This is a genomic window from Mycobacterium kubicae, from assembly GCF_015689175.1.
Taxonomy (GTDB): domain Bacteria; phylum Actinomycetota; class Actinomycetes; order Mycobacteriales; family Mycobacteriaceae; genus Mycobacterium; species Mycobacterium kubicae.
In genome coordinates this window covers 5,450,895-5,508,065 of record NZ_CP065047.1, presented here as the reverse complement: position 1 = coordinate 5,508,065, position 57,171 = coordinate 5,450,895, and the positions used below count along the sequence as shown (strand labels likewise).

Genomic DNA, 57,171 nt, shown 5'->3' with positions numbered 1-57,171 from the left:
GGTGAGCACCCGGTCGACGTAAGCATTGAGCAGTCGCGTCAAAGCCGGCGCAGTGCCGTCGATTTCGGGGAGGGAAAGATCGGGACTCGCTGACAGTGACCAGGCTTGGCGGATCGGCACGGCCGCGGCGCGGAAGAATCGTTTCGCCAGATCCCGGGTGCCCCTGGACAAGCAGTCGCGCAACGCCGACATCTCCAGCGCCGCCACGGTCATGCCTTGTCCGTACACCGGGTTGAAGCTGCAGATCGCGTCACCGACGACCAGCAGGCCTGCCGGGAATCGCCGCATCTTGTCGTAACGGCGCCATTGGCTGCACGGTTGACGGTGCCGTGTGGGCTTTCCGACGGGTTCGGCGGCTCGCACCGCGGCCAGCATGTGCGCAGGTACGTAGTCCGCGACGAATTCGCACATTGCTGAAAGGTCAGAGGGCGGCTCGTGACCTGCTATGCCCATCACCGTAAAAACCCAGGTGTCGTTCTCGCAATGCATCAGGCCCACCCCGTGGGGCCGACCCGGCACAATCCCGACGAGGACTCCGAGTTCATGCAGGCTATCCGGTGCCATCCGCAGCAGATGTGTTGTGTAGGTCAGATGGACCACCACCTGGTCTTCGACCGGGCGGCCGTAGCCCAGGTCCTCCAGCCAGCACGGTGTGCGGGCGGCGCGCCCGGTGGCATCGACCACCAGGTCGGCCGCCAGCACGGCTTCATCTCCGGTACGACGATTGACTATCCGCGTGCCCGTGATGCACTGGCGATCGGGGGTCGCGGTCAGCGTCACGACGTCATGCTCGTCGAGCAGTGTGACGCTGGGAATGCCGCGCACCCGCTCGCGGACGTGAGCCTCAAGGAAGGGCCGGGTCGCCAGATAGGCGTTGAACGAGGCGGCGCCGCCGGTGCGGACCATGAGATGGCCGCCGACGTTGTAATACAACTTCGAGAGATCACGGCCGTCGAAGTAGTGCGCGCCGTCTTGGACCAATTCGTCGAGGATGCCGGGGAACAGCTCCTCGATTATCTGGGCGCCGCGGGCGAGCAACCCGTGCAGATGCCGGCCCTGCGGCACACCGCGGCGGGCAGTGGCATTATCTAGAACCTCGGGCAACCTGTCGCGTTCTATCACCGTCACGGTGTCGTAGAAGTCTGCCAGCGACCGGGCGGCCAGCAGACCAGCCATGCTCGCACCTAACACCACCGCGTGACTGCCGACCTTGTGCATAGCACACCACCTTCGCCCGTCGTTCGCTGACGAAAGCCATGCTCAAAGCCCGGCGTGGGCGGCGATAGCGTAGTCGACTACTCGACTTCTGCGTGCGGACTGAACCAGCCCCCGAAATGCTCCCCCAATGAGCACGCTTCGGCCCACCGCAGGCCCGGGCGAAGTTATAGTCGCCCAGTGATCGGCGCCGAGCCGCTGACCGGGCGCGACAGTGAATTGGAGGTCATCCGCCGAGCCTTGAGTGGCGGCGGCCATTGTGGTGTGGTCATCGCCGGAGCGCCCGGCGTCGGCAAGACATGGTTGGCCCGCGAGGCGCTGCGACGCGCCGCGGCATCGGGTGAGCGCACGAAGTGGGTCGTTGGCACCGAGTCAGCACGAGCGCTGCCACTCGGGGCATTCATCGGCTTGCTCGGTGATGCGATGTCAGATCCGTTGACGAGCGTGCGGCGAGTCGTCAATTCCTTTGTGACGCAACAGCACCAGGGTCGTGTGGTGGTGGGCGTAGATGACGCGCACCAGTTGGACGGGCTATCGGCGTTCGTCATCCATCAGCTGGCGCAGTCGGGCGGGGCCAGGCTGGTTGTCACCGTGCGCGCCGGGTATGAGCAGCCCGACGCGGTGACGGCATTGTGGAAAGACGGGCTGCTGACCCGGCTCGACCTCGAACCGCTTTCCGCCGCCGCGACGCGCGAGGTGATCGAGAGCAGGCTGGGCGGTCCGGTCGATGCGCGCAGCGCGGCCCGGTTCCAGAGGCTGACCAACGGGAACACACTGTTCCTTCATCAGCTGCTGACCGATCAGCTTTCGGCGGGTCGGATGCGCAACGTGGCCGGCGTGTGGATGTGGGACGGCGACGTCGCGGTGTCGGCGACTCTCTCCGACTCGGTGGCCTCCCAGATGGGCCGGCTGAGCCCGCGGGTGGCCGTGGTTATCGACACGCTCTCGCAATGTGAGCCGCTGGCCGTTGATGTGCTCTGCGGCCTGGTGCGCCGCCGCGACCTGAAGGTCGCGGAGGAAATGGGCCTGGTAATTGTCGAACGTACCGGGGACACGCTGGCGGCCAGGCTCGCTCACCCGCTCTTCGGTGAGCTGCGCCGCGCCAACGCCGGCGAGATGTATCTTTCGACGATCCGGGGCAAGCTGGCCACCCGCCTGGCCCAAGACAGTGAACAAGACCTGCAGGCCATCGTGCGCCGCGGGCTACTGCACCTCGAGTCGGATCTCGCTCCAGATGCGGGGCTGTACCTGGAATCGGCCCGGCACGCGATGACCCTGCTCGATCTTGACCTTGCCGACCGGTTCGCCACCGCCGCCGCTCGTGCAGGAGCCCCGGGCGCGGCAGGGGTACGGGCGATGAACCTCGTGCTGCTCGGTCGCGGCGAGCAGGCCGAGGCGGCGCTGCGCGATTTGGCCGACGCCAACCTGCCCGACGGCCACTATTGGGCGACCGTGCGGGCGGCCAATTTGGTGTGGATGCTCGGCAAGCCAACTGACGCGGCGGTGATTCTCGATCGCCTCGCCTGCCTGAATTCACCGGGCCGGGAGACCCCGGCGCAGGTGGCCGAACGATTGGCCGTGCAAGCGTGCCTCGATGCGGTGTCGGCGCGGTGCCAATCGGCGGCCGAGAAGGCCCGAACTGCTTTGGATTCGGATGACTTGCCGGACTTTCACGCGATGATGGCTTCGCTCGCCTTGATCATGGCCATGGGAGCGCTGGGCGAGGTCGACGACCTAGCGGACGTGGCTGCGCAGGCGTTGCGACGGGCGACGACGTCGTTTCAGGCGTCCCATATGCGGTTCTGGTTCGGTGCGGTGTACGGCCGCGCTTGTCGACTGACCGGACGTATCGACGAATTCGTCCGTACAGCAAGGCGACTGGCGGACACGGCCCGCGAGGTTCCCGGTTTGGCGTATGCCAATCTAGCCTTTCTTTTGAGCCATGCCGCGCTCGTCCGGGGCGCCGTCGCCGAAGCGGCCCGGTTGGGGCATGAAGCGTTGGCAGGGGTGCATCGGCATTCTGTGACAACGGGTTTGCGGCCCGCGAGCTATTTTGCGTTGGCCGAGGCGCACGCGAAGTTGGGACAAGCGGAGGCAGCGAACGACGCGGTGGCCGAAGCGCGCTCGTACGTGCCCGCGGACTTTGTGTTCATGCATACCGGCTTGTCCTTGGCCGAAGGTTGGGCACTTGCGGCCAACGGTCGGTTGCGCGAGGCCGTGGCGAGTGCGCATGATGCGGCACTCCTCGCTCGCGAGCGCGGCCAGCTTACCCATGAACTAGCCGCCATACAGGCTGCGGCCCAGTGGGGTGATGCCACGCTCGCGCCGCGGGCACGCGAGCTGGCCCAGGCGCTGTCCCTGCCGCTGGCGAATGCCGTTGCCCTGCACGCCGAGTCGCTGGACAGCGGCGACGGCACCGGCTTGTTGGCGGCATCCACACAATACCGGCAGATCGGTGATGCCGCCGCGGCCGCCGACGCGGCGGCGCAGGCTGCCGTCGCGTTCGAAAAGAGCCAGCAGCATAAACGCGGGCTGTATGCGGCAGCGTTGGCCAGCGAATTGGCCAACGAATGTGGTGGCCTGTGCACGCCGGCGCTGCGAACTCCGGCAGGTCTTAAGCTGTCGGGCCGTCAGCGCGACGTCATTGAACTGGTGGTGGCCGGCCTGTCCAACCGCCAGATCGCCGAGAAGCTGGTGATGTCCGTGCGCACGGTCGAGGGCCACGTCTACCGGGCTTGCCAACGGGTGGGCGCACAATCACGCGACGAGTTGGCGTCGATCATGCGATCCGGACCCGGCAGCGCATCTCGTTTTGGGGTAGCTCGCAAGTAGGTCGAGTAGTCGACTACGCGTGCGCAGGGCTAACTCGCGGCCAAGCATTGGGTGAGTGGGCCGGCGGTCACCGGCTCGTGGCTTGAGAAAGGCGCCCAATGTCCTATCTACTCGTGACCCCTACCATCTTGAGCGCAGTCGCCGGCGAGGCGGATGCCCTCGGTACGGCGATCAGCGCGGCCAGCGCGGCGGCCGCCGCCGCCACCACTGGGGTGTTGCCCCCGGCGGCGGACGAGGTGTCGATCGCCGTCGCCGCGCTGTTGAACGCGCACGGTCGAAGCTGCCAGGCAATCCGCGCCCAAGCGGTTGCATTCCAGCACCATTTTGCGCAGACCTTGGCTGCGGCTGCCGGCTCTCACCCGGCGGCCGAGGCAGGCAACGGCTCACCGTTGCCTGCCTTCAAGCGGGAGAGACTCGAGGTCAGCGATACACCGACCGACTTGTCGCTGCGGCACCCGTCGGTCGGCAGCGGTGCGGACGGCGGCGGTGGTACGCGCGGCTGGGTATTGGGCATTGGCGCCACCGCTGTCCCAGGTCGCTGGCAAGTGCTGACCGACTTCTAGCGGTGCTTATGCGCCAATCAATTTGACGCTCGCCCACAATGCCACCACCGCCACCACCAACGTCACGGGAACGGTGCACAGCCCGAGGCGGGTGTATTCCCCGACGCCCGCCTCGATGTCGCGCTCGCGCAGGACCCGCCGCCACAACAGGTTCGACAGTGACCCCACGTAGGTCAGGTTCGGGCCGATGTTCACGCCGATCAACACCGCCAGGACGGCAACCGGACCGCTTGGCGCCACCAACGGCAACAACACCAGCGTTGCAGGCAAGTTGTTGACCACGTTGGCCAATATCGCTGCGACGGCGGCAATCGCCAGCAGTGCGGGTAATGCCGTACCGGACGGCAGCACAGCCGACATCGCCTCATCCATACCGTTGACCATGACGGCTTGCACCACAACGCCCAGCGCCAGCACGAAGACCAGAAACGACACATTGGCCGAACGCGCGATCTCGGTCACCGAGGTATGCCGACGGCTCAAGCTCCGCACCGCCAACACCGAGGCACCGGCCAGCGCCACCCAGGCCGGCGCCACACCCACCGATTGACCGATCGCGAAGCCGATCAGCGTCAGCCCGACCACCACAAGAACGAACACCGGCGGCCGCGGCGGCGGACCGGATTCGTCCGGTTCCGGCGGCAGGCGCAGGTCTTTGACAAAGAAGAACCGAAACACCACGTACACCGTCGCCACCGTGGCCAGCCACGGCAAGGCCATCACCAAAGTGAACTTGCTGAACGAGATCTTGGCCAGATGAAATGCCAGCAAGTTGGTCAGGTTCGACACCGGAAGCAACAATGACGCCCCGTTCGCCAGGTGAGCGGTGGCATAGGCATACGGCCGCACCGGAGTACGCAACCGGTGTACGGCGGCCAACACCACCGGCGTCAGCAGCACCACCGTTGCGTCGAGGCTGAGCACCGCGGTGATGCTTGCGGCGATGACGAACACCTGCCCCAACAAACCGGCCGACCCGACCCGCGCGCGGGCGATAGCCGCGCCGGCGGCCTCGAACAATCCCTCGTCGTCACACAACTTGGCCAAGACCAGCACCGCGCCCAAGAAAGCCACTACCGCCGACAACCCGACCACTTCGTTCAGCGCCTGGCGAACCGAGATGGCCCCGATAGCGATCACCACCGCCGCCGCCGGTAGCGCCGCCAGCGCTTCGGGCCAACCCCGCGGTCGGGCCACCGCGAATCCGAGAACCACCGCAAGCAACAGCAGCGAAATTGTCAGCGCCATATCCGGATTCAGCGCCTCGAACCCGTCACGCCCACGGATCTTCGCGCTGCCACACCGTGGGCATCTGCACCTCGACCCCGTCGGCTGCCGCCAACTCGTCGAGAATGCGGATCGAGACGTCCAAGTCGTCGCCGGCGTAAGGTAAGGCGCGCAACGGCTTCGACAGCGGACTGAAGAAGTCGTCCCAGTGGATCAGGATCACGCGCCGGGCACCGACCGCGCGCACCACCTGCGCCCAATAATCGTCCAGATACGTGCGGGGCTGCAGACCCAGCTGGCCGACGCTGAGATACACCACGTCGGCTTGATAACCGTCCAGCGCACCCGGCACATAGCCCGCACTGCCCTGAATCAGCAACCGCCGCCCCGACGGCCGATGCTCGATCAGCGTCGACCACGCCTCACCACACCGAAACGCCGACGCCCGCACCGGCGGCACCAGTGGCTCACTGATCTGACCCGGGAACCGGTCCGGCGGGCAGTGGTGGGACCGCACCAGCGTTAACTCGTACGCGCCCAATGTAATTTGCTCACCCGGGACCGCGACGACCAGACGCTCCTCGGCCAAGCCGTAACCGCGACCCACGTTCGCCGCGGACTCGCCTCCGACCAACTGGGCGCCGGTGCGGTCGGCGACCAATGCGGAATCCAGGGCATGGTCGATGTGGGTGTGTACCGGGATAACCGCAGCCAGCCGAGATACCTTGGCCCGGGCCAGGCAGCCGTCCACCAGCGGCGGTGACGGCGCCACCTTGCCGACGCCAACCTGCGCCAAACTCGGGCGGGAGAAATAGCCGTCGGTCATCAGCGCCGACGACCCGTCATCGAGTAGCAGCGTGGCCACGCCCAGCCACGTCACCGACAGCGCCGCACCCGCTTCGGCGGGCGGCACGTTGAACCGGTCGGTGTAGCGGCGCAAATCCGGACGACCCAGTCTCAGCCGCATCAGCAGAACGCCCTGACGTCGATCCCGGCGCTGTTCAGCCGATCGCGTACCGCGGTGGCGATCTGCACTGCACCGGGCGAATCACCGTGCACACAAACAGATTCCACGGTGACAGCCACCGTGCTGCCGTCCACCGCTTCTACCTCCCCCGAGGTCACCATCGCCACCACCCGGTTCGCGATGAAGGCCGGATCTTCCAACACCGCCCCCGGCTGTCGTCGGGACACCAACCGGCCTTGCGGGGTGTAAGCGCGGTCGGCGAACGCCTCCGCCACCGTGCGCAGCCCGACGCGGCGGGCCTCCTCGAAGAACACCGAACCCGCCAGCCCGAGCACCGGCAGTGTCACATCGACCGCAGCTACCGCATCGGCGACCGCCGCTGCTTGCTCGCGGTAGGAGACGATCGTGTTGTACAGCGCCCCATGAGGTTTCACGTATGACACCGTCGAACCCGCCACGTGCGCGATGGCCTGCAGCGCACCGATCTGGTACACGATGTCGGCCAGCAGGTCTTCGGCGGTGGCGTCGATGAAACGTCTGCCGAAGCCGGCCAGATCGCGATAGCTCACTTGGGCGCCGATGCGAACTCCCCGCTCGGCAGCCGACCGGCAGACCCGCAACAGTCCGGCCGGGTCGCCGGCATGGAAGCCGCACGCCACGTTGGCGCTGCTGACGATCCCGAGCATGGCGTCGTCGTCACCGAGGCGCCACACGCCGAAGCCTTCACCCAGGTCGGCGTTCAGGTCGATAGCGGGCATCTGACTAGCCTATTGCCCGATCCTGGTGATCGGCTGGCGGAACAGAGGCAACCCGCCGGCGCTTACTGCTTGGCGGCTTTGGCGGCGATTTGGAGCGCGATATCTGTTGCTACCGAACCGGTCTGGTTGTAGGCGCACGTCACGATGTCGATTGCGATGTTGTTGCGGACGGTCAACGCGCGCTGGCAGGTCCACCCGTCACCGCCTTCCTGAACCTGTGAAGTGCTCAGTGTCCCGTTCTCGGTCACGACACCGGCCACCGTCCACACGGTGTCCGGTTGGTTAGGTGCGACGTCGGAGAATCGCCGGTTGGAGCAGTTCTTCCAGCTCTGCACCTGATTGGTGTAGAAGTTGTTGGCGTCCTGCGCGTTCGAGAAGGCGACGACGGCCTGAATGGCGTAGTGCTGGCGCTTCTTGGAGTCGTTGACGCTGTCGTCGAGCCGCTGCCCGCGCATTGCGGTCCATCCGGTGCCGGCATAGACCTTGTCCTGCGCGGGCCCGTCCACGGCGAGGCAATCTTTGTCCGAGACGTTCTTGCTCCAGTCCCACATGACTTTGGCGTTGAACCACACCTTCATCGAGGTGGCGCTCAACTCCCTGTTGATCTGGCTGGAGTCCAGCATCAAGCCTTCCAGCGCGGCCACCGCTATCGGGGCCTGATGCAACGGCCCGGACGTGTCGGCGGCGACGGCGCTGCCGTCGACGACCTTGGTGCACCCGACGGCAAGCATGCACACACCAGCCAACACGGCGACCACGACCCTTTGCTGGCGCACGTTTCCTCCCCCCGGCGAACGGTTGTTCCAGCTTAATCTCAGCCGGACCGGCGTCGCCCGAGCAACCAGCAAATCAGGTAGATGAGGAACGAGATGGTGGCCACGAATACCGACACCGGGACGCCAGGTGCCAGTGACAACACGATGCCGCCGACCGCTGCCACTTCGGCGAACACCACCGACGTCACTATCGCCGCGGCAGGGGCCGCGACCAGGCGGGCGGCCGCGGCGGCGGGTGTGATGAGCAACGACATCACCAGCAGTGCCCCGACGATCTGGACGGCCTGCGCGGCCACCACGCCGACCAGCGCGGCGAACACGATGCCCAGCGCACGCACCGGCACCCCGGCGGCCGCGGCGACGTCGGGATCAACGGTCGCGAACAACAACGGCCGATAGCAGATCGTCAGGACCACGACGACCAGCGCGCACACCACCGCCAACATGGCCAGACCGGAGTACCCGACGCCCACGATCTGGCCGGTCAACAAGGCGAAGGCGGTCCCGGTGCGGCCGGGATAGAGGTGGATGAACAACACCGCCAGGCCCAGCCCGAACGCCAGTACCACGCCGATCACCGAGTCCCGCTCCCGGTTGCGCTGACCCAGTACGCCGAACAACGCCGCCGCCAACGCGCTGCCGAGCAACGCTCCAACACCCACGTGCATCCCGGTGAGCAGCGCGAAAGCCGCTCCGGTCAAAGACAATTCGCTGGATCCGTGCACTGCGAACGACATCTGGCGCATGACGATGAACGGGCCGATCAGCCCGGCGACCAGGCCGAGCAACCCTGCCGCCAGCAGCGCCTGCTGAACGAAGTCGTGGCGGAGCAGATGGGCGGTCAGGTCGAACGCGAACAGGTGGTGCAGTAGATCGGCCAGTCGCTCGTTCATGGTGCGTGTCCGTCCGGTGCGCCCACCACCACGTAGCGGTCCTTCACCTTCACGACTTCGATGTCCGCCCGGTACAGCGCGGACAACGTCTGCGTGGTCATCACCTGCTCGACGGTGCCGATTTCGAAGCGTCCGTTGACCAGGTAGAGCACCCGGTCCACATACGGCAGGATGTTGTTCACCTCGTGGGTCACGACGATGACGGTGGTGCCGGCGTCCCGGCGGCGCCGGTCGATGAGGCCGGAGATCAGCTTGGCGTTGGCCGGATCCAGCGTCAGCAGCGGTTCGTCACACAGCAGCAGCGTGGGGTCACCGGCCAGTGCTTGGGCTACTCGAACCCGCTGCAACTCGCCACCGGACATCAGGCCCACTCGCACCCCGGCCAACCGCTCGCCGTTGACTTGCTCCAGCGCCCGCTCGACGGCGTGACGTCGCGCGGCGCGATCGGCGGATCGCAGCGGCAAGGCGCCCCACCGGCGCCCGTCGATACCCAGTCGAACCAGGTCACTGCCACGCAACATCACCTCAGGGTCGATCGGATGATGTTGCGGCACATACCCGATGCGAGGACTGCGGCTGCGGCCCGGCGTCACGCGTTGCCCGTCCACCTCCGCACTGCCGGCACTGAGCGCCAGCTGCCCTAGCAGCACCTTCAGCAACGACGTCTTACCGGTGCCGTTGGGACCCAGCACCGCAATGAACTCACCGGGTGTGACGGACAGATCGAGGTGGTCCCATAACACGCGGTCACCGAAGGCCAACCGGGCGCCGCTGAGCGCGACTGCATCATGACTCACTTCGGCGCACTCAGCGGCCGGACCGCAGTGCGGCAGTCAGCTGGTTGACGGTATTGCGCTGCCAGGTCAGGTAATCGGTGCCCCGGGGCAGGGTCTCGGTCACCTCGGTCACCGGCACCCCGGCGCGGCGGGCGGCCGCTTGCAGGTCGTTGGTCACCGCGGAGGAGGTTTGCGGGTTGATCAGCACGGCCTTGACTTCGCGATGGTCGATCATGTCCAACACGGATGCGACGTCGGCCGGGGATGGATCGTTGTCGTTCTCGTTGGCCATGGTGAAAGCGGCCGGGGTGCGATTGATCAGCCCGGCGGCGGCCAGCAGATAGTTGACGACGGGCTCCGTTGCGATCACCCCGGTGGCCGGATATGTGGCGGCGATGGCGTGTTCGGAATTGGCGATGGCGTCTGCGCCACGGGCGAATTCGGCTGCATTGGCCCGGTAGTCGGCCGCATGCGGCGGGTCGATGGTGGCCAGGCGGTCGGCGATCGTGACGGCGACGGACTTGGCGACGCTCAGGTTGTAGAAGACGTGCTCGTCTGGGGCCTGTCCGGCGGGAACCGTGCCCAGCAACGAGTAGGCGTCGATCGCCGGAATGTCTGGATGGGCGGCAAGCACCCGGTCCACCCAAGGGTCGTAGCCGCCGCCGTTGTAGACCACCAGATCGGCGTCGGCGATGGCCGCGGCGTCTGCCGCGGTGGCCTCGTACGAGTGCGGGTCCGCGTCGGCGCCGGTCAGGACGGATTTGACGGGCAGATGGCCGCCGGCAACCGCACGCGCGACGCTGCCCCAGACGTCGGTGGAGGCCACCACTGCCACCGCGCCCGGATGAGCCGGACCCTCGCTGCCGCAACCCGCGACAATGCCGCAAGCGATCAGGCCGAACAGCGCGGCCGTAAACGCCAATCGCACGTTTACATCCCTTCGCCGGCCGACAGGCGGACATAATACTAATGAAATCGTTTCCATTAGAAAACGCGAGGTGGCGTCCCGCACACTTGACCGCGCCGGCCGCTGTAGCCTCACCGATCGTGAGTCCCACACCGCGCGCGCGGGCGACTCTGGCGTCGTTGGCGGCCGAGCTCAAGGTGTCACGCACCACCATCTCCAATGCGTTCAACCGCCCGGATCAGCTCTCCGCCGACCTCCGGGAGCGGGTGCTGGCCACGGCGAAGCGGATGGGGTACGCGGGACCGGATCCCGTCGCGCGCTCGTTGCGCACCCGCAAGGCCGGCGCCGTCGGTTTGGTGATGGCCGAACCGTTGACCTACTTCTTCAGTGACCCGGCGGCGCGGGATTTCGTTGCCGGAGTGGCGCAGTCATGCGAGGAGGGGGGCCAGGGGCTGCTGCTGGTCGCCGTGGGGGCCACTCGCAACCGGGACGACGGCACGGCCGCGGTGCTGGGTGCCGGCGTGGACGGTTTCGTCGTCTACTCGGTGTGCGATGACGATCCCTACCTGCAGACGGTGTTGCAACGCCGGTTGCCGGTGGTGATCGTCGACCAACCCAAGGACATCAGCGGGGTGTCCCGGGTGGGCATCGACGACCGCGCGGCGATGCGCAAGATCGCCGACTATGTGCTGGGGCTGGGGCACCGCGAAATCGGGTTGCTGACCATGCGGCTGGGCAGTGATCGGCGCCAAGGCCTGGTGGACGCCGAGCGGCTCAGGTCGCCGGCGTTCGACGTGCAGCGCGAACGCATCATCGGGGTGTGGGAGGCGATGAAGGCGGCCGGGGTCGATCCGGATTCGCTGACCGTGGTGGAAAGTTACGAGCACCTGCCCACCTCCGGCGGCGACGCGGCCAAAGTGGCGCTGGAGGCCAACCCGCGAATCACCGCGTTGATGTGCACGGCCGATATCTTGGCTCTCTCGGCGATGGATTACCTTCGCGCCCATGGCATTTACGTTCCGGGACAGATGACGGTCACCGGGTTCGACGGCGTCCCGGACGCGATCAGCCGTGGGCTGACCACCGTGGCCCAACCCAGCCTGCAGAAGGGCCGGCGGGCCGGGGAGTTATTGCAGAACCCCCCGCGTTCGGGTCTGCCGGTGGTCGAGATGCTGGATACCGAGTTGATCCGCGGCCGCACCGCGGGGCCGCCCGCCTAGCTGCTGGTGTCTTGATCGCCGATCAGCAGGCGTACGGCCAGATCGAGCCGCTTGCTGACATCGGTGGCCGAGGCGCGGCGGGTCAGCCAGGCCAGCAGGTTCGACAGCCACACGTCCGAGATCACCCGGGCGATGTGGTACTGGTCCTCGGTCGGCTCACCATCGGCCATTGCGCGGGCGAACATGCTGTCGATCAGCTTCTCGACCTGGTCGACCTCGCTGGCGGCCGAGGCGTCGGCGAACACGTAGGCCCGTGTCATCGCCTCGGTCAGCAGCGGGTTGCGTTGCATGGCCCGGTTGAGCTTGCCGACCATGAAGTTGAGCCGCTGAAACGGTGTGCCCCCCGTCATGGACGAGCGGTCGGTCTTGGCGTCGATGCGGCTGAACTCCCGGCCCAGCGCCGAGACCAACAGGTGCACCTTGGAGGGGAAGTAGCGGTAGAGCGTGCCGACGGCGACATCGGCGCGGTCGGCTACGGCGCGCATCTGCACGGCCTCGTAGCCGCCTTTGGAGGCGATGGCCATGGTGGCGTCCAAGATGCGCTTGCGGCGCTCGCGCTGCGCCTCCGAACCGAGTTCCGACTCAGCAAGTACCGCCACGTTCATGACCTCGCGAGGCTGCGCGTCGGAACCACGGCCCGCGTTTGCGTTCGCTGGTGACATGTAGCGGGCAACTCCTTCGCTGGGCGGTTCGTTCCCAAACGATACGCACGTTGAACGAAAATCTCCCACCTCCCCGCTACTGGACCAACCAAGATGTACTGGTGTTATACCCATCGATTTGACGGTTGGTCATCTGCACTATTAGAACACGTTCTAGTGGGGTTGAATTGTTCCTAACCATGTGAAATACCGACCCGGAGGTCTGCAGTGGTAGCCACCGTCACCGACGAACAGTTCGCGGCGCGCGAGCTGGTGCGCGACTGGGCCCGCACTTCGGCCTCAGGATCGGCCGCCACCGCGGCGGTGCGCGAAGTGGAACAAGGCGACACCGACGCGTGGCGGCCGGTGTTCGCGGGCCTGGCCGACCTCGGCTTGTTCGGAGTCGCCGTCCCGGAGGAGCGAGGCGGGGCCGGCGGCAGCATCGAAGACCTGTGCGCGATGGTCGAAGAGGCGGCCAAGGCGCTGGTGCCCGGACCGGTCGCGACGACAGCGCTGGCCACACTGGTCGTCTCCGACACCGAGGCGTTGGGTGCCCTGGCCTCGGGCGAGCGCTTCGCCGGCATGGCCCTGGATGGCAGCGTTTCGTTCGACGGCGAGCAGGCATCGGGTGAATTGCCGCTGGTTCTAGGTGCCACCGCAGACGGCTTGCTGCTGGTCCCGGGTGGTGATTCCTGGCTGCTGGTCGACGCCGCCGGCGACGGCGTGCAGGTGGAAGCGTTGCGCGCCACCGACTTCTCGCGACCCCTGGCGCGGGTGGTGCTCACCTCGGCGCCGGCGACAGCCGTCGCGGTGTCGACGGAGCGAGTGCGGGATTTGGCCGCGACCGTGCTGGCCGCCGAGGCCGCCGGTGTGACGCGGTGGGCACTGGACACCGCCGTCGCCTACGCCAAGGTCCGGGAGCAGTTCGGCAAGCCCATCGGCAGCTTCCAAGCCGTCAAGCACATCTGCGCGGAGATGCTGTGTCGGGCCGAGCAGGCCGAGGTGGCCGCCGCCGACGCCGCTCGGGCCGCCGCCGATACCGATGACGCGCAATTGGCCATCGCGGCGGCGCTGGCCGCCAGCATCGGCATCACCGCCGCCAAAGCCAACGTCAAAGACTGCATCCAGGTGCTCGGCGGCATCGGCTGCACCTGGGAACACGACGCCCACCTGTACCTGCGCCGGGCCTACGCCAACGGCCGTTTCCTCGGCGGTGCCGAATACTGGCTGCGTCGGGTCGCCACCTTGACCCAGGACGGTGTCCGACGCCGCCTCGGCCTGGATCTCTCCGAGGTCTCCGACCGCCGACCCGAGATCGCGGCGGCCATCGCCGACGTGGCGAGTCTGCCCGAGGAGAAACGGCAGGTCGCCCTGGCCGAGGCCGGGCTGCTGGCGCCGCACTGGCCGGCACCGTACGGCCGCGGCGCGCTGCCGGCCGAGCAGTTGCTCATCGACCAAGAGATGGCGGCCGCCGGCGTGATCCGGCCCGACTTGGTCATCGGCTGGTGGGCGGCGCCGACCATCCTCGAGCACGGCACGCCCGAACAGATCGAGCAGTTCGTGCCGGCCACCCTGCGTGGCGAATTCCTCTGGTGCCAACTGTTTTCCGAGCCGGGGGCAGGATCGGACCTGGCGTCGTTGCGGACCAAGGCGGTGCGCGGTGACGGCGGTTGGCTGCTGACCGGGCAGAAGGTGTGGACATCGGCCGCGCAGAAGGCGCGCTGGGGGGTATGCCTGGCGCGCACCGATCCCGACGCGCCCAAGCACAAGGGGATCACCTACTTCCTGGTCGACATGAAGTCGCCGGGCATCGAGATCCGCCCGCTGCGCGAGATCACCGGTGACTCGCTGTTCAACGAAGTGTTCCTGGACAACGTGTTCGTTCCCGACGAGATGGTGGTCGGCGCCGTGAACGACGGCTGGCGGCTGGCGCGGACCACGCTGGCCAACGAGCGCGTCGCCATGGCCACCGGCACCGCGCTGGGCAACCCGATGGAGGAGTTGCTCAAGGTGTTGGCTGAGCTGAACATCGATGTGGCACAACAGGATCGGCTAGCGATGTTGATCCTCGACGCGCAAGCGGGGGCGCTGCTCGATCAGCGCATCGCCCAACTGGCCGTCGGCGGGCAGGACCCGGGTGCGCAATCGAGCGTGCGCAAGCTGATCGGGGTGCGTTACCGCCAAGCGCTGGCCGAGTACATGATGGACGTCTCCGAGGGCGGCGGCCTGGTGGAAAACGCTGCGGTGCATGACTTCCTGAACACCCGCTGCCTCACCATTGCCGGCGGCACTGAGCAGATTCTGCTCACGGTAGCCGCCGAGCGGTTGCTCGGCCTGCCCCGCTGAAGTCGCCCCCGCGCACCTTTCCGCGTGCACTCGAGCGTCGCCTTTCGCCGAGCCTGTAATTCTGCAGGCCCCCACTCGGGCGGATTCAAGGTTTGCTTGCAACAGTGGCTGTTGACGCGCTCGACAGTAGCCGATCGAGCATCTTGGCGGGGCTGTCCCAGTCGAATCGCTTTCGTGGCCGGTTGTTGAGTTCGGCAGCAACCTCGTCGAGGTAGGCAGCTGAGTGGATTGATAAGTCGGTGCCCTTCGGAAAGTATTGGCGCAAGAGGCCGTTGGTGTTTTCGTTGCTGCCGCGTTGCCAGGGTGAATGTGGGTCGCAGAAGTAGATGTCGAGGTCAGCGGCAAGGCTGATACGGCCGTGAGCGGCCATTTCGTGGCCTTGATCCCAGGTTAGGGTCTTCCACAGATCTCGTGGCAGGACTTGGATTTTGGCGATCATGGCCTCGGCGACCACATCGGCCTGGCGGCTAGCGGGTAGGTGCAGCAGCTGCACGAATCCAGTGGAGCGCTCGACTAGGGTGCCTATCTGAGAGGCCTGGTTCTTGCCGATGATGAGGTCTCCCTCCCAATGCCCAGGTACGGCGCGGTCGGCGGCCTCGGCGGGGCGCTCGCTGATGTTGACCATGCCCGGAATGCGGCTGCGACCATCTCCTGCGCGAGCTCTCTTACGGGGTCGACGCAGCGCGCGCCCGGTGCGCAGGCAGGTGACCAGATCGCGGCGTAACTCACCGCGTCCTTGCACGTAAAGCGCTCGGTAGATGGTCTCGTGGGACACGTGCATCTCCGGGCTGTCGGGATAGGTCTTGGCTAGCTCGCCGGCGATCTGCTCCGGGCTGTATTTCTTAGTCAACAATGCCTGCACCTTGCCGGCCAACTGCGGGCAGCGGGTCAGCTTGCCGGCCTTCGGGCGGCGCGCCCGTTCCTCGCTCCGGCGTTGAGCGATCCGCGCCGAATACCCCGACGTGGCATCCCACCCGCACTGGCGGGCCCCGAACCGATACTTAGCCCGATAGCGACCGGTCAGACCGCGAGCAGCGCCGTTTCGGTCAATCTCGCGCATGACCGTTGACGGCGCCCGCTTCAATCGATGAGCGATCAAGCGAATCGACTCACCTCGTGAGGTGCCGATCATGATCTGTTCGCGCTCCTCAGGCGACAGCCGCGGACGCTTGCGCCCCTGTGGCGCTTGCAGTTGTGGATTCACGCCACCAAATCTGCAAAACCATCTCCAGCCGCAGCTTCCAGACACGCCGACAGCAACACCGGCATCCTCTGAAGACCATCCCGCAGCGATCAACTCCCAGAACCGACGCCGAGCCGATAACCCCTGCCATTGGCGCGTCACCGAACACTCCTTACTACGAAGTGTTGCAATTACCCCCTGAACCCAAGTCGCACTTTCCCTGCAATTTTTCAGCCTCGGCGTCATGTCGGGCCTCGATGCCACCATGCCTGGCATGCAGGTGGTGTTCCGGGGCAGCGAAGCCGTAGCACGCGGTGAGTTGACGCGGCACGAGTTGCAACGCTGGTATCGACCGATCCTTCCGGGGGTGTATGCCCCCAAGGGACAGGAGCTTTCCCTACGGCACCGGACCGAAGCCGCGTGGTTGTGGTCGCGGCGTCGAGGGGTCATTGCTGGTGTCGCGGCCTCGGCTTTGCACGGCGCCCGGTGGGTTGACGCCAATACCCCTATCGAGTTGATCTTTTCGAATACCCGGCCGCCATCAGGAGTCGTCGCACGCGAGCAGACGTTAGGCAACGACGAGATCACCCGCGTTGCCGGCTTGCCCGTCACCACGCTGGCGCGGACGGCCTACGACCTGGGTCGTCAGCTGCCCCGCACTCAGGCGGTGGCTCGCCTGGACGCGTTGATGCGCGCAACACCGTTTCACGTGGACGCGGTGTTGGCGCTGACCCAGCGATACCCCGGTGCCCGCGGAACGCGCCGACTGCAGTCGGCGCTACGACTGGTCGACGGTGGTTGTGCCTCTCCCAAGGAGTCTTGGCTGCGGCTCTTGATGTTGGACGCGGGTTTGCCGGCTCTCACCACGCAGATACCTGTCGGCGAAAACTATCGGGCAGTGGCCATGCTGGACATGGGTTGGCCGGAGTTCGGCGTGGCCGTCGAGTACGACGGCGACCAGCATCGCAGCGACCGTCGGCAATACGCGAAGGACCAGTGGCGTTCACGCAAGCTTGCGGAGTTGGGCTGGATCGTGGTCCGGGTCATCGCCGAAGACCAACCCAAGGAGGTCATCGAACGCGTCCGGAAGGCGTTGCTGAGCAGAGGGTGGCGCCCCGGCCAGGCGCCGATCATCACGTTGGCCGGCTGACTTCGCTGATCTCGGCGAACGAGCGCCGCGCCCGCCCTAGGAGAAGTTGGTCTGCGCGCAGGTGCTCGGCGTGGTCAGGTTGACCCCGGAATAGACCACCTGCGTGTGGGTGCAGACGATCACGTTGACGTTGGTCATCGGTTGACCCGTCGACCAACTCGTCGAGTCGATCACCCCGGTGGTCTGGTACTTGTCCGGCGGGCCCTCACCGAAATAGACCGTCGTGATCACGTCGTTCCCGCCCTCTTTGAACACCCGCTCGAACTGGCCGGTGGCATGTGCGTCCAGGTAGGCCAACCGATTCGTCGAGCGAATCTCTGTGGTCTGCCGCGCCCACAAGTCCGACGGAAACCCAGCCGGACCCTCGGGGGTGCGCAGGTTGGTCCCGGCGAGGAAGTCACAGCTGCCGTTGCCGTGACAGTTGACGACGGCGCGAGTCTCCAACTGGTTGGCCTCATCGACGGGGAACAGCGTGGTCGCGGTATTGGTGCCCGCCGCCGCCACGGGAGTAGCCGACAACGCCACCACCAGGCCCACCACCGCGAAACCAAGTCGCCTCATCGCGCTCCCCTTCCCGGTTTGCTACCCCTACTCGTCGTAGGTCACTTCTACCGAATCAGATTCGGGGTGAGATTGACAGGCCAGAATTAGCCCGTCGTCGAGGTCTTCCTGTTCCAGCACGTCGTTGACTTCCATGCTGACTTTGCCGTTGCGCAGCGTGCAGGCACAGGCCCCGCAGTGGCCCTCGCGGCAGGAGAACGGCGCGTCGAGCCCCTTGGCGAGCAGCACGTCGAGCAGCTTGGCGGTGCGCGGCCACGACACCGTGTGCGTCTCGCCGTCCAGCTCGACGACGGCGGTGGCGGGCGGCTGGTCGCCCGTCTCCTCGACCTTCACCGACGCGAACGGGTCGGACTCCAGTGACTTGAACACCTCGATGTGCACTTGCTGTGCCGGGACGTTCAACGTTTCCAACGCGGTGCGCGCCGCCTCCATGAATGGACCGGGACCGCAGATGTAGGCCGGCCGGTCGGTGAAGGGAGCGGCCAGCTTGGCCAGTGCGGGCGCGGTCGGCAGCCCCTGCACCGACTCCAGCCAGTGCACCACCATGAGCCGGTGCGGATACTTGACCGCAAGCTCGCGCAGCGCGTCGCGGAAGATCACCGAGTTCTCGTCGCGGTTGGCGTACACCAAGGTCACCTGTCCGCTGCCTTCGGACAGCGCCGACTTGCAGATCGCCATGATCGGGGTGATGCCGCTGCCCGCCGCCAGGAGCAGGAAGTCGTCGTCGAGCGTCTTGGGCACGAAGGTGCCCGACGGCGCCAGCACGTGAATCCGCATGCCCGGGTGCGCGTTCTCGCACAGCCAGTTGGACGCGTATCCGTCGGCCGTCCGCTTGACCGTCACCGCCAGCGCGTCGTCGGTGAACGGCGAACTGCACAGCGAATAGCAGCGCGCCACCGACCCGGTGCGCTCACTGGGGATGCGCAGCGTCAAAAACTGGCCGGGGGCGTACCGCAGCCGCTCCGGCGAGATGGCGGGGTCGCCCGGACCATCCGGCACCGAGAAGATCAGCGACCGCGCGTCGTCGGTCTCGGCGACGACCTCGGCGATCTGCAGCTCCAAGACGTGGTCGCCGAGCGGCTCGTCGGGGATACCCTCGGTCAAGGCCGCCTTCCTTCCGTCATAACTAGAACATGTTATAGAAAACCGGATTCGTATCGCTACCAGCCGCAGGAATACCCTGCTCGACACAAATCGGAACGTGTTCTAGTCTTTGTCTAAGTCCAAATCTGTCCGTGTCGGTGTGAGCACAGTCCGCCACTTCGCAGGAGGCAAACCTAAGTGACGTCCATTCAACAGCGTGATGCGCAGGCGGTGTTGGCTGCCATCGATGATTTGCTTCCCAAGATTCGGGAGCGCGCGCAAGCGACGGAGGATCTGCGGCGGCTGCCCCAGGAAACCGTCGACGAGCTCGAAGAGGCCGGCTTTTTCACGCTGCTGCAGCCCGAACAGTGGGGCGGCCTGCAATGCGATCCCACGCTGTTCTACGAGGCGACCCGGCGGCTGGCCAGCGCCTGCGGTTCGACCGGTTGGGTGAGCTCGATCATCGGCGTGCACAACTGGCACTTGGCGCTGTTCGACCAGCAGGCTCAAGAAGAAGTCTGGGGCGAGGACACCAAAACGCGTATCTCGTCGTCCTACGCCCCCATGGGCGCCGGCGTGGTGACCGACGGTGGCTATCTGGTCAACGGCTCGTGGAACTGGTCATCCGGTTGTGACCACGCGACCTGGGCCTTCCTCGGGGGGCCGGTCATCAAGGACGGTCGGCCGGTCGACTTCGGCAGCTTCCTGATTCCCCGGTCGGAATACCGCATCGACGACGTCTGGCATGTCGTCGGGCTGCGCGGCACCGGCAGCAACACCGTTGTCGTCAAGGACGTCTTCGTGCCCCGCCACCGCTTCCTGTCCTACAAGGCGATGAACGACGGCACCGCGGGCGGCTACCAGACCAATACCGCCCCGGTCTACAAAATGCCTTGGGGCACAATGCATCCCACCACCATCTCGGCGCCCATCGTGGGCATGGCCTATGGCGCCTACCAGGCGCACGTGGAGCACCAGGGCAAGCGGGTGCGCGCGGCGTTCGCCGGTGAGAAGGCCAAAGACGACCCGTTCGCCAAGGTCCGCATCGCCGAGGCGGCCAGTGACATCGACGCCGCGTGGCGACAGTTGAGTGGCAATGTCGCCGACGAGTACGCGTTGCTGTCGGCGGGCAAGGAGATTCCGTTCGACCTGCGCGCCCGGGCGCGCCGCGACCAGGTGCGTGCGACCGGACGCTCGATCGCCTCCATTGACCGGCTCTTCGAGGCCTCCGGCGCCACCGCGTTGGCCAATGACGCTCCCATTCAACGGTTCTGGCGCGATGCGCACGCCGGCCGGGTGCATGCCGCGAACGACCCCGAACGCGCCTACGTGATCTTCGGAAACCACGAGTTCGGGTTGCCGCCCGGCGACACCATGGTCTGATTCGTGACCGCCACACAGGAATTGACGTTCGAGTCGACGTCGCGCTTCGCCGAAGTGGACGTCGACGGTCCGCTGAAGCTGCACTATCACGAGGCCGGCGTCGGCAACGACCAGACCGTGGTCCTGCTGCACGGCGGGGGTCCCGGTGCCTCCAGCTGGACCAACTTCTCGCGCAACATCGCGGTGTTCGCCGAGCGGTTCCATGTGCTCGCCGTCGATCAGCCGGGTTACGGCCACTCCGACAAACGCGCCGAGCACGGGCAATTCAACCGCTATGCCGCCACCGCGCTCAAAGGCCTGTTCGACCAACTGGGTCTGGGGCGGGTGCCGTTGATCGGCAACTCTTTGGGCGGCGGCACCGCGGTGCGGTTCGCGCTCGATTACCCGGACAAGGCCGGGCGCCTGGTGCTGATGGGTCCGGGCGGGCTGAGCATCAACCTGTTCGCCCCCGACCCGACCGAGGGCGTGAAGCGGCTGGGCAAATTCTCCGTCGAGCCCACCCGGGAAAACCTCGAGGCGTTCCTGCGGGTCATGGTCTACGACCAGAAGCTGATCACCCCGGAGTTGGTGGAGCAGCGTTTCGAGCTGGCGAGCACGCCCGAATCGCTGACGGCGACGCGGGCGATGGGAAAGTCGTTCGCCGGCGCGGACTTTGAGCTCGGCATGATGTGGCGGGAGGTGCACCGGCTGCGGCAGCCGGTGCTGCTGATCTGGGGCCGCGAGGACCGGGTCAACCCGTTGGACGGCGCGTTCGTCGCGCTGAAGACCATTCCCCGTGCACAGCTACACGTCTTCGGGCAATGTGGGCATTGGGCACAGGTGGAGAAGTTCGACGAGTTCAACAAACTCACGATTGATTTCTTAGGAGGTGGGAGATGAGCATCCGGTCGTTGGGCTATCTGCGCATCGAGGCCACCAATATGGACGCGTGGCGTGAATACGGCCTGAAGGTCCTTGGCATGGTCGAGGGCAAAGGCAACACCGAAGGCGCGCTGTATCTGCGGATGGACGACTTCCCGGCTCGGCTGGTGATCGTGCCCGGTGAGCACGACCGGCTGTCCGAGGCCGGCTGGGAATGCGCGAACGCTGAAGGGCTGCAGGAGATCCGGGAACGCCTCGATGTGGAGGGCACGCCGTACAAGGAGGCCACCGCCGCCGAACTGGCTGACCGCCGCGTCGATGAGATGATCCGATTCTCCGACCCGTCGGGCAACTGCCTGGAAGTGTTCCACGGGGCGGCTTTGGAGCACCGTCGCGTGGTCAGTCGGTACGGGCACAAATTCGTCACCGGTGAGCAGGGCCTGGGCCATGTCGTGTTGTCCACCCGCGACGACGCCGAGTCGCTGCACTTCTATCGCGACGTGCTGGGCTTCAAGCTGCGCGACTCGATGCGGTTGCCCCCGCAGATCGTCGGGCGGCCCGCTGACGGGGCGCCGGCCTGGCTGCGGTTCTTCGGTTGCAATCCGCGCCACCACAGCCTGGCGTTCATGCCCGCTCCGACGCCGAGCGGCATTGTGCACCTGATGGTGGAAGTCGAAAACGCCGACGATGTCGGCCTGTGCCTGGACCGGGCGCTGCGCCGCAAGGTGCCGATGTCGGCGACGCTGGGCCGCCACGTCAACGACCTGATGCTGTCCTTCTACATGAAGACACCCAGCGGCTTCGATATCGAATTTGGTTGTGAGGGAAGGCAGGTCGAAGACCACGATTGGATTGCGCGGGAAAGCACCGCGGTCAGTCTGTGGGGTCACGACTTCTCGGTCGGCTTCAAGGGCTGATTGCAGGGCCAGCCGGTAATGCCTGACGCGCCGATCGACCCGCGCACGTTCCGTAGTGTGCTGGGCCAGTTCTGCACCGGAATCACGATCATCACCACCGTGCACGACGACGTGCCGATCGGATTCGCGTGCCAGTCGTTTGCGGCGCTGTCACTCGACCCGCCGCTGGTGCTGTTCTGCCCGACGAAGGTGTCGCGGTCCTGGCAGGCCATCGAGGCCAGCGGCCGTTTCTGTGTGAACGTGCTGACCGAAAAGCAGAAACATGTTTCGGCCCGGTTCGGGTCCAAAGAGCCCGACAAATTTGCCGGAATCGATTGGCACGTCTCCGATCTCGGTTCGCCGATCATCGACGGGTCGCTGGCTTATATCGACTGCACGGTGGCCTCGGTGCACGACGGTGGAGACCACTTCGTCGTGTTCGGCGCCGTGCAATGCCTCTCCGAGGTGCCCAAGATCAAGCCGCGGCCGCTGTTGTTCTATCGCGGGGAGTACACCGGCATCGAACCGGACAAGACCACGCCGGCGCAATGGCGTGACGACCTGGAAGCGTTCCTCACCACCACCACCCAGGACACCTGGCTGTAAGCGTTACGGGCAGTTAATTGGGACCGCGGTGGTTCTGCGACTCGCGCAAATTGGTGGTCGTCGCGGCGGGTGACTCCTGGCTGTACGCCTGGTCTTCGCGATTCACCCGTGAGAGGTCGTCCGTCTCAGCCGATTCGACATCCTTGTCGCGGTCCTTGTCGCGGCGGACCGTCGGGTCGATGCTGTCCGCGCGTTGCCATTGTTCTTCCAGTTGTTCGCGCGACGCGGTCACTTCACTCTGGTGCGTGGCCGCTCGCTCATGCAGCCTGGCGGCCTCGGCAGCCTTGGCTTCTGCCTCGGCTTGCGCCGCCCGCGCCTTGGCCGCGGTTTCCTCGGCGAGTGCTTCCCGCCGCTGCACCTTGGTTTGTTCGATGCGTGCCTGCTCGCGGATCTGTTCGGCCTGCTGTAGCTGACGACGACGCTTGGCCCTCGTTGCCATGGCGGCCAGTAGGGCAATAACCACAATTGCCACCACTGCGGCGATCACGATCAGGACGATATTTCTGGTACTCATGATGAGCTCCATTGATCGATCGGTGTGCGGTTGTACTGCGACCGTCCTAACCGAGTCCCCATATTGGGCAGAGATAAAACAAACCGTCTCGGGTGAGCAAACAAGTCTGCTGTTGGGGAGTCAACAGCGGCATCGACCCCCGATTGCCGGCCGTCCACAATGGACCCATGGCATTCGACCTGACCGCATACTTCGAGCGCATCAACTACCGCGGCGCCACCGAGCCAACCCTCGAGGTATTGCAGAATCTGGTCACCGCGCACACGCGCGCTATCCCCTTCGAGAACCTCGACCCGCTGCTGGGTGTGCCGGTCGGTGACCTCGGTCCGCAAGCGCTGCTCGACAAACTGGTGCACCGACGCCGCGGCGGCTACTGCTACGAGCAGAACGGCTTGATGGGCTACGTGTTGGCGGAACTCGGATACCAGGTGCGCCGATTCGCCGGCCGGGTGGTGTGGATGCTGGCCCCCGACGCGCCCCTGCCGGCACAGACGCACACCGTTCTCGGCGTCACCTTCCCGGGCTCGGCAGGGTCCTATCTCGTCGACGTCGGTTTCGGGGGCCAGACCCCCACCTCACCGCTGCGCTTGGAAACCGGCGGCGAGCAGCAGACGACGCACGAACCGTACCGACTTGACGATCACGAAGACGGGCTGGTGCTTTCGGCCAAGGTCCGCGATCAATGGCAGACGCTCTATCGATTCACCACGCAGGCGCGGCCGCAGATCGACCTGACCGTGGGCAGTTGGTACGTCTCGACGTGCCCGGCATCGCACTTTGTCACCGGCCTGACCGCGGCCGTGGTGACCGACGATGCCCGGTTGAATCTGGCGGGTCGCAGCCTGGCCATTCATCGCGCCGACGGGTCGGAGAAGATCGTTTTGGACGATGCCGCCGCGGTGGTGGACACCTTGTCCGAGCGGTTCGGCATCAATGTGGCAGACGTCGGCGACCGCAGCGCGCTGGAAGGGCGGATCGCCCAGACCAGTTAGCGGCGCCGCAACCAGGGACCGACGCGCCGCAGGGCTTCCTCGATGTCGCTTCTCGGTCCGGCGAACGACAGCCGGACGAAGAGATTGCCGCGCACGGTGTCGAAGTCGACGCCCGGCGCGATGGCAACGCCGGTGTCGGCCAGCAATCTCGAGCAAAACGACAACGAGTCGTCGGTGAAATCGGAGACGTCGGCGTAGACGTAGAACGCGCCGTCGGTCGGTGCCAACCGGTCGATGCCGATCTGGCGCAGACCGTCGAGCAGCAGTGCGCGGTTGACGCTGTAATGCGCCAGGTTGGCGTCGGCCTCGGCGGCGGATTCGGGGGTGAACGCCGACACTGCGGCGAGTTGGGACAGCACCGGTGGGCAGATGGTGAAATTGCCGGTCAAGCAGTCCACGGCACGACGCAGCTCAGTCGGCACCACCAGCCAGCCCAGGCGCCACCCCGTCATGGCGTAGTACTTGGAGAAGCTGTTGACTATCACCGCGCTACGCGACGTCTGCCATGCGCAACTGGTTGGCGGCGCGCCCGGGTAGACCAGGCCGTGGTAGACCTCGTCGCTGATCAGCCGCACTCCGGACGCGTCACACCAGGAGGCGATGGCCGCGAGCTCCTCGGGCGGTATCACCGTCCCAGTCGGATTGGCCGGGCTCGCGACGATGACGCCCTGCACCGGCGGATCGAGCTCGGCAAGCAGCTGTGCGGTCGGCTGGAACCGGGTCTGCGGGCCGCAAGCGATCTCCACGACTTCGCATCCCAACGCCGACAGGATGTTTCGATAACACGGGTAGCCGGGGCTGGCCATCGCCACCCGATCACCCACGTCGAAGCACGCCAAGAAGGCGAGTAGGAAACCTCCGGACGAACCGGTGGTGACCACCACCGCATCCGGTTCCACGATGATGCCGTGTTGACGTTGGTAGTCGGCCGCGATAGCCGACCGCAGCTCCGGAATGCCCAGCGCCACCGTGTATCCCAACTGATTGAGATGCAGCGCTGAGGCCGCTGCGGCGCGGACCGGCTCCGGGGCGCCCACACTGGGCTGGCCCGCCGAAAGGTTCACCAAGTCACCGTGGGTGCGTTGGCGCTCGGCGGCCGCGAGCCACACATCCATCACGTAAAACGGTGGGATGCCGGCGCGCAGGGCCACTCGATCCGTCACGGCGCTGGCAGAACCTGGGGCTCGAGTCTGCTGAGCAGAGCCGAGGGTGAGTCGAGTAGGTGAGCGCTGCCATGAGCCCGCTTGAAATACAGGTGCATGTCGTGTTCCCAGGTGATCGCTATACCACCGTGCAACTGAATGCCTTCCGCAGCAACGATATTCAATGCCTCGGTAGCGGCCAGCCGTGCGGTGGCGGCGCTGGTGGGCGAGGGTTCGCTACACGCGTCGTTGACGACGGCGCGGGCCGCGGCGATCGTCACATAGAGATCGGCCATGCGGTGCTTGAGTGCCTGGAAGCTGCCGATCGGGCGACCGAATTGCACGCGATTCTTGGCGTATTCGACCGTCAGGTCCAAGCAGCGTTCGGCGGCACCGATCTGCTCGGCCGCCAACAGGATCGCCGCCGCGTCGGCGATGCCGGGGTCGTCGCCGAGCGACTCTGTCTCCTCGGGTTGCAACTTCGCCAGCCGGCGAGTGGGGTCCATTGTGACGACGGGTTGGGCAGTGAAACGCGTCCACCTAGTGAGCTGACCGTCGGCGACGCCGACCACGACATCGGCGACGTCCCCGTTGATCACGTAGTCGGGGTCGATGACCAGAGCCCCGATCGAGCCGCCTTCGGCCAGCGACCCCAGCGTTTCGGCGTCCGGCTCCGCTGCGGCAAGCAGCGCCAACTCGGCCAGCGTGGTACCCAGCAGGGGAGAGGGCACCAGCGCCCGGCCCAACTCCTGCAACACCGTTGCCGCATCGGCCAATTCACCGCCCGCGCCGCCCAACTCCTCGGGCAACACCAGCGCCGCGGCGCCAACCTGTTCGCACAGCAACTGCCACAGGGACTCGTCGTAGCCGCGCTCGGAATCCATCGCCGCCCGCACGGCCGCCGGGCTCGCGTGCTTGGCAACCAGCGCCGCGACGGTGTCGCGCAGCATCTCCCGTTCTTCGCTCACCGTCATAACGCCTCCAGCACTCGGCGCCGGTGTTCCTCCGGCGTACCCCAAGCCGACCGCAACGCCTGCACCCGCAACAGCCAATGCGACAGGTCGTGTTCCTGAGTGAACCCGATGGCGCCGTGGGTCTGCAACGCCGAACGCGCCGCCAGCAAGCCGGCCTCGCCGGCCGCGACTTTGGCCGCGCTGACATCACGCGGCGCCAAGGTCAGTGCCGCGCCGTAGACCAGAGGGCGGGCCAATTCGATCGCGATGAGGACGTCGGCGAGCTTGTGCTTGATGGCCTGATAGGAGCCGATCACCCGGCCGAATTGGGCGCGCTGTTTGGCATAGTCGACGGTCGTGTGCAGCAGAGCTTCTGCGGCGCCCACCAATTGCGCCGCGGTGGACAATGCCCCGAATTCGTACCCGCGCGCGACATCGGCGTTCCAGGAATCACCGCTTGGGGTCACGTCGAAGAGGTGACGGCTGGGGTCGACGGACTCATGTCGGTCACCGGCTTGGCCTTCGGACACACCGTTGTCTCCGGTCAGCAGCACCAGCCCGGCGGTGTCGGCGTCGACCGCCCGCGGCACCTGCGGGGGCAGCGCGACGGTGGCGATGAGCTCACCGGTGGCCAACCCGGCGCTGCGCTCGTCGTCGGCAAGCAAAACCGGTGCCACGGCGATGGATTCGGTGACCGGTCCAGGTACACACCAACGGCCGAGGCGCTCCAGGGCGACCACCAGATCCACCGGATGAGCGTCGAGGCCGTCGTACTTCTCCGAGACCATCAGGGCCGTCACGCCGAGGTTGGCCAGTTGCTCCCATACCTTGCGGCCGGGTGCGGTGTCACCGGCCGACCACGCCCGCACCACAGTCGGCAGGTCGGCAGCACCGAGCGCCGCATCGATGCTCGCGGCGAAGTCACGCTGCTGTGCGTCGAGTGCAAATTCCACTATCGCTTCTCCCGGGGCAGACCGAGTAGTCGTTCGGAGATGATGTTGCGCTGAATCTCGTTGGTACCGGCGTAAATCGGTCCCCCCAACGCGAACAGCAGGCCCTCGGTCCAGGAGCTCGCCAGTTCTGCGTCGGCGCCCAGGATGTCGAGCGCGGTCTGGTGGATCTCGACGTCGAGGTCTGACCAGAACACCTTGGTCACCGATGATTCCGCTCCCAGCTCGCCGCCGGCGGCCAGCCTGGTGACTGTGCCGAAGGTCTGCAACCGGTAGGCCTGCGCCTTGATCCACCCGTCGGCCACCCGGTCGGCGAAGGGCTCCGGTGAGCCGTTGTCTTTCCACAGCTGCACCAGCCGCTCGGCCGCCGCCAGGAAACGCGCCGGGCTGCGCAACGACATGCCCCGCTCATTGCTCGACGTACTCATGGCCGCGCGCCAGCCCTCGTTGGGATTGCCGATCACGTCCTGGTCGGGGACGAAGACATCGTCGAGGAAGATTTCTCCGAATCCGGTGTCACCGCCCAACTGGACGATGGGGCGAACGGTGACGCCGTCGGCCTTGAGGTCGAACATGAAGTAGGTCAGTCCGTGATGCCGTTGCGCTTCGGGGTCAGACCGGAACAACCCGAAGCCCATGTCGGCGAACGGTGCTCGCGAGCTCCAGATCTTCTGACCGTTGAGCAGCCAGCCGCCGTCGGTTCTCCTGGCCGTGGATCGCAGTGAGGCCAGGTCGCTACCGGATTCGGGCTCCGACCAGGCCTGCGCCCAGATTTGTTCGCCACTGGCCATTTTCGGCAAGATGCGGTCGAGTTGTTCGGAGGTGCCGTGCGCGAACAGCGTCGGCGCCAGCATCGAGGTGCCGTTGGCGCTTGCCCGGCCGGGCGCTCCGGCGCGGAAGTATTCCTCTTCGTACACCACCCAGTGCAGCAGCGGGGCGTCGCGGCCACCGTACTTCTTCGGCCAGGTGATGACCGACAGGCCGGCGTCGAATAGCACCCGGTCCCAACGTCGGTGCTGGGCAAAGCCTTCGGCGTTGTCGTAGGACTTCGTCGGTATCTCGTCGGCGTTGGCCGCCAAGAAGTCTCGCACCTCGGCTTGGAAGGCCAGCGTGTCGTCGTCGAAATCAAGATCCATTTAGGCCAACTCTCGCAGTTGTGGTTTGACCACCTTGCCACCGGCGTTCCGCGGCAACGCGTCGACGAACCGCACCGACCGCGGCGCCTTGAAGTTCGCCAAATGCTCACGCGCGTAGGCGATCACGGACGCTTCGTCGAGACCGGCGTCGGGTCGGGGGATGATGAATGCTCGCCCGACCTCGCCCAGCCGGTCATCGGGAACCCCGATGACCGCGACGTCGGCGACGCCGGGCATCCGGGCCAGCGCCTGCTCGACCTCGGCGGGGTAGACGTTGAACCCACCGCAGATGTACATGTCTTTGAGCCGGTCGGTGATGCGCAGGTTGCCCGCATCGTCGATGGTCCCGATGTCGCCGGTGTGCAACCAACCGTCCGCGTCGATGGCGGCTGCCGTCGCGTCGGGGTCATCGAGGTAACCCAGCATCACATTCGGCCCGCGCAGCAGCACTTCACCGGAATCGTCGATGCGTAGCTCGAATTCGGCGAAGGGACGGCCGCACGTGGTGGCTACCGTCACCGCGTCATCCTCGGCCCGACACATCGTGCCCATCCCGTTGGCCTCGGTCAGGCCGTAAGCGGTGAGCACGATGTCGATGTCGAGTTCGGATTGCATGCGCTCGACCAGGACCACCGGCACCGTGGCCGCGCCGGTCACCGCGAATCGCAGTGAGCTCAGGTCGTATTCGCGACGGGCAGGGTGATCGAGCAGGGTCTGATAGATGGTCGGCGGTCCGGGCAACACGGTGATGCGGTGCTGCTCGATCGCCTGCAGGGCGCGCAGCGGATCGAAGGTGAGGTGGGGGATCAGCGTGGCGCCGGTCTGCAGGCAAGCCAAAATGCCGGCCTTGTAACCGAAGTTGTGAAAGAACGGGTTGATGCACAGGTAGCGGTCGTGGCTGGTGATCTTCCCGTTGGCCGCCCAGGACGCCGAGGCCGACAGCGATTGCCGGTGCGCGCACAGCACACCTTTGCTGCGGCCCGTGGTGCCCGAGGTGAACAGGATGTCACTGACGTCGTCGGGAACGACCGCGCCGGCCCGGGCGTGCGCCGCTTCGACGTCGGTCCCGTTGGCCATGAATTCGTCCCAGGTGCCGTCTGCTTCTTCGATCGGCACCCGCACGACATGCCGCAACGCGGGCAGCGCGGCGCCGTCGAGGCCGGCAGCCCGATCGGTGCCCAGGAAGCGTCCCATCGCGAACAGCACCGGCGCCTCGGTGCGGGCCAGAATGTCGGCGGCTTCCGCGGCGGTGTAGCGGGTGTTCAGTGGCACCATCGCCGCACCGGCGTGATGAATGGCCAGGCAAGCGACCACCCAATGCCAGGTGTTGGGTGACCAGATCGCCACCCGATCACCGGCCTGGACACCCAGTGCGATGAGCGCGGCCGCGGCCCGATGTACCTCGGCGCGCAGTTGCGTCGAGGTGAAGCTGCGATCCTCGGTGATGAGCGCGTCGTGGTCGGGGAACTGCCGCGCGAGACGATCCAGCGCCGCGGGCACGGTGCGCGGATCGCTGGTCATGACGCTCCATTCTCAACCGGTCCTAGCCGGGCTAACAAAGCAAGTGCTTGGTAGGTTAGCCTACAGGTCATGCAGGACGTCGAGGAGTTCCGGGCGGAGGTCCGCGATTGGCTCGCCGACAATCTGGTGGGCGAATTCGCAGCTCTCAAGGGTCTCGGCGGCCCGGGACGCGAGCATGAGGCGTTCGAAGAACGCCGGGCATGGAACCAGCACCTGGCGGCGGCGGGACTGACCTGCCTGGGCTGGCCGGTCGAGCACGGCGGGCGTGGCCTGTCGACCGCGCATCGGGTTGCCTTCTACGAGGAGTACGCGCTCGCCAACGCGCCCGACAAGGTCAACCATTTCGGCGAGGAGTTGTTGGGCCCCACCCTGATCGCGTTCGGAACCCCGGAGCAACAACAGCGCTTCCTGCCCCGCATTCTCGATGTCACGGAGCTGTGGTGCCAGGGGTACTCGGAGCCCGGTGCCGGCAGCGACCTGGCCAATGTGTCGACCACGGCCGAACTCGACGGGGATCAATGGGTGATCAACGGCCAGAAGGTGTGGACGTCTCTGGCCCACCTGTCCCAGTGGTGCTTCGTGGTGGCACGCACCCAGAAGGGCTCCAAGCGCCACGCCGGGTTGTCTTATCTGTTGGTGCCGCTGGATCAGCCCGGAGTGCAGGTGCGGCCGATCGTTCAGATCACCGGTACGGCCGAGTTCAACGAGGTCTTCTTCGACGACGCCCGCACCGACTCTTCGCTGGTGGTCGGCCAGCCTGGCGACGGGTGGCGCGTCGCGATGGGCACGCTCACCTTCGAGCGCGGTGTCTCGACCCTGGGTCAGCAAATCGTCTATGCGCGTGAGCTTTCCAATCTCGCCGAGCTCGCGCAGCGCAACGGCGCCGCCGACGACCCGTTCATCCGGCAACGGCTGACCCGGGCGTGGACCGGACTGCGGGCCATGCGTTCCTACGCCTTGGCCACCATGGATGTCGAGCAGCCGGGACAGGACAACGTGTCGAAGTTGTTGTGGGCCAACTGGCATCGTTCGTTGGGTGAGTTGGCCATGGATGTGCTCGGCAAGCCCGGGTTGACCATGACCGACGGCGAGTTCAACGAGTGGCAGCGGCTTTACCTGTTCACTCGCGCGGACACCATCTACGGCGGTTCCAACGAGATCCAGCGCAATATCATCGCCGAGCGGGTGCTCGGCTTGCCGAGGGAGGTCAAGGGGTGACGCTGTCTGTCGCGCCGAAAGAGATTGCCGGCCATGGCCTGTTGGACGGCAAGGTCGTCGTGGTGACCGCGGCGGCGGGCACCGGCATCGGTTCGGCCACCGCGCGCCGCGCGCTGCTCGAGGGCGCCGACGTGATGATCTCCGATCACCACGAACGCCGGCTCACCGAAACCGCGACCGAGTTGTCGGAGTTGGGTCTGGGTCGGGTGGAGAGCGTGGTCTGCGACGTCACCTCCACCGCACAAGTCGACGCGTTGTTCGCCTCGACCACCGCGCGGCTGGGCCGGATCGACGTGCTGGTCAACAACGCCGGGTTGGGCGGACAAACACCGGTGGCCGACATGACCGACGAGGAGTGGGACCGGGTGCTGGACGTGTCCTTGACGTCGGTGTTCCGGGCCACCCGGGCGGTGCTGCGGTATTTCCGCGACGCGCCCCACGGTGGGGTGATCGTGAACAACGCCAGCGTGCTGGGCTGGCGGGCTCAGCATTCACAGGCGCACTATGCCGCGGCCAAAGCGGGCGTGATGGCCCTGACCCGTTGCAGCGCAATCGAAGCCGCCGAATACGGCGTGCGGATCAACGCGGTCTCGCCGAGCATCGCCCGGCACAAGTTCCTCGACAAGACCAGCTCGCCGGAGCTGCTCGACCGGCTGTCGTCCCGCGAGGCGTTCGGCCGCGCCGCAGAGCCGTGGGAGGTGGCGGCGACGATCGCGTTCTTAGCCAGCGACTACTCCAGTTACCTCACCGGAGAAGTGATCTCGGTTTCCAGCCAGCACCCGTAAGCGCGCCTTGAGGAAGCTCGAGACGACGCCGTTCAGGTTAGAGGCTGTGCTGGCGTGCTCGAAAAATTCGGAGGCATCAGCCGGGTCCTGCCAAGGCGGTGATGAAGGTCGGACACGAATTTACCGGTGTTGTGCGGCCGGATGTGAAAGCGCCACCGACATCGGTGATCGACCCAACCCCGTGTTGTAATTGCCCGAATTTTAGAGCCGGTATTGACACTGCCTGAATTGCCGTCAAGCTCACGTGAGCGCCAGTGAATATGAGCGGTTTCGCTGACCCGACGTGAACATTCGGGTGCCACTGTCGCTGACAGTACCGGCCGCGCGCCGACCCGCGACTTTCCGTCGGGGCCGTCCGCGCCCCCGAATCGGTGACGAATTGGGGCCTCAGGACAAGTAAACTCAGCAATGAGCTTTCGGCGCGGGCCTCGGCCGCTCGTCAGCTTTCCAACGGGGGATTCGATGCTCAAGTAACAAACACTGGTGGGAGGCTGTTCGTGACCAACGGGCCGTATCCGTGGGGCCAACCCCCGAATCCGGCGGACGGCGCCACACAGGCCGCCTGGCCACTGCCGCCCGCGCCGCATGCACCCGCATGGCCCCAGCCAGGCGCAGCGCCTCACCAGAGCTACCAGCCGTGGCCGACGGGCGGTCCCCCGATGCCCGCAGCTCGTTTTGGCCCGCCACCGGGGCGGCCCAACCGAAGGCCGCTCATCATTGCGTTGAGCATCCTCGCGGCCGTCGTGCTGGTCGTGGTCGTGGTCATCATCGCGGTGGTCTCCTCTGGCGGCGACGGCAAGTCGGGCAGTGCTGCGGACGCGGTCAAGGGATACCTCGATGCCCTCGCACGCGGCGACGCGACGGCGGCCTTGAGCTACAGCAGCGATCAGCCGGGGTCGAAAGATTTCCTCACCGACGAAACCCTGAAGAAGCAGATCGAGCGTTGGCCGATTACCGACATCAAGATTCTCAGCGACACTGCGGCATACTCCTTCGGGCAGGTGCATGTGTCGGCGAAATTCGGGGAAAACATCTCTGATGTCACGCTTTCGGTAAAGAAATCCGGAGGGGATTGGAAACTCGACCACGCGACGGTAAAAGTGGACGCTCTAGGTACCACCGAGAATAAATCGCTGGACACCCTGACGTTCTTCGGAAGTTCGGTCGGCAAGTCGCCCGCGTACGTATTCCCCGGCTTCATCGATATCGGGAGTACAAACCCAAACCTGGCCGTCAAACTGAAGAAACCGCTACTTCTTGACGCACTTTCATCTGGCACCAGTTATTACAGCCAAGCGGATTTCAGCCTCAGCCCCGCCGGGGAGTCGGCGATAATGTCGGCGATATCGACGGCTCTGACTGCGTGCACGTCATCTCAGCAGCTGGCGCCTCCCGATTGCCCGCAACGCGCGCGGGACCCGGACATCGTTGACGGCACTGTGGTGTGGGGTCAGCCCGACCTGAGCGGCCTGAAGATCTCTTTCTTCGACGAGTACCGCTTGGAGGCGCGGGTATCTGACGAGGTTCCGTTTCCGCTGACCGCTCGAACGAAGTCCGGTGGCACGAAGACCGGTGAAGTGCGCGCCTACATCAGCGCGCAGGCGGATGTTTCGCAGAGCCCGCCGGTGGTCTCGATGCGTTGACCGATGAGCGTCGCTCATTGGCCGAGCAAGCGCTTGGTTGATACCCTGGTCGGGTGGAGAAAGTGACCCAGGCGAACAGCCGGCGAGACGAGCTACTCGAGCTTGCCGCCACCATGTTCGCCGAACGCGGTCTGCGCGCCACCACCGTTCGTGACATTGCCGATAGCGCCGGCATCCTGTCCGGCAGTCTGTATCACCACTTCGCCTCCAAAGAGGAGATGGTCGACGACCTGCTGCGCGGCTTCCTCGACTGGTTGTTCGCCCGGTATCGCGAGATCCTGGACAATGAGTCGAACCCGCTGGAGCGGCTCAAAGGCTTGTTCATGGCGTCCTTCGAGGCGATCGAGCACCGGCACGCCCAAGTCGTCATCTACCAGGACGAGGCGCAACGACTCTCCAGCCAGCCCCGGTTCTCCTACATCGAGGACTTGAACAAACAGCAGCGGAAAATGTGGATAGACGTCCTGCATCAAGGCATCGACGAGGGCTACTTCCGTGCCGACCTGGACGTCGACCTGATCTACCGTTTCATTAGGGACACCACCTGGGTGTCGGTGCGCTGGTATCAGCCCGGCGGACCACTCACCGCCGAGCAAGTAGGTCGGCAATATCTCGCCATCGTCCTGGGCGGGATCACCGCCGAAAAGTAGAAGGAGTCGAATCATGCCTGAGGCGTACATCGTTGAGGCTGTGCGTACCGCGGTCGGCAAGCGCAATGGCGCACTGGCCGGGGTACATCCCGTCGACCTGGGCGCTTTGGCGTGGCGTGGGCTGTTCGACCGGACTGATCTGGATCCCGCCGCCGTCGACGACGTCATCGCCGGTTGTGTCGATGCGATCGGGGCGCAAGCCGGCAACATCGCCCGACTGTCCTGGCTGGCTGCCGGATTCCCCGAAGAGGTCCCCGGCGTGACCGTCGACCGGCAGTGCGGTTCCAGTCAGCAAGCCATTTCGTTTGGCGCACAGGCGATCATGTCCGGCACCGCCGATGTCATCGTGGCCGGCGGCGTGCAGAACATGAGCCAGATCCCGATCTCGTCGGCGATGACCGTCGGTGAGCAGTTCGGCTTCACCTCGCCGACCAACGAGTCCAAGCAGTGGTTGCACCGCTACGGCGACCAGGAAATCTCGCAGTTCCGCGGTTCGGAGTTGATCGCCGAGAAGTGGAATCTGTCGCGCGAAGAGATGGAGCAGTACGCACTGACCAGCCACGAGCGCGCGTTCGCCGCCATCCGCAGTGGGCATTTCGACAACGAAATCCTCACCGTCGAAACCGAATCCGGTCCCTTCCGGGTGGACGAAGGGCCTCGCGAGTCGTCGCTGGAGAAGATGGCCGGGTTGAAGCCGCTCGTCGAGGGAGGCAAGCTGACCGCGGCCATGGCCAGCCAGATCTCCGACGGGGCCAGCGCCGTGCTGTTGGCCTCCGAGCAGGCGGTCAAGGACCACGGACTGACGCCCCGCGCGCGCATCCACCACATCAGCGCCCGCGCCGCCGACCCGGTGTTCATGCTGACCGGCCCCATCCCGGCTACCCGCTATGCGCTGGAAAAGACCGGGCTGTCCATAGACGACATCGACACCGTGGAGATCAACGAGGCGTTCGCACCCGTTGTGCTGGCCTGGCTCAAGGAGATCAAGGCCGACCCGGAGAAGGTCAACCCCAATGGCGGTGCAATCGCGCTCGGGCATCCGCTGGGCGCGACCGGTGCCAAGCTGTTCACCACCATGCTCAACGAGCTGGAGCGCATCGGCGGCCGTTACGGGCTGCAGACGATGTGCGAGGGCGGCGGCACTGCCAACGTCACCATCATCGAACGGCTCTAACCTTCTTCGTATCGCCGATCGGGCGGCGTCGCGACCTCTGGCCGGCTGGACAAGAAGGACAGCGTGCGGGATGTTGCCGGCCGGCAGTCGCGCGGTGGGGTTCTGTCAATTCCGGTGATTTCTCGGCGTTCCTGTGGCTAAACTCCGCGTCAAATCGGGCTGCGACTCACCTGACGTACGCGAACCTGCTGGAGGCTTGAATGTCGTTCGTTACCGCGGTGCCCGACGTGGTTGCCGACGCCGCAGCAGGTCTAAAAGATCTCAACGCGACGATCAACTCCGCCCAAGCGGCGGCGGCCTCGTCGACGACGGGTATCGCCGCGGCCGCCGGTGACGAGGTGTCGGCGGCCATCGCAGCGCTGTTCTCGCAACAAGGTCGCGCATTTCAGGCGCTGAGTGCACAGGCGGCGGCGTTTCACAACCAGTTCGTCGAGGTCCTCAATGCGGCCGCACGCGCGTATTCGACCGCCGAGGCGGCCAATGCGGCCCAGCTGCAGGTTCTGCAGAATGACGCGCTTGCCCTGATCAATGGGCCGACCGAGTCGCTGCTGGGCCGTCCGCTGATCGGCAATGGCAGCGACGGAACCACCAGCGCAACTGGAATCGGATCGGCCGGCGGAGCGGGTGGCATTCTGTGGGGCGACGGCGGTCACGGCGGTGCCAGCTTTGCCGACGGCGTGCAGGGCGGTGCGGGCGGTCCGGCCGGATTGATCGGAACCGGTGGCACGGGCGGGATAGGTGGACCTGGTGCGGCCGGCGGGCGCGGCGGTGCGGGCGGGTTGCTGTGGGGCAACGGCGGCACCGGCGGCGCGGGTGGCTGGACTGGGATCGGCGGCGCCGGCGGCAACGCCATACTCTTCGGTAACGGCGGTATGGGCGGACAGGGCGGAACCTTCACGGTCAACGCCGCCGGGGTGACCGTTGCCGGGGGAGCAGGGGGGTCGGGAGGAACCGGCGGCCTGCTGTGGGGCAACGGTGGTGCGGGCGGTATCGGTGGCCCCTATGCCCCCGGTGGTGCCGGCGGCAGCGCGCAATGGTTCGGCGACGGTGGCGAAGGCGGCATGGGTGGCGCGTTTGCCAACGGCGGTCTCGGCGGCGACGGCGGTCACCTGATCGGCAACGGCGGCGACGGCGGAACCGGCGGCGTCATTTCGGGAATGGGCGCCCCCGGGGGCGTCAGTGGCCAATTGCTGGGCCACGCCGGGGCTACCGGTGACAACGGCGGCCCGGCCAAGGTCGAGCTGACGATGCACAACACCCGCCCGACGCTGCAAGTCTCCGTCAACGGCGCACCGTTTGCCACAGCAACGGTGGACTCCGGATCCAGCGCACTGCTCTTCGCGCCCGATGACGTCGACCTGCATGCGCTGGGCATCCCCACCAGGACGGGTGTCACCTACGAGTTCGGGGTGCCCGGTGACGAGACCGTCGTCACCTACGACCAGTACACGGCATCGGTGAACTTCGGGGACGGGATTGCCACCAAGCCGACGACCATCGGCGTCATCACCTCCGAACTCCACAACGGAGTCAAGATCGACCCGGAAACCCTGGTGGGGACCGGGGCCAACACGGTCGACACTCGGTTCCCCGTCACTGCCGTACAACAGTTGCCGGGCCAACTGGCCCACGGGGTGCTCGTCAACCAGCCCGGACATTATTTCCAATTCGGCGACAACCCACTGCCCGCCTTGGCTTCGGTCACCGGCTCGCCGACCACCGATGGACTGTCCGTGCAGATTGGCTCAGGAAATCTCCAACCTGCCACCGGCGCGTTCGTCGATACCGGCGGGGTCGACGGCGTGATACCCCGCAACCTCCTGCCAGCCGATCTGCAATACCTTGCCGATGGTCAGCCGCTCCCGCAGGGGACGCAAATCTATGTGGAGACCCGCGGCGGTGAATTGGTGTACCACCAGGTGGTGGTCGCCGGCGACGAGCCCACGGTGACGGCTGCCGAAGGCAGCGGTGGCCACTTCAACACCGGAAACTATCCCTACACGCTAATGCCGATCTATACCTCGTACAGTCCTTCCGGTGTCGGCACAACGGTGTTCGACCGGCTACTGCCCTGAGTGGATGGCGCCAGCTGGCGTCGGCTACTCCACTAGCGCGGACGCCGCCTGCAGATGTTTGATCGCGTCGGCCACTATCGACTCGATCAGTTCGGCACAGGACGGCAGGTCGTCGAGGATCCCCGCCACCTGACCTGAGGCCAGCACCCCGGCCTCGGTGTTGCCTTCCACCAGTCCAGCCTTGAGCAGCATCGGGGTATTAGCCGCCATGACGACCTGCGACCAGGTCAACTCCTTGCCATGGCGCATCGCCAGACCGTCGGTGACCATGGAGCGCCAGGTCATCTGCGACATCTTCTTGAACTTGGCGGCGTTGCGCACCGCCGCGGTGAAACCCCTTGCCCGCGAGCCGCTTTCCAGCCTCTCCACCAGACCGGTGCGCAGCACCCGGTGCGGCATGCCGTCCACGCGGGTGGTCACCACCGTGCCGTCCAACGCCGCCTCCAGGTAGCGCCGCTTGACCGCGTCGGGCACCGTCGAATCCGAGGTCAACAGGAACCGAGTTCCCATCGCCACCCCGGCCGCCCCATAGGACAACGCCGCGGCCAGGCCACGTCCGTCGAAGAAGCCGCCCGCGGCGATCACCGGGATCCCAGTGCCCGCAACGGCGTCCAGCACCGAGGGCAGGAGCAGGGTGGTGGCGACCGGGCCGGTGTGTCCGCCACCTTCGCCGCCCTGCACGATCATCGCGTCGGCACCCCAGCCGGCCACCTTGCGGGCGTGTTTGGCGGCGCCGATCGACGGGATCACCACCGCCCCGGCGTCTTTCAGCTTGGCTATCAGTTCCTGCTTGGGCGCCAGGGCGAACGAGGCAACCTTGACTCCCTCGCGAATCATCAACTCGACGCGATCACCGGCATCGGCCGCATCGGCGCGGAGGTTGACGCCGAACGGCTTGTCCGTGGCGGCCTTGACCTTCTTGATCGCCGTCGCCAGCTCGTCGAGCGTCATGGTGGCCGACGCCAGGATGCCCAGGCCGCCCGCGTTGGCGGTGGCCGACACCAACCGGGCACCGGCCACCCAGCCCATTCCCGTCTGCACCACCGGGTGCTCGACGCCGACCAGCTCGGTCAGCGGGGTGCGTAACTTCACGAACGTATCTCTCTGTCGCGCAATGCCTTCGGATCGATGACCTCGCGGATCAACCGCAGTTCGTCGTCGGTGGGCTCCCGGGTCTCGGCGGCCTCGTCCAGGCCGTGCACCTCGAACGAGGAGGCTTCGCGGACGTCATCGGGCGACACGCCCGGATGCAGGCTCAGTGCCCGCATGGTGCGCTCCGGTCCACCGAAGTCGAAGACACCGAGATTGGACACCACCCGGTAGACGTTGACGAATCGGAACGCCGGGTTGTCCGGATCCACCTTGTCGTAGCCGATCCCGGAGACGACGTCGACCGTGTCGACGAAGACCCGCTTGCTGTGGTTGCCGACCCAGTAGCTGGTCGCGTGGTTGATGGTGTTGCCGGGCGACCCGCGCACGCCGAACATCTGCCGAGTTGGTTTCTGCAGTGGCCCGAATGCCGAAATGTTCTGATTGCCGTAGCGGTCAACCTGATTGGCGCCCATGACGACGTGGCGCCGGCCCCACGCCAGGGTCTCGAACACGCGGCCAAACGGCATCCAGCCCTCGACCGGACCCGACCTGCCCAACGCGGGCGTGTCGGCCAGCAGTTGTGCCTCACCGTCGGTCAGCAAGATATCGGGGGAGAAGGTCAGCCGGGCCAACCTCGCCCCCACCGACGCCATATTGGTCATCGGGCTGATCATGATCTCCCCTGCGTCCCGGAACAACTCGGCGCAGGCGACGGCGCAGATCTCGGCGCGGGTGGTCATCTGGCGGCCTCCTCGCCGAATGCGCGCACCGCGGCCTGATAATCGTCTTCGGTGCCGGACAGATATGTCTGCATGAACTGCTGCCAGCCCTCTTCGGTTGACGCCGCTTCGGCGTAGTGTCGCTGGAACTTCTCGTCGCGGCCGTAATCCGGTGCGGCCGTGGTGAAATGGGCTCCGCCGGGAGCTTCCACCACCGCGTCGACCATCATGCGGTTGATCAACAGCGCCTGCGGCGGCACCGCCTTGACGAGCTCCTCGGTCGACACGATGCGCTCCACAGACAGGAACCGCTTCTCGGCGGCCATCAGGAACAGATCGTCGAAGTAGGGGTCGATGCCGGTGTACGCCGCGTTGCCTTGACTGTCACCAAGATTCAGGTGAGCGAACGCGGCGTCGAGGCGCAGCGCCGGCATGGCCAGCAGTGTCTCGTGTCCGCCACCGGGTGCCGGGTACGGGCTGGTGACCGTGGCCAACTCGCCCTCCCAGAAGTCGACGACCGAGCTGCCCAGCCCGGCGCGAATGGGCAGAAACGGCAATCGTTGTGCGGCGGCTTGTAATCCGCAGCGCAACATGCCTTCGTCCATCTCTCGCGCTTCGATGGCGCCGCTGGTGCGGGCCTTGGCGAACCATGGGTCGTAGAAAGGTGGGGAGTCCAACGAGACGAAGCCGTAGTAGACGCGTTTGACCTTGCCGGCCGAGCACAGCAGACCCAGGTCGGGTCCGCCATAGGTGACCACGGTCAAATCGGTGATGTCGCTGCGCAGCAGGGCCCGCACGAAGGCCATCGGCTTGCGTCGTGAACCCCAGCCCGCGATGCCGATGGTCATGCCGCTGCGCAGTTGCGAGACGGCTTCGTCGAGAGTGGTTCTCTTGTCGCTCATCTATTCGCTAGTCCTTCTTGCCCTTCGCCGTACCGGCGAACGCGTCCCGGTGCTCGTCGGCCACCCCGGCTAGGTTGAGCTCGAAGGTAAAGCCTTGCTCCATGCGGTAACTCGAGTTGACCCGCTGCACGTCGATGAGGTTGAGCGCTTCTTTGGCGGCGCGGATGACCCGGGTGTCCTTGGCGGCGATGTCGCGGGCCACCCGCAGGGCGGCCTCGTCAAGCTCCGCGCGAGGCACCACCTCGTGCACGGATCCAAAGTGGTGCAAAGTGGCCGCATCGACGGTGGCGGCGGTGAAAAACAGCCGCCGCATCATGTGTTGCGGCACCAGCCGGGACAGATGAGTTGCGGCCCCCAGCGCGCCGCGCTCCACCTCCGGCAACCCGAAAACCGCGTCGTCGGAAGCCACGATGACGTCGGAGTTGCCCACCAAGCCGATGCCGCCGCCGACGCAGAAGCCGTTGACCGCGGTGATCACCGGCACCGCGCACTCGTAGACCGCCCGGAACGCGGCGAAGCAGCCACGGTTGGCGTCGATCAACGCGGTGAAGCCTTCGGTGCGCTGCATTTCCTTGATGTCCACGCCGGCGTTGAAGCCGCGGCCTTCGGCGCGCAGGATCACCGCGTGGGTTTCGGGATCGGCGCCGGCCGCCGTCACGACGTCGGCCAGTTCAAACCAGCCGCGCGACGGAATGGCGTTGACCGGTGGGTAGTCGACGGTGACGGCGACTATGCCGGGTTCCGGGGTGGTGGACGTGATCGTCAATGGACACTTCCTTTGACAACGACTTGGCCGAGTAACGAAGCAAGCACTTGCTTGGTACACTAGCACAGTGACTAGCGCCGGATCAGCCCCCGCGATCAACTTCGGGCTGGCTGGACGGGTCGTGCTGATAACCGGCGGCGTTCGAGGGGTAGGCGCCGGTATCAGCGCGGTTTTCGCCGACCAGGGCGCCACCGTCATCACCTGTGCGCGACGAGTGGTCGAGGGCTTGCCGTATGAGTTCCATGCCTGCGACATTCGCGACGAAGATTCGGTGGCTCGGATGATCGGCGCCATCCAAGAGAAGCACGGTCGTCTAGACGTGTTGGTGAACAACGCCGGGGGATCCCCCTACGCGTTAGCGGCCGAGGCGACGCACAATTTCCACCGTAAGATCGTCGAGCTCAATGTGCTTGCACCGCTGCTTGTTTCCCAGCACGCCTACCGGCTGATGCAAGATCAGCCCAACGGTGGTTCGATCATCAACATTTGCAGCGTCAGCGGCCGACGGCCCACCCCGGGCACGGCCGCCTACGGTGTGGCCAAGGCGGGGTTCGAAAACCTCACCACTACGTTGGCGGTCGAGTGGGCGCCGAAGATCCGGGTCAACGCGGTCGTAGTGGGGATGGTGGAAACCGAACAGTCAGAACTGTTTTACGGTGATGCGGATTCGATCGCCCGGGTCGCCGCCACCGTGCCGTTGGGCAGATTGGCCAAACCCACCGACATCGGCTGGGCGTCAGCGTTTTTGGCATCCGACGTGGCGGCCTACATCACCGGCGCGACGCTGGAGGTGCACGGCGGTGGCGAGCCGCCGCCGTACCTGGCCGCCTCGGCCGCCAACAAGTAAGAAACCAGAAAGGATCAGTAGGTATGGGCTTGGTTGACGGCCGAGTGGTCATCGTTACCGGAGCGGGCCGCGGCATCGGACGCGCGCATGCCTTGGCCTTCGCCGCGGAAGGCGCGCGGGTGGTGGTCAACGACATCGGAGTCGGACTCGACGGGTCCGCCGGTGAAAGCCCGGCGCAACAGGTGGTCGACGAAATCACCGCGGCCGGTGGCGAAGCCATCACCAACGGCGACGACGTCGCCGACTGGACCGGCGCCGAGAATCTCATCCAGAGCGCGGTCGACACTTTCGGGCGCCTCGACGTGCTGGTGAACAACGCCGGGTTCATCCGCGACCGGATGCTGGCCAACACCAGTGAAGCCGAGTGGGACGCGGTCATCCGCGTCCATCTCAAAGGACATTTCGCCACCCTGCGCCACGCCGCGGGCTACTGGCGGCGACAGATCAAGTCCGGCGCGGCAGGTCCCGATGACCTCAACGCCCGCATCATCAACACCAGTTCCGCGGCCGGTCTACAGGGCAGCGTCGGGCAGGGCAATTACTCGGCCGCCAAGGCCGGCATCGCCGCGTTAACCCTCGTCGGCGCAGCCGAACTCGGTCGCTACGGGATCACCGTCAACGCCATCGCACCTGCGGCCCGGACCCGGATGACCGAAGCCGTGTTCGCCGAAACGATGGCCAAACCCGAAGAGGGCGCTTTCGACGCGATGGCACCGGAGAACGTCTCGCCGCTCGTGGTGTGGTTGGGCAGCAACGAGTCCCGGGAAGTCACCGGTAAAGTCTTCGAGGTCGAGGGCGGTCTGATTCGGGTCGCGGAGGGCTGGGCGCACGGCCCGCAAATCGACAAGGGCGCCAAGTGGGATCCGGTCGAGTTGGGCGCGGTCGTCAGCGATCTGCTGGCCAAGTCGCGTCCTCCGGTCCCCGTCTATGGCGCGGGTTCCTAACCGGCGGGCAAACCCATCTCGACGAAGTCCAGGCGCCACAGCGACTGAAATAGTCCGCGCGCGAACTTCTCGAACATTCCGATGGTGAATTCGTCGGGGTCGTCAGCCACCTGAGCGGCGATCTCACGGATCGTGCGCCGGCCGTCGACATGCTGAACGAAGGGCAGTTGCGCGGCGTTGAGGCTCATGCTCCATCCCGGCCGGAAGATGTCAGCACCGGACAACCCGCATCGGAATCGCATGCGCGGCACGTAACGTCCAAAGCTCGGTGACGAAAAGTCAATGCGGTAGGTGTCTTTGGGCCGTTCGGCGTGGCAGGCGACAAAGAAGTGACATGCGTTCGACGTCCTGAGCCTTTCCAGGACCGACCACATCTGCAGTTCGGGTAGGGCGCTGAGGGTTTGGTAGAACTCGCTGGCCGGCGCGTGCAGGTTGTCGATGTCATGCGGGTAGTAGGGCGCATTGAGGAACCACCTCTGAAACACCAACCCTGCCGAGGTGACCAGGTCGATACAGTCGCCGGTGGTGTAACTGCGGTCGCGACCGTGCAGGCAGGTATCCACCAACCCGGTCTCGGTGTTCAGATCCGGCGCGATGTCGCGATACACCAGGAACGGGTGATTCGGATCCAGCATTCCGATGGTCTCGTTGACCAGGCGAAGCGACTCCTCGTCCTGGCGCAGTCCCAGGTCGCGGAACACCGACTGCATCAACTCGACGCCGATGCGGCCGTACCGCGCGTACAGCATCAGCGCGACGACCCCGTCCGGTCGCAGGCAATCGGCGAGTGCCTTCATGCCGGTCAGCGGGTCCGCCAGGTGATGCAGCACTCCGGTCGACATGATGAGATCGAATTGGAGGCCCAGCGAATGCACGTCTTCGATTGGCAGACGGTGCAATTCGAGGTTGGCCAGACCGTGCTTGTCCTTGAGATACTGCTGATGATCCAGGGACCGCTGGCTCACGTCGATTCCGACGACGCGGGCTGAACGGTTCGTGTGCGCGATGACGGCGGCCTGGTTGCTTCCGCAACCCGCAATTAGAATGTCGAGGTTGGGGTGGTAATCCCGGTCGGGCCAGAAGATCTGGTGTGCGTGACTGGGGTCAAACCACTGCCATTCGTTGGTCAGCCATTCGTCGATATCCAGTATCGGTTCGGGATACGTCCACTTCTCGTATTGATTGGAGACGACGTCATTGAGGCGGTCATCGCTCATCTGCGTCTCGCCGCTACGGGTCGCAGATGACGATGGGAATGGTGCGGTCGGTCCAGGATTGGTAGTCCTCGTAGGACGGGTACATGTCCACCAGTTGCGGCCAATACCGGGCGCGCTCTTCGTCGGTTGCATCGCGCGCGGTCAGATCCAGGACCTCCTTTTTGATCTGCACCTGGACCTTGGGATTCGCCTTGAGGTTGAGGTACCACATCGGGTTCTTCGCGGCGCCGCCCTTCGAGGCCGCGACGACCACCCGGTCACCGTCACGCAGGAAATACAGTGGGCTCACTCGGGGTTGGCCGGTCTTGCGTCCGGTGGTGGTCAACAGCGCGACCGGAATGTTCTGGAAGGTGCCGCCCAGTCCCTCGCCACCGTTGCGGCGGTAAAGAAAGGTGTTGAGTCGGGACATCCACTTGATGAAGACATCGGTCAGGGGCGAATTCATGAAACGCGGTGGCTTCTTGGGCATGCGCTGATCCTAGGGTCTAGGGCTAGTGCTGGATGAAGGGTCGGAACCGAGCCTTGATGTGATGGATTTCGGCCTTGCCGGTGGGGCTTTCGGCGGGAATGACGAAGGTTTCATTGACCCGTCCCACCACTCGCCGGCCGGCGAAGGTCGCCTTGGTCAGCACGTCGTATGCCGCGTGCACCTCATCACCGACGATGCGGTAGTCCGGTGGTGTCGCATCGACGATGATGCGGTACTGAAGTCCACGACTCAGGCTGCGCCGCAGGTGTTTTCCGGAGAACCCGTTCTTGACACCCAGCTCGACCCGAGTGCAGCCCGCCGCGAACGGAACCACGTCGCCGTCATGGCTGACCAGCGCATCGATGTAGGCCTGCGCCGCCGCAATGCGACTCCCCTCGGGAACGAGCATTCGAGCGGCTAGATCCGTTCGATGATGGTGCCGGTGGAAAGCGCACCACCGGCACACATGGTGATCAGCGCGGTGCTCTTGTCCGAGCGCTCCAACTCGTGCAGTGCGGTGGTGATCAGGCGGCTGCCGGTGGAGCCCACCGGGTGGCCCAGAGCGATGGCACCACCGTTGACATTGACCCGATCCATGTCGGGTTCATGCACCCGCGCCCACGACAGCACCACAGAGGCGAAGGCCTCGTTGATCTCGACGATGTCGATGTCGCCCATCTTCATGCCGGCCTTGTCCAGCACCTTGGCCGTCGACTGCACCGGCCCATCGAGGTGGTAGTACGGCTCGGCACCGACCAGTGCCTGGCTGACGATCCTTGCGCGCGGCCGCAACCCGAGTGCCTTGGCCTTGTCCTCGTCCATCCACAACACGGCTGCTGCGCCGTCGGAGATCTGCGAGGACGTGCCGGCGGTGTGGATTCCCCCCTCCATCACCGGCTTGAGCGCGCTCAGCCCGGACAACGTCGTCTCCCGCAGCCCCTGATCGCGGCTGATGGTGACGAGCTCCGACGTCGGTTGTTTGTTTTCGTCGAGCGCCGGCGCTTCGATGGGAGAGATCTCGCGATCGAAACGCCCCTCATCCCACGCCCGCGCGGCCTTGGTCTGGGACGCATACCCGAACTCGTCGATGTCGTCGCGGGTGATGCCGCGGCGCTTGGCAATCCGCTCAGCGGCCTCGAACTGGTTGGGCATGTCGATGTCCCACGACTGCGCGCGGATCGCCGAACGGTCCGGCCCGGCGTTGGCGCCCAGGCCGACGCGGCTCATCGCCTCGATGCCGCACGCGATGCCGATGTCGATGGCGCCGGTCGCGATCAGTCCGGCGATCAGGTGGTTGGCCTGCTGGCCGCTGCCGCATTGGCAGTCCACCGTGGTCGCGCCGACATGCTCTGGCAAACCCGCGGTCAGCCAGGCGACCCGGCTGATGTTGTTGGATTGTTCGGCGAACTGAGTGACGCAGCCCCCGATGACCTGCTCGACGTCGCCCGCGTCGATGCCCGCCTTTTCCACCAGTGCCTTTTGCACCGCCCCGAGTAGCTCGGTGGCGTGCAGTCCAGATAGCCATCCATTGCGCTTCCCGATCGGGCTGCGAGTGGCTTCAACGATTACCGGGTTCCCCATGTGGCCAGGCTAGAACACGTTTCATTACTCTGACAAGCGAGGATGCTTCGTCGCCTTTTGTCTGCGGTGAAGGCATGTTTTACTGGCAGCAGAGCATCACTAGGACAGCTAGTGTCCTGGGATCGTGACACGTAAGCCAGTCAGTGAAGACTGTAGTAAGGAGAACTAGCGTGCCCAGCCCTAATCTTCCGCCCGGGTTCGACTTCACCGACCCCGACATCTACACCGAGCGGATTCCCGTCGAAGAGTTTGCCGAGGTGCGGGCGACCGCCCCGATCTGGTGGAACGAACAGGACCCGAATAACTGCGGTGGCTTCCACGACGGCGGCTTCTGGGCAATCACCAAACTGAACGACGTCAAGGAGGTGTCGCGGCGCAGCGACGTCTTCTCCAGCTACGAAAACGGCGTCATCCCGCGGTTCAACAACGACATCGCCCGCGAGGACATCGAGGTGCAGCGGTTCGTCATGCTCAACATGGACGCGCCGCACCATACCCGGTTGCGCAAGATCATCTCCCGCGGGTTCACTCCCCGCGCCGTCGGTCGCCTGCACGACGAACTGCACGAGCGCGCGCAGAAGATCGCCCAGGAGGCCGCCGCCGCAGGTACCGGTGACTTCGTCGAGCAGGTTTCGGCTGAGCTGCCGTTGCAGGCGATCGCGGGTCTGCTCGGCGTACCGCAAGAGGACCGCGGCAAGCTGTTCGAGTGGTCCAACGAGATGACGGGCAACGACGACCCGGAGTATGCGCACGTCGACCCGAAGATGTCCTCGGCCGAGTTGATCATGTACGCGATGAAGATGGCCGAGGAGCGGGCCAAGAACCCGGGCGACGACATCGTGACCCAGCTGATTCAGGCCGACATCGACGGCGAGAAGCTCACCGACGACGAGTTCGGCTTCTTCGTGGTGATGCTCGCGGTGGCCGGCAACGAGACCACGCGCAACTCAATCACCCAGGGGATGATGGCCTTCGCCGATTTCCCCGACCAGTGGGAGCTCTACAAGAAGGAGCGGCCCGAGACCGCCGCCGACGAGATCGTCCGCTGGGCCACCCCGGTCACCTGCTTCCAGCGCACCGCGCTCGAGGATTACGAACTGTCCGGTGTCCAGATCAAGAAGGGCCAGCGGGTGATCATGTTCTACCGCTCGGCCAACTTCGACGAAGAGGTCTTCGAGGACCCGTTCCAGTTCAACATTCTGCGAAACCCCAACCCGCACGTCGGATTCGGTGGCACCGGGGCGCACTACTGCATCGGCGCCAACCTGGCCAAGATGACGATCAACCTCATCTTCAACGCCGTCGCCGACCACATGCCCGACCTCAAGCCGCTGTCCAAGCCCGAGCGCCTGCGGTCCGGCTGGCTCAACGGGATCAAGCACTGGCAGGTCGACTACACCGGCAAATGCCCGGTCGCGCACTGACGGATTCCGACTGACGATGGACTTCAATCTCACTGCGACACAACAAGCCGTCGCCGACGTCGTCACCTCGGTGCTGAACCGCGACTCGACGTGGAACGCTCTGGCGGAAGGGGGCGTGACGGCGCTGCCCGTCCCCGAACGCCTCGAAGGTGACGGAGTCGGGCTGCCCGAGGTGGCGACGGTGCTCACCGAAGTCGGCCGCCACGGAGCTATTACACCCGCGCTCGCGACGCTGGGCTTCGGGGTGGTGCCGCTGCTCGACTTGGCCTCCGATGAGCAGCAGGACCGCTACCTGTCCGGGGTCGCCAAAGGGTCGGTGCTCACCGCGGCGCTCAATGAGCCCGGTGCGGCGCTGCCCGACCGACCGTCGACCAGTTTCGCCAACGGCCGACTGTCGGGCACCAAAGTCGGTGTGGCATATGCCGAGCAGGCGGACTGGATACTGGTGACCGCAGACAACGCGGTCGTGGTGGTGTCGCCGAAAGCCGAGGGTGTGCGGCTGGTTCGCACTCCGACATCGAACGGTTCCGACGAGTACACGGTGACGTTCGGCGATGTGGCGGTTGCCGAGTCCGACGTGCTCGCGAGCGCAACCGCGCGCCGGGTGAATCAGCTGGCGTTGTCCATGATCGGCGCTTACGCCGACGGGTTGGTCGCGGGCGCGTTGCGGTTGACCGCTGACTACGTAGCCAACCGCCAGCAATTCGGCAAGCCGCTGTCCACCTTCCAAACGGTGGCCGCGCAGCTTGCTGAGGTTTACATCGCTTCGCGCACAATTGATTTGGCTGCCAAGTCGGTGGTATGGCGTCTGGCCGAAGGGCGGGACGCCGACGACGACCTGGACGTGCTGGGGTATTGGGTTTCCTCCCAAGCGCCCCCGGTGATGCAGATCTGCCATCACCTGCACGGCGGTATGGGCATGGATATCACGTATCCGATGCACCGGTACTACTCCACGATCAAGGATCTGACCCGCCTGCTGGGCGGCCCTTCGCATCGGCTTCAACTGGTGGGAGTGCAATGTTCATCGAACTGACTCCGGAGCAGCGACAACTGCAAGCTCAGATCCGCCAGTACTTCTCGAACCTCATCTCGTCCGACGAGATGAAGGAGATGGAGAAGGACCGCCACGGCGCGGCCTATCGCGCGGTTATCCGCCGTATGGGTCAAGACGGGATGCTCGGCGTTGGCTGGCCAAAAGAGTTCGGCGGCCACGGATTTGGCCCGATCGAGCAGCAGATCTTCGTCAACGAGGCGCACCGGGCCGACGTTCCACTCCCCGCTGTCACGCTGCAGACGGTTGGTCCCACGCTGCAGCAGTTCGGCAGCGAGATGCAGAAGAAGAAATTCCTGCCCGGCATCCTGGCCGGTGAGGTGCACTTCGCAATCGGATACAGCGAACCGGAGGCCGGCACCGACCTCGCTTCGCTGCGTACCACGGCCGTACGTCAGGGTGACGAGTACATCGTCAACGGTCAGAAGATGTGGACCACCGGCGGACACGATGCCGACTACATCTGGTTGGCCTGCCGCACCGACCCCGACGCCGTCAAGCACAAGGGCATTTCGATTCTCATCGTGGACACCAAGGACCCCGGCTATTCGTGGACGCCGGTCATCTTGTCCGACGGCGCGCACCACACCAACGCCACCTATTACAACGACGTACGGGTGCCGGTGGACATGTTGGTCGGCGAGGAGAACGCCGGCTGGCGGTTGATCACCACCCAGCTCAACAACGAGCGGGTGATGCTCGGCCCGGCGGGCCGGTTCGCCAGCATCTACGACCGGGTGCACGCCTGGGCGTCCAAGCCCGGCGGTGACGGAGTCACGCCGATCGACCACGCCGACGTCAAACGCGCACTAGGTGAGATCCACGCTATTTGGCGGATCAACGAGCTGCTCAACTGGCAGGTGGCCGCCGCGGGTGAGGACATCAACGTCGCCGACGCCGCGTCGACGAAAGTCTTTGGTACTGAGCGGGTTCAGTATGTCGGTCGGCTCGCCGAGGAAATCGTCGGCAAGTACGGCAACGCGGCCGAGCCGGACACCGCCGAGCTGCTCGAGTGGCTCGACTCGCAGACCAAACGCAATCTTGTGATCACCTTCGGTGGAGGAGTCAACGAAGTGATGCGGGAGATGATCGCCGCCGCGGGCCTCAAGGTGCCCAGGGTGCCTCGATGACGGACATTCAGGAGGCCGTCGCCGAGATCAAGGCGGCCGGCGCGGCCAAGCCGCGCGCGGCGCGCGACCCGGTGAATCAGCCGATGATCAACAACTGGGTCGAGGCAATCGGTGATCGCAACCCCATCTATGTCGACGAGGCTGCGGCCCGCGCCGTCGGCCATCCGGGAATTGTGGCTCCGCCGGCGATGATTCAAGTGTGGACGATGTTCGGCCTGGCCGGCCAGCGTCCGACCGATGATCCGCTGGGCCCGATCATGAAGCTGTTCGACGACTCCGGATACATCGGCGTGGTTGCCACCAACTGCGAGCAGACCTATCACCGCTATTTGCGGCCCGGCGAGCAGGTCAGCATCACCTCCGAGATGGGCGATGTCATCGGGCCCAAGCAGACCGCGCTGGGCGAAGGGTGGTTCGTCAACCAGCACATCATCTGGCGCGTCGGCGACGAAGACGTCGCCGAAATGAATTGGCGCATCCTGAAGTTCAAGCCGCGCGAGTCGGAATCCGGATCGGCTGCGGCCGTGCCCGAAGACCTCGATCCGGACGCAATGATGCGTCCGTCGTCGTCTCGGGACACCGCGTTCTTTTGGGAAGGGGTCAAAGCCCACGAGCTGCGAATCCAGAAGCGCGGCGACGGCAGCCTGCAACACCCACCGGTGCCGGCGGTGTGGCAGGACCCGGCGGCGCCCATCGACTACGTCGTCTCCAGCGGCAAGGGCACGGTGTTCAGTTACGTGGTGCACCACGCGCCGAAAGTGCCTGGGCGCACCCTGCCGTTCGTGATCGCCTTGGTGGAACTCGAGGAAGGCGTACGCATGCTCGGCGAGCTACGCAACGTCGACCACGCCCAAGTGGAGGTCGGGATGCCCGTCCACGCAACCTATATCGACTTTCCGGCCGGTGACTCCGGACCGGAGTGGAGCCTGTACGCCTGGGAGCCGGACGCATGAGCGCGCCGGCCGTGGCAGTGGGCACCACGCTTCCGGAACTGAAGCTCTACGGAGATCCGACGTTCATCATCTCAACGGCGTTGGCTACCCGGGACTTTCAGGATGTGCATCACGACCGGGACAAGGCGATCGCCAAAGGCTCGAAAGACATCTTCGTCAACATCCTCACCGATACCGGGCTGGTGCAGCGCTACGTCACCGACTGGGCCGGCCCGTCGGCGCTGATCAAGTCGATCGGGTTGCGGCTGGGGGTGCCGTGGTACGCCTATGACACGGTGACGTTTTCTGGTGAGGTGACGGCGATCGAGAATGGCCTGATCACGGTGAAAGTGTTCGGCCGCAACAGCCTTGGCGACCACGTCATTGCCACGGTGACGCTGACGATGGGAGACGCCTAGTGTTGTCCGGTAAGGCCGCGATTGTCGGTATCGGCGCCACTGACTTCTCCAAGAACTCCGGCCGCAGCGAACTGCGGCTGGCGGCCGAGGCGGTGCAGGACGCGCTCGACGACGCGGGCCTTTCGCCGTCCGACGTGGACGGGCTGACCACCTTCACCATGGACACCAACACCGAGATCGCCGTCGCGCGTGCGGCGGGAATTGGTGAGCTCAAGTTCTTTTCGAAGATCCACTATGGCGGCGGCGCGGCGTGCGCGACCGTCCAACATGCCGCGATGGCCGTTGCCACCGGCATCGCCGATGTGGTGGTGGCGTACCGGGCCTTCAACGAGCGCTCGGGCATGCGGTTCGGGCAGGTGCAGACCCGGCTCACCGAGAACGCCGACTCCACCGGCGTAGACAACTCGTTCTCCTACCCGCACGGGCTTTCGACGCCGGCCGCGCAGGTGGCGATGATCGCGCGGCGGTACATGCACCTGTCGGGTGCGACCAGTCGGGACTTCGGCGCGGTGTCGGTGGCCGACCGCAAGCACGCCGCCAAGAACCCCAAGGCATACTTCTACGAGAAGCCGATAACCATTGAGGATCACCAGAATTCGCGGTGGATCGCCGAGCCGTTGCGATTGCTGGACTGCTGCCAGGAGACCGACGGCGCGGTGGCGATCGTGGTCACGTCGGTCGAGCGCGCCCGCGACCTCAAGCAACGTCCGGCGGTGATCGAGGCGGCGTCGCAGGGGTCGAGCCCCGACCAGTACACGATGGTCAGCTACTACCGGCCCGAGCTGGACGGGCTGCCGGAGATGGGTCTGGTGGGCCGGCAGTTGTGGCAGCAGTCGGGACTGCAGCCGACGGATATTCAGACGGCCATCTTGTACGACCACTTCACGCCGTTCACGCTGATTCAGTTGGAAGAGTTGGGATTTTGTGGTCGCGGGGAGGCCAAGGACTTCGTCGCCGACGGTGCCATCGAGGTAGGCGGGCGCCTGCCCATCAACACCCACGGCGGTCAACTCGGTGAGGCCTACATCCACGGCATGAACGGCATCGCCGAGGGGGTTCGTCAGCTGCGTGGTACATCGGTGAACCCCGTCCCGGACGTCGAGCATGTCCTGGTGACCGCGGGCACGGGTGTCCCGACCTCGGGGTTGATTCTGAGCTAGCGCGCTTTGCGCCGAGCGTGAAGCCCCTCGTCTCGCCGAGTGTGCGGCCAGCCGCACAGTCAGTGCCGAGTGTGCGGCCAGCTTCACACTCGACCACATGTGAAGTGACGACGGCAAGCATGCATGCGACGCTGCCGTCGTGCACGAGCCGTTCATCGGTAGCGAGGCCATCGCTGCGCGCGAATTGACCAAGGCGGAACTAGCTACCCAGTACCGCCGATTGTTCCCCGACGTCTACGTCGGGCGCTACGTCGAGGTCACCGCGGTGTCGCGCGCCTACGCCGGTTGGTTGTGGACGGGACGACGAGGCGTGCTTGCAGGGTTTTCGGCAGCGGCACTGCACGGGAGTCGATGGGTTGCCGACGCGCAGGCCGTAGACCTGTTACACGACAACCGCCGTTGTCCGCCAGGAATACAGACACACCGCGACCGCTTCGAAGACGACGAGATTGAGATGCGCGCTGGTATGCCGGTCACCTCGCCGGCACGCACCGCACTCGACTTCGGTTGCTGGTATCCCACCGTGTCGGCGGTGGCAGCCATCGACGCGCTGGCTCGCGCCACCGACGTCAAATCCGCTGACGTGGAGTTGCTTTCACTCAGATACGGTGGGCGGCGTGGCATTGCGCGGGCGCGCCGGGCGCTCGACCTGTTCGACGCAGGTGCTCAGTCTCCCAAGGAGTCCTGGCTGCGGGTCATCTTGATGCAAGCGGGTTTACCGCGGCCACAAACCCAGATTCCAATCAGCGATGAGTTCGGCCAAGATTTCGCTTACCTCGACATGGGGTGGCCGGAACTGAAAGTCGCTGTCGAGTATGACGGTGAACAACACCGAACCGATCAGCGACAGTACAAGTGGGATAGTCGGCGGCGAGAAACCCTCGAGCGTCTTGGGTGGGTGGTGATTCGCGTGCTTGCTGGGGACCGTCCCGCCGACATCGTTCGCCGAGTGAAGGAGGCATTAGCCCGGCGAGTGTGCGGCTAGCCGCACACTGGGCCTCGGGTGTGCGGCTGGACGCACACTCGGCCACAACGGGGACCGCTACGCCGGGACCAACTCCACGCCGCTGAGCACCACCGCATTGTCGCGGGCAGGGGCGATGACGCCCGCCAGGAAGCGGCCGTCCTCTTTCCAGATGTTCACCTGAAGCGTCTCACCGGGATAGGCCACACCCGCGAAGCGGGCGCCATAGGCGGCGACGGCCGTCGCGTCGCCGTCCAGCAGCGAATCGGTGATCGCCTTGCAGGTCATGCCGTAAGTGCACAGCCCGTGCAGGATCGGCTGCGGAAAACCTGCGGCAGCAGCGAATTCGGGATCGGAGTGCAGCGGGTTGCGGTCCCCGCACAGCCGGTACAGCAGCGCCTGCTGCGGCAGCACCGGCATCGCGACCTCGAGATCGGGTGCTCGGTCCGGGGCAGCGTCCGACGACGAGGGGCCGCGCTCCCCGCCGAAGCCACCCTCGCCGCGGGCGAAGATGGACCGCCGCTGCGTCCACAGCAGCGTGCCGTCCGGTGCGGTGACCGCCGTCTCGCTCCAGATCACCGCGGCCTTGCCCTTGTCCCAGATGTCGGTGAACCGTGTCACTGCCTTCGCCGATCCGGAAGGGGGCAGCGGCGTAGGCACTTCCACCCGCTCGCTGGCATGTAAGACCTTGCCCAGCTCGATGTCGATGCCGGGGAACCGCACAGTCGGCGGCTTGGTGGCATGGAAGGTGGCGGCCACATTGCCGAAGGTGGGCAACACCTGTGGCGTGTCGTCCACCAGATAACGCAGTTCGCGGGCATCCATCGGATCCTTGCCGGCACCCAGCGCCAGGTGATAGAGCTGCACATCGCTACTGGACCAAGAGAATTCGATCGGATCCAGCTCCGCGGCCAGCGCAACGTCGACGTCGATCGGCATCAGTTCGCTCCCGCAATGTGCAGCGCCGCCAGGTAGCCGAACGTCATGGCCGGGCCAATGGTGCCGCCCGGGCCCGGGTAGGTATGCCCCATGACCGGGGAGCTGACATTGCCTGCGGCGTAGAGTCCTTCGATGATGCTGCCGTCGTCGCGCAGCGCTCGTCCGTGCACGTCGGTGCGGATTCCGCCCTTGGTGCCCAGGTCGCCGGGCACCATCTTCACCGCGTAGTACGGTGCGTGCGTCAGCTCACCCAGGCTGGGGTTGGGTTTGTTGGTGGGGTCGCTGTAGTACTTGTCGTAGGCGCTTTCGCCGCGGTGGAAATCCTCGTCCACACCGCTGCGCGCGAACCCGTTGAACCGCTCCACCGTTTGCTTCAATCCGTCGGCGTCGACGCCGATCTTGGCCGCCAGTTCAGGGATGCTGTCGGCGACGACCACCGCACCCTTCTCCAGCCACTTACGCGGGAACCGCTGCCCACCTTGCAATCCGGCGAACAGATACCTGTCGCGGCATTGCTGGTCGAGAATCATCCACGCCGGCAGGTTCTCGCCGGGACCGGGTCCTTGCCCGTGAATGCCGCCGTACATGCGGTGGGTGGCTTCGACGTAGGGCAGGGCTTCGTTCATGAACCGCTGCCCGCTGGAATTGACGATGATGGAGCCGGGCGCATTGCGTTCCGACAACGCGAACCACGGGCCGTTGGGGAGCGGGATGGTCGGACCCCACCACGCGTCTTCCATCAATTCCAGAGCGGCGCCGAGCTTTTCGGCGGCGACGATGCCGTCGCCGGTGTTGGCGGCCGCGCCCACCGTCCATTCGGCGTTGATGGGGGCGCGTTGGTATTTGACCCGCATCTGCTCATTGCGCTCGAACCCGCCGGACGCCAGGATCACCCCCTTGGTCGCCCGGATCAAGCGGGGTTCGGCGTTGTCGACGGTCTTGTCCTCGACGTAGACACCACGCACGACGCCGTCCTCGACGTACAGGTCGGTCAGCGCGGTGTTGAGCAACACCGGTACACCCGCGTCCCGCAACCCGATCCGCAGCGGCGCAATCAGCGCCCGCCCCATGCCGACCAAACTCTTGCCGGTCGACTTCGCCCAGAAAGTGCGGGCACCCACCCGCAGACTGCGCAACAAGCCCTTGGGGTGTCGCTTGAGTAGGTTCAGCCGCACGTAATCCTGCTGCAGGACAACAACATTCAGCGGAACCTTGCTGTAGGCGGGCTCCAGGTGTGGCAGGTCGGGACCAAGCTTGTTGGCGTCGAACGGCTTCGGCTCAATCGACCGCCCACCGGGGCGTCCGCCGGGCGCTTCGGGGTAGTAGTCGGAATAGCCGGGGACCCAGCACATCTTCAGCGGGGTGTGCCGGAGTACGAACGACAACATTTCGGGTCCGCGGTCGAGGTAGGTGTCGATGCGCTCCGGTTCGACGACGTCACCGACGATGCCGTGCAAGTACGTGCGGGCGGCTTCGGGCGTGTCGGTGACGCCGGCCTTCTTGAGGACCTCGTTGTTGGGGATCCAGACGCCACCGCCCGAGCGCGCCGTCGAACCGCCGAAATGCGGGGCCTTCTCGATGACTACCGTCGAAAGACCTCGATGCGCGGCAGCCAGCGCAGCCACCATGCCCGCGGCGCCGCTCCCGATAACGACGACGTCGTACGCCTGTGCTGTCATGTAGAACACGTTATAGAATTGCCCGGGCCGGGCGCTACTGGCCCGGTCAAACGAACGAGGGGACTTCGGCAAATGCTCAGTGTGGGCGTCCGCGACGAGCTGGCCGCGGACTTGGCGCAAGCCGAGCGCAGCCGCGAACCGATCGCCCCGCTGACCGCCGCACACCCCCACATCGACGTCGTCGACGCCTATGAGATCCAGCTGATCAATATCCGCCAGCGGATCGCCGAGGGCGCCCGGGTGGTGGGGCACAAGGTGGGCCTGTCGTCGAAGGCGATGCAGCAGATGATGGGTGTCGACGAGCCCGACTACGGACATCTGCTGGACGAGATGCAGGTCTTCGAAGACACGCCGGTCAAGGCGGCCAACTACCTCTATCCCCGGGTCGAGGTCGAGGTGGGCTTCATTCTGGCGCAGGACCTGCCCGGCGCGGGCTGCTCCGAAGAGGACGTGCTGGCGGGCACCGAAGCGCTGGTGCCGTCGATCGAGTTGATCGACACTCGGATCACCAACTGGAAGATCGCCCTGTGTGACACCATCGCCGACAACGCGTCGTCGGCGGGTTTCGTGCTGGGGCAGGCGCGGGTGTCGCCGGCTGACATCGACGTCAAGACGATTGATGCAGTGTTGACCCGCAATGGTGAGGTCGTCGCCGAGGGACGCAGCGATGCGGTGTTGGGCAATCCGGTCACGGCGGTGGCGTGGCTGGCCCGTAAGGTGGAGAGTTTTGGTGTGCGTTTGAAGGCTGGCGACGTTGTGCTGCCCGGATCCTGCACCCGCGCGATCGACGCTCGCGCCGGTGACGAGTTCGTCGCCGACTTCGCCGGGCTGGGTTCGGTCCGGTTGTCGTTTGAATAAGAGCGATCGCAAGCGCGGCGTAGCCGGGCGCAGCGGCTCGCGACCAAATAAATAAGAGCGATCGCAAGCGCGGCGTAGCCGGGCGCAGCGGGTCGCGACCATCTGGATAGAGGAGGCGTGCACATGCCGTCGAAGGCGAGTGTGGCCATTGTCGGGTCGGGCAACATCAGCACCGATCTGCTGTACAAGCTGCTGCGGTCGGACTGGCTGGAACCACGCTGGATGGTGGGTATCGACCCGGAAAGCGAAGGGCTCGCCCGGGCGCGCAAGCTCGGACTCGAGACGACGCACGAAGGTGTCGATTGGCTGCTCGCGCAGTCGGAGAAGCCGGACCTGGTTTTCGAGGCGACCAGCGCCTACGTGCACAAGGCGGCGGCACCCAAGTATGCCGAGGCCGGAATCCGTGCCATCGACCTCACTCCGGCCGCCGTGGGTCCGGCCGTCATTCCGCCCGCCAACCTGCGTGAGCATCTGGACG

The 57,171-nt window shown here is 65.7% G+C and carries 54 protein-coding genes and 1 pseudogene (2 of these 55 running past the window's edge); 27 read left to right on the top strand and 28 right to left on the bottom strand.

Annotated features, from left to right (window positions below; all coding sequences use genetic code 11):
* On the bottom strand, window positions 1-1,218 hold the 5' portion of the coding sequence (locus tag I2456_RS25760) for an FAD-dependent oxidoreductase (RefSeq protein WP_085074638.1). 210 nt of this gene lie to the left of the window's left edge; only the first 1,218 of its 1,428 coding nucleotides appear in the window; its start codon is at window positions 1,216-1,218; its stop codon lies beyond the left edge, outside the window.
* A 177-nt stretch (window positions 1,219-1,395) separates the two neighbouring features.
* Here I2456_RS25760 and I2456_RS25755 point away from each other — a divergent pair, with 177 nt between their 5' ends.
* Window positions 1,396-4,047 (top strand): helix-turn-helix transcriptional regulator, encoded by a 2,652-nt coding sequence (locus I2456_RS25755; RefSeq protein WP_085074637.1) that lies wholly within the window; start codon window positions 1,396-1,398, stop codon window positions 4,045-4,047.
* Window positions 4,048-4,160: 113 nt separating this feature from the next.
* Window positions 4,161-4,610 (top strand): PE family protein, encoded by a 450-nt coding sequence (locus tag I2456_RS25750; RefSeq protein ID WP_163703895.1) that lies wholly within the window; start codon window positions 4,161-4,163, stop codon window positions 4,608-4,610.
* Window positions 4,611-4,616: 6 nt separating this feature from the next.
* Here the strand turns inward: I2456_RS25750 and I2456_RS25745 are convergent, their stop codons facing one another.
* From I2456_RS25745 to I2456_RS25715, 7 genes are all read right to left on the bottom strand, one after another.
* The gene (locus I2456_RS25745; protein WP_068023229.1) at window positions 4,617-5,858 is read right to left on the bottom strand and encodes an SLC13 family permease; all 1,242 of its coding nucleotides are present in this window, start codon (window positions 5,856-5,858) and stop codon (window positions 4,617-4,619) included.
* A gap of 25 nt (window positions 5,859-5,883) precedes the next feature.
* On the bottom strand, window positions 5,884-6,804 hold the full coding sequence (locus I2456_RS25740; RefSeq protein WP_085074635.1) for an MBL fold metallo-hydrolase: 921 nt from the start codon (window positions 6,802-6,804) through the stop codon (window positions 5,884-5,886).
* Window positions 6,804-7,562, bottom strand: coding sequence for a LamB/YcsF family protein (locus I2456_RS25735; protein WP_085074634.1), 759 nt, complete (start codon window positions 7,560-7,562; stop codon window positions 6,804-6,806). The genes I2456_RS25740 and I2456_RS25735 overlap by 1 nt, the downstream gene beginning before the upstream one ends.
* Window positions 7,563-7,624: 62 nt before the next feature.
* Window positions 7,625-8,293, bottom strand: coding sequence for a sensor domain-containing protein (locus I2456_RS25730; RefSeq protein ID WP_085074720.1), 669 nt, complete (start codon window positions 8,291-8,293; stop codon window positions 7,625-7,627).
* A gap of 83 nt (window positions 8,294-8,376) precedes the next feature.
* Window positions 8,377-9,231: a metal ABC transporter permease gene (locus tag I2456_RS25725; RefSeq protein ID WP_068023237.1), complete on the bottom strand. Its 855-nt coding sequence runs from the start codon at window positions 9,229-9,231 to the stop codon at window positions 8,377-8,379.
* Entirely contained in the window at window positions 9,228-10,028 is an 801-nt protein-coding gene (locus I2456_RS25720) for a metal ABC transporter ATP-binding protein (protein ID WP_085074633.1), read from the bottom strand. The genes I2456_RS25725 and I2456_RS25720 overlap by 4 nt, the downstream gene beginning before the upstream one ends.
* Window positions 10,029-10,038: 10 nt before the next feature.
* The gene (locus I2456_RS25715; RefSeq protein WP_371869964.1) at window positions 10,039-10,929 is read right to left on the bottom strand and encodes a metal ABC transporter solute-binding protein, Zn/Mn family; all 891 of its coding nucleotides are present in this window, start codon (window positions 10,927-10,929) and stop codon (window positions 10,039-10,041) included.
* Between the two features lie 125 nt (window positions 10,930-11,054).
* Here I2456_RS25715 and I2456_RS25710 point away from each other — a divergent pair, with 125 nt between their 5' ends.
* Window positions 11,055-12,134 (top strand): Rv3575c family transcriptional regulator, encoded by a 1,080-nt coding sequence (locus I2456_RS25710; RefSeq protein ID WP_085074718.1) that lies wholly within the window; start codon window positions 11,055-11,057, stop codon window positions 12,132-12,134.
* On the opposite strand, the gene kstR is transcribed toward I2456_RS25710, so the two are convergent.
* The gene (gene kstR / locus I2456_RS25705; RefSeq protein WP_163703958.1) at window positions 12,131-12,733 is read right to left on the bottom strand and encodes a cholesterol catabolism transcriptional regulator KstR; all 603 of its coding nucleotides are present in this window, start codon (window positions 12,731-12,733) and stop codon (window positions 12,131-12,133) included. The genes I2456_RS25710 and kstR overlap by 4 nt on opposite strands.
* A 270-nt stretch (window positions 12,734-13,003) precedes the next feature.
* Between kstR and I2456_RS25700 the strand changes: the two genes are divergently transcribed.
* Window positions 13,004-15,121, top strand: a complete 2,118-nt coding sequence (locus tag I2456_RS25700; RefSeq protein WP_085074632.1) for an acyl-CoA dehydrogenase family protein — start codon at window positions 13,004-13,006, stop codon at window positions 15,119-15,121.
* 85 nt (window positions 15,122-15,206) lie between these two features.
* Here I2456_RS25700 and I2456_RS25695 read toward each other — a convergent pair whose 3' ends face one another.
* A complete protein-coding gene (locus tag I2456_RS25695) occupies window positions 15,207-16,466 on the bottom strand; it encodes an IS30 family transposase (protein WP_163703785.1) in 1,260 nt (419 codons plus the stop codon).
* Window positions 16,467-16,578: 112 nt separating this feature from the next.
* On the opposite strand from I2456_RS25695, the gene I2456_RS25690 reads away from it, so the two are divergent.
* Window positions 16,579-17,454 carry a hypothetical protein gene (locus tag I2456_RS25690; RefSeq protein ID WP_085075593.1) on the top strand — a complete coding sequence of 292 codons (876 nt, stop codon included), beginning with the start codon at window positions 16,579-16,581 and terminating at the stop codon, window positions 17,452-17,454.
* 36 nt (window positions 17,455-17,490) lie between these two features.
* Here the strand turns inward: I2456_RS25690 and I2456_RS25685 are convergent, their stop codons facing one another.
* Window positions 17,491-18,015: a hypothetical protein gene (locus I2456_RS25685; protein WP_068023252.1), complete on the bottom strand. Its 525-nt coding sequence runs from the start codon at window positions 18,013-18,015 to the stop codon at window positions 17,491-17,493.
* 27 nt (window positions 18,016-18,042) lie between these two features.
* Window positions 18,043-19,119 (bottom strand): ferredoxin--NADP reductase, encoded by a 1,077-nt coding sequence (locus I2456_RS25680; RefSeq protein WP_085075575.1) that lies wholly within the window; start codon window positions 19,117-19,119, stop codon window positions 18,043-18,045.
* 177 nt (window positions 19,120-19,296) lie between these two features.
* Here I2456_RS25680 and hsaA point away from each other — a divergent pair, with 177 nt between their 5' ends.
* Genes hsaA through hsaB form a run of 4 tightly spaced genes read left to right on the top strand, consistent with a single transcriptional unit; the run spans window position 19,297 to window position 22,844 of the window.
* Window positions 19,297-20,481, top strand: a complete 1,185-nt coding sequence (gene hsaA / locus I2456_RS25675) for a 3-hydroxy-9,10-secoandrosta-1,3,5(10)-triene-9,17-dione monooxygenase oxygenase subunit (RefSeq protein ID WP_068023258.1) — start codon at window positions 19,297-19,299, stop codon at window positions 20,479-20,481.
* Window positions 20,482-20,484: 3 nt separating this feature from the next.
* Window positions 20,485-21,360: a 4,5:9,10-diseco-3-hydroxy-5,9,17-trioxoandrosta-1(10),2-diene-4-oate hydrolase gene (hsaD, locus tag I2456_RS25670; RefSeq protein WP_085075576.1), complete on the top strand. Its 876-nt coding sequence runs from the start codon at window positions 20,485-20,487 to the stop codon at window positions 21,358-21,360.
* Window positions 21,357-22,259 (top strand): iron-dependent extradiol dioxygenase HsaC, encoded by a 903-nt coding sequence (gene hsaC / locus I2456_RS25665; protein ID WP_085075577.1) that lies wholly within the window; start codon window positions 21,357-21,359, stop codon window positions 22,257-22,259. Before hsaD ends, hsaC begins: the two co-directional genes overlap by 4 nt.
* Before the next feature lie 18 nt (window positions 22,260-22,277).
* Window positions 22,278-22,844, top strand: a complete 567-nt coding sequence (gene hsaB, locus I2456_RS25660; RefSeq protein WP_068023267.1) for a 3-hydroxy-9,10-secoandrosta-1,3,5(10)-triene-9,17-dione monooxygenase reductase subunit — start codon at window positions 22,278-22,280, stop codon at window positions 22,842-22,844.
* 13 nt (window positions 22,845-22,857) lie between these two features.
* Here hsaB and I2456_RS25655 read toward each other — a convergent pair whose 3' ends face one another.
* Window positions 22,858-23,370, bottom strand: a complete 513-nt coding sequence (locus I2456_RS25655; protein ID WP_174814216.1) for a hypothetical protein — start codon at window positions 23,368-23,370, stop codon at window positions 22,858-22,860.
* 155 nt (window positions 23,371-23,525) lie between these two features.
* On the opposite strand from I2456_RS25655, the pseudogene I2456_RS25650 reads away from it, so the two are divergent.
* Window positions 23,526-24,379, top strand: a pseudogene (locus I2456_RS25650) (arylamine N-acetyltransferase family protein); the annotation flags it as partial.
* On the opposite strand, the gene I2456_RS25645 reads toward I2456_RS25650, so the two are convergent.
* From I2456_RS25645 to fadD3, 5 genes are read right to left on the bottom strand one after another with little or no spacing between them, the layout of a single operon-like run.
* Entirely contained in the window at window positions 24,347-25,513 is a 1,167-nt protein-coding gene (locus tag I2456_RS25645) for a pyridoxal phosphate-dependent aminotransferase (protein WP_085075579.1), read from the bottom strand. The pseudogene I2456_RS25650 and the gene I2456_RS25645 sit on opposite strands and share 33 nt — an antisense overlap.
* Window positions 25,510-26,466 (bottom strand): acyl-CoA dehydrogenase IpdE2, encoded by a 957-nt coding sequence (gene ipdE2 / locus I2456_RS25640; RefSeq protein WP_139823326.1) that lies wholly within the window; start codon window positions 26,464-26,466, stop codon window positions 25,510-25,512. Before ipdE2 ends, I2456_RS25645 begins: the two co-directional genes overlap by 4 nt.
* Entirely contained in the window at window positions 26,463-27,398 is a 936-nt protein-coding gene (locus tag I2456_RS25635) for an acyl-CoA dehydrogenase family protein (protein ID WP_085075580.1), read from the bottom strand. Before I2456_RS25635 ends, ipdE2 begins: the two co-directional genes overlap by 4 nt.
* Entirely contained in the window at window positions 27,398-28,531 is a 1,134-nt protein-coding gene (locus I2456_RS25630; RefSeq protein ID WP_068023279.1) for an acyl-CoA dehydrogenase family protein, read from the bottom strand. The genes I2456_RS25635 and I2456_RS25630 overlap by 1 nt, the downstream gene beginning before the upstream one ends.
* Complete coding sequence (gene fadD3, locus I2456_RS25625) at window positions 28,532-30,052, bottom strand: 3-((3aS,4S,7aS)-7a-methyl-1,5-dioxo-octahydro-1H-inden-4-yl)propanoate--CoA ligase FadD3 (protein WP_085075581.1); 1,521 nt, start codon at window positions 30,050-30,052, stop codon at window positions 28,532-28,534.
* A gap of 69 nt (window positions 30,053-30,121) precedes the next feature.
* Between fadD3 and ipdE1 the strand changes: the two genes are divergently transcribed.
* The 6 genes from ipdE1 to I2456_RS25595 all read left to right on the top strand — a co-directional run bounded on the left by ipdE1 (window position 30,122) and on the right by I2456_RS25595 (window position 37,597).
* Window positions 30,122-31,270, top strand: coding sequence for an acyl-CoA dehydrogenase IpdE1 (ipdE1, locus tag I2456_RS25620; RefSeq protein ID WP_085075582.1), 1,149 nt, complete (start codon window positions 30,122-30,124; stop codon window positions 31,268-31,270).
* The gene (ipdF, locus tag I2456_RS25615; protein WP_068023289.1) at window positions 31,267-32,055 is read left to right on the top strand and encodes a (5R,7aS)-5-hydroxy-7a-methyl-1-oxo-2,3,5,6,7,7a-hexahydro-1H-indene-carboxyl-CoA reductase; all 789 of its coding nucleotides are present in this window, start codon (window positions 31,267-31,269) and stop codon (window positions 32,053-32,055) included. Before ipdE1 ends, ipdF begins: the two co-directional genes overlap by 4 nt.
* A gap of 722 nt (window positions 32,056-32,777) precedes the next feature.
* Window positions 32,778-33,698 (top strand): DUF4878 domain-containing protein, encoded by a 921-nt coding sequence (locus I2456_RS25610; RefSeq protein ID WP_163703896.1) that lies wholly within the window; start codon window positions 32,778-32,780, stop codon window positions 33,696-33,698.
* A gap of 113 nt (window positions 33,699-33,811) precedes the next feature.
* A complete protein-coding gene (locus tag I2456_RS25605; protein WP_390639659.1) occupies window positions 33,812-34,348 on the top strand; it encodes a TetR/AcrR family transcriptional regulator in 537 nt (178 codons plus the stop codon).
* 13 nt (window positions 34,349-34,361) lie between these two features.
* Window positions 34,362-35,522 carry a steroid 3-ketoacyl-CoA thiolase FadA6 gene (gene fadA6, locus I2456_RS25600; protein ID WP_068023298.1) on the top strand — a complete coding sequence of 387 codons (1,161 nt, stop codon included), beginning with the start codon at window positions 34,362-34,364 and terminating at the stop codon, window positions 35,520-35,522.
* A 200-nt stretch (window positions 35,523-35,722) separates the two neighbouring features.
* Window positions 35,723-37,597, top strand: a complete 1,875-nt coding sequence (locus I2456_RS25595) for a PecA family PE domain-processing aspartic protease (protein WP_085075583.1) — start codon at window positions 35,723-35,725, stop codon at window positions 37,595-37,597.
* 24 nt (window positions 37,598-37,621) lie between these two features.
* Here the strand turns inward: I2456_RS25595 and ipdC are convergent, their stop codons facing one another.
* From ipdC to echA20, 4 genes are read right to left on the bottom strand one after another with little or no spacing between them, the layout of a single operon-like run.
* Entirely contained in the window at window positions 37,622-38,689 is a 1,068-nt protein-coding gene (gene ipdC / locus I2456_RS25590) for a (3aS,4S,5R,7aS)-5-hydroxy-7a-methyl-1-oxo-octahydro-1H-indene-4-carboxyl-CoA dehydrogenase (protein ID WP_068023304.1), read from the bottom strand.
* Window positions 38,686-39,429, bottom strand: coding sequence for a cholesterol ring-cleaving hydrolase subunit IpdB (gene ipdB, locus I2456_RS25585; protein ID WP_068023307.1), 744 nt, complete (start codon window positions 39,427-39,429; stop codon window positions 38,686-38,688). Before ipdB ends, ipdC begins: the two co-directional genes overlap by 4 nt.
* Window positions 39,426-40,310: a cholesterol ring-cleaving hydrolase subunit IpdA gene (gene ipdA, locus I2456_RS25580; protein ID WP_085075584.1), complete on the bottom strand. Its 885-nt coding sequence runs from the start codon at window positions 40,308-40,310 to the stop codon at window positions 39,426-39,428. Before ipdA ends, ipdB begins: the two co-directional genes overlap by 4 nt.
* Before the next feature lie 7 nt (window positions 40,311-40,317).
* A complete protein-coding gene (gene echA20, locus I2456_RS25575; protein WP_068023313.1) occupies window positions 40,318-41,076 on the bottom strand; it encodes a (7aS)-7a-methyl-1,5-dioxo-2,3,5,6,7,7a-hexahydro-1H-indene-carboxyl-CoA hydrolase in 759 nt (252 codons plus the stop codon).
* Window positions 41,077-41,143: 67 nt separating this feature from the next.
* Between echA20 and I2456_RS25570 the strand changes: the two genes are divergently transcribed.
* Together I2456_RS25570 and I2456_RS25565 are read left to right on the top strand one after the other, a co-directional pair.
* Window positions 41,144-41,923 (top strand): SDR family oxidoreductase, encoded by a 780-nt coding sequence (locus tag I2456_RS25570; RefSeq protein ID WP_085075585.1) that lies wholly within the window; start codon window positions 41,144-41,146, stop codon window positions 41,921-41,923.
* A gap of 23 nt (window positions 41,924-41,946) precedes the next feature.
* Window positions 41,947-42,867, top strand: coding sequence for an SDR family oxidoreductase (locus I2456_RS25565; RefSeq protein ID WP_068023319.1), 921 nt, complete (start codon window positions 41,947-41,949; stop codon window positions 42,865-42,867).
* Here I2456_RS25565 and I2456_RS25560 read toward each other — a convergent pair.
* The 4 genes from I2456_RS25560 to I2456_RS25545 are packed head-to-tail and all read right to left on the bottom strand — an operon-like array spanning window position 42,864 to window position 46,134.
* Window positions 42,864-44,084, bottom strand: a complete 1,221-nt coding sequence (locus I2456_RS25560) for a class I SAM-dependent methyltransferase (protein WP_068023322.1) — start codon at window positions 44,082-44,084, stop codon at window positions 42,864-42,866. The two genes, I2456_RS25565 and I2456_RS25560, sit on opposite strands and share 4 nt — an antisense overlap.
* Window positions 44,085-44,097: 13 nt before the next feature.
* Window positions 44,098-44,553 (bottom strand): nitroreductase family deazaflavin-dependent oxidoreductase, encoded by a 456-nt coding sequence (locus I2456_RS25555; protein WP_068023325.1) that lies wholly within the window; start codon window positions 44,551-44,553, stop codon window positions 44,098-44,100.
* A gap of 22 nt (window positions 44,554-44,575) precedes the next feature.
* Window positions 44,576-44,962, bottom strand: coding sequence for a DUF8021 domain-containing protein (locus I2456_RS25550; protein ID WP_068023328.1), 387 nt, complete (start codon window positions 44,960-44,962; stop codon window positions 44,576-44,578).
* A gap of 8 nt (window positions 44,963-44,970) precedes the next feature.
* On the bottom strand, window positions 44,971-46,134 hold the full coding sequence (locus tag I2456_RS25545; protein ID WP_068165110.1) for a steroid 3-ketoacyl-CoA thiolase: 1,164 nt from the start codon (window positions 46,132-46,134) through the stop codon (window positions 44,971-44,973).
* A 170-nt stretch (window positions 46,135-46,304) separates the two neighbouring features.
* Here I2456_RS25545 and I2456_RS25540 point away from each other — a divergent pair, with 170 nt between their 5' ends.
* The 7 genes from I2456_RS25540 to I2456_RS25510 all read left to right on the top strand — a co-directional run bounded on the left by I2456_RS25540 (window position 46,305) and on the right by I2456_RS25510 (window position 53,238).
* Window positions 46,305-47,558, top strand: a complete 1,254-nt coding sequence (locus I2456_RS25540; protein ID WP_068023334.1) for a cytochrome P450 — start codon at window positions 46,305-46,307, stop codon at window positions 47,556-47,558.
* Window positions 47,559-47,574: 16 nt separating this feature from the next.
* A complete protein-coding gene (locus I2456_RS25535) occupies window positions 47,575-48,594 on the top strand; it encodes an acyl-CoA dehydrogenase family protein (RefSeq protein WP_085075586.1) in 1,020 nt (339 codons plus the stop codon).
* A complete protein-coding gene (gene fadE29, locus I2456_RS25530) occupies window positions 48,579-49,742 on the top strand; it encodes an acyl-CoA dehydrogenase FadE29 (RefSeq protein WP_068023339.1) in 1,164 nt (387 codons plus the stop codon). Before I2456_RS25535 ends, fadE29 begins: the two co-directional genes overlap by 16 nt.
* Entirely contained in the window at window positions 49,739-50,695 is a 957-nt protein-coding gene (locus I2456_RS25525; protein WP_085075587.1) for a bifunctional MaoC family dehydratase N-terminal/OB-fold nucleic acid binding domain-containing protein, read from the top strand. The genes fadE29 and I2456_RS25525 overlap by 4 nt, the downstream gene beginning before the upstream one ends.
* Window positions 50,692-51,093, top strand: coding sequence for a MaoC family dehydratase (locus I2456_RS25520; protein WP_085075588.1), 402 nt, complete (start codon window positions 50,692-50,694; stop codon window positions 51,091-51,093). The genes I2456_RS25525 and I2456_RS25520 overlap by 4 nt, the downstream gene beginning before the upstream one ends.
* Window positions 51,093-52,253: a lipid-transfer protein gene (locus tag I2456_RS25515; RefSeq protein WP_085075589.1), complete on the top strand. Its 1,161-nt coding sequence runs from the start codon at window positions 51,093-51,095 to the stop codon at window positions 52,251-52,253. Before I2456_RS25520 ends, I2456_RS25515 begins: the two co-directional genes overlap by 1 nt.
* Before the next feature lie 139 nt (window positions 52,254-52,392).
* The gene (locus tag I2456_RS25510) at window positions 52,393-53,238 is read left to right on the top strand and encodes an endonuclease domain-containing protein (protein WP_085075590.1); all 846 of its coding nucleotides are present in this window, start codon (window positions 52,393-52,395) and stop codon (window positions 53,236-53,238) included.
* Between the two features lie 57 nt (window positions 53,239-53,295).
* Here I2456_RS25510 and I2456_RS25505 read toward each other — a convergent pair whose 3' ends face one another.
* Both I2456_RS25505 and kstD read right to left on the bottom strand, forming a co-directional pair.
* The gene (locus I2456_RS25505) at window positions 53,296-54,156 is read right to left on the bottom strand and encodes a MaoC family dehydratase (protein WP_085075591.1); all 861 of its coding nucleotides are present in this window, start codon (window positions 54,154-54,156) and stop codon (window positions 53,296-53,298) included.
* Entirely contained in the window at window positions 54,156-55,835 is a 1,680-nt protein-coding gene (kstD, locus tag I2456_RS25500) for a 3-oxosteroid 1-dehydrogenase (RefSeq protein WP_085075596.1), read from the bottom strand. Before kstD ends, I2456_RS25505 begins: the two co-directional genes overlap by 1 nt.
* A 72-nt stretch (window positions 55,836-55,907) precedes the next feature.
* Between kstD and I2456_RS25495 the strand changes: the two genes are divergently transcribed.
* Complete coding sequence (locus tag I2456_RS25495; RefSeq protein WP_068165125.1) at window positions 55,908-56,693, top strand: 2-keto-4-pentenoate hydratase; 786 nt, start codon at window positions 55,908-55,910, stop codon at window positions 56,691-56,693.
* A gap of 123 nt (window positions 56,694-56,816) precedes the next feature.
* On the top strand, window positions 56,817-57,171 hold the 5' portion of the coding sequence (locus I2456_RS25490; protein ID WP_068165127.1) for an acetaldehyde dehydrogenase (acetylating). Its footprint extends 563 nt past the window's final position; 355 of the gene's 918 nt are visible here — the first part of the coding sequence; it begins with the start codon at window positions 56,817-56,819; the stop codon falls past the right edge of the window.

Excerpts from the sequence above, each read along its gene's own strand:
- hsaB (WP_068023267.1), top strand. The coding sequence starts at position 22,278 with ATGCCTGACGCGCCGATCGACCCGCGCACGTTCCGTAGTGTGCTGGGC.
- I2456_RS25740 (WP_085074635.1), bottom strand. The coding sequence starts at position 6,804 with ATGCGGCTGAGACTGGGTCGTCCGGATTTGCGCCGCTACACCGACCGG.
- I2456_RS25655 (WP_174814216.1), bottom strand. The coding sequence starts at position 23,370 with ATGGAGCTCATCATGAGTACCAGAAATATCGTCCTGATCGTGATCGCC.
- I2456_RS25630 (WP_068023279.1), bottom strand. The coding sequence starts at position 28,531 with ATGGATCTTGATTTCGACGACGACACGCTGGCCTTCCAAGCCGAGGTG.
- hsaC (WP_085075577.1), top strand. The coding sequence starts at position 21,357 with ATGAGCATCCGGTCGTTGGGCTATCTGCGCATCGAGGCCACCAATATG.
- ipdE1 (WP_085075582.1), top strand. The coding sequence starts at position 30,122 with ATGCAGGACGTCGAGGAGTTCCGGGCGGAGGTCCGCGATTGGCTCGCC.
- kstD (WP_085075596.1), bottom strand. The coding sequence starts at position 55,835 with ATGACAGCACAGGCGTACGACGTCGTCGTTATCGGGAGCGGCGCCGCG.
- I2456_RS25525 (WP_085075587.1), top strand. The coding sequence starts at position 49,739 with ATGACGGACATTCAGGAGGCCGTCGCCGAGATCAAGGCGGCCGGCGCG.
- I2456_RS25745 (WP_068023229.1), bottom strand. The coding sequence starts at position 5,858 with ATGGCGCTGACAATTTCGCTGCTGTTGCTTGCGGTGGTTCTCGGATTC.
- I2456_RS25685 (WP_068023252.1), bottom strand. The coding sequence starts at position 18,015 with ATGAGGCGACTTGGTTTCGCGGTGGTGGGCCTGGTGGTGGCGTTGTCG.
- I2456_RS25725 (WP_068023237.1), bottom strand. The coding sequence starts at position 9,231 with ATGAACGAGCGACTGGCCGATCTACTGCACCACCTGTTCGCGTTCGAC.
- ipdB (WP_068023307.1), bottom strand. The coding sequence starts at position 39,429 with ATGACCACCCGCGCCGAGATCTGCGCCGTCGCCTGCGCCGAGTTGTTC.
- fadA6 (WP_068023298.1), top strand. The coding sequence starts at position 34,362 with ATGCCTGAGGCGTACATCGTTGAGGCTGTGCGTACCGCGGTCGGCAAG.
- I2456_RS25505 (WP_085075591.1), bottom strand. The coding sequence starts at position 54,156 with ATGCCGATCGACGTCGACGTTGCGCTGGCCGCGGAGCTGGATCCGATC.
- I2456_RS25735 (WP_085074634.1), bottom strand. The coding sequence starts at position 7,562 with ATGCCCGCTATCGACCTGAACGCCGACCTGGGTGAAGGCTTCGGCGTG.
- I2456_RS25545 (WP_068165110.1), bottom strand. The coding sequence starts at position 46,134 with ATGGGGAACCCGGTAATCGTTGAAGCCACTCGCAGCCCGATCGGGAAG.
- I2456_RS25550 (WP_068023328.1), bottom strand. The coding sequence starts at position 44,962 with ATGCTCGTTCCCGAGGGGAGTCGCATTGCGGCGGCGCAGGCCTACATC.
- fadD3 (WP_085075581.1), bottom strand. The coding sequence starts at position 30,052 with ATGACCAGCGATCCGCGCACCGTGCCCGCGGCGCTGGATCGTCTCGCG.
- I2456_RS25555 (WP_068023325.1), bottom strand. The coding sequence starts at position 44,553 with ATGCCCAAGAAGCCACCGCGTTTCATGAATTCGCCCCTGACCGATGTC.
- fadE29 (WP_068023339.1), top strand. The coding sequence starts at position 48,579 with ATGTTCATCGAACTGACTCCGGAGCAGCGACAACTGCAAGCTCAGATC.
- I2456_RS25605 (WP_390639659.1), top strand. The coding sequence starts at position 33,812 with ATGTTCGCCGAACGCGGTCTGCGCGCCACCACCGTTCGTGACATTGCC.
- I2456_RS25520 (WP_085075588.1), top strand. The coding sequence starts at position 50,692 with ATGAGCGCGCCGGCCGTGGCAGTGGGCACCACGCTTCCGGAACTGAAG.
- I2456_RS25690 (WP_085075593.1), top strand. The coding sequence starts at position 16,579 with ATGCAGGTGGTGTTCCGGGGCAGCGAAGCCGTAGCACGCGGTGAGTTG.
- ipdE2 (WP_139823326.1), bottom strand. The coding sequence starts at position 26,466 with ATGACGGTGAGCGAAGAACGGGAGATGCTGCGCGACACCGTCGCGGCG.
- I2456_RS25565 (WP_068023319.1), top strand. The coding sequence starts at position 41,947 with ATGGGCTTGGTTGACGGCCGAGTGGTCATCGTTACCGGAGCGGGCCGC.
- ipdA (WP_085075584.1), bottom strand. The coding sequence starts at position 40,310 with ATGAGCGACAAGAGAACCACTCTCGACGAAGCCGTCTCGCAACTGCGC.
- I2456_RS25495 (WP_068165125.1), top strand. The coding sequence starts at position 55,908 with ATGCTCAGTGTGGGCGTCCGCGACGAGCTGGCCGCGGACTTGGCGCAA.
- I2456_RS25595 (WP_085075583.1), top strand. The coding sequence starts at position 35,723 with ATGTCGTTCGTTACCGCGGTGCCCGACGTGGTTGCCGACGCCGCAGCA.
- I2456_RS25560 (WP_068023322.1), bottom strand. The coding sequence starts at position 44,084 with ATGAGCGATGACCGCCTCAATGACGTCGTCTCCAATCAATACGAGAAG.
- I2456_RS25535 (WP_085075586.1), top strand. The coding sequence starts at position 47,575 with ATGGACTTCAATCTCACTGCGACACAACAAGCCGTCGCCGACGTCGTC.
- I2456_RS25730 (WP_085074720.1), bottom strand. The coding sequence starts at position 8,293 with ATGCTTGCCGTCGGGTGCACCAAGGTCGTCGACGGCAGCGCCGTCGCC.